Source organism: Pseudomonas nitroreducens (assembly GCF_024170165.1).
Lineage (GTDB): Bacteria > Pseudomonadota > Gammaproteobacteria > Pseudomonadales > Pseudomonadaceae > Pseudomonas > Pseudomonas nitroreducens_C.
In genome coordinates, this window is record NZ_JALJXP010000015.1 from 114,305 (window position 1) to 171,413 (window position 57,109).

General features: G+C 65.6%; 49 protein-coding genes (1 of these 49 only partly in view). 22 read left to right on the plus strand and 27 right to left on the minus strand.

Annotation, left to right across the window (positions count from 1 at the left end; all coding sequences use genetic code 11):
* Together J2T47_RS25160 and J2T47_RS25165 are read right to left on the minus strand one after the other, a co-directional pair.
* On the minus strand, positions 1-539 hold the 5' portion of the coding sequence (locus J2T47_RS25160; RefSeq protein ID WP_253452897.1) for an AraC family transcriptional regulator. It extends 286 nt beyond the left edge of the window; 539 of the gene's 825 nt are visible here — the first part of the coding sequence; it begins with the start codon at positions 537-539; its stop codon lies off the left edge, out of view.
* Positions 540-1,098: 559 nt separating this feature from the next.
* Positions 1,099-1,761 (minus strand): TetR/AcrR family transcriptional regulator, encoded by a 663-nt coding sequence (locus J2T47_RS25165; RefSeq protein WP_253452900.1) that lies wholly within the window; start codon positions 1,759-1,761, stop codon positions 1,099-1,101.
* A 134-nt stretch (positions 1,762-1,895) separates the two neighbouring features.
* Here J2T47_RS25165 and J2T47_RS25170 point away from each other — a divergent pair, with 134 nt between their 5' ends.
* From J2T47_RS25170 to J2T47_RS25200, 7 genes are all read left to right on the plus strand, one after another.
* A complete protein-coding gene (locus tag J2T47_RS25170) occupies positions 1,896-3,389 on the plus strand; it encodes a flavin-containing monooxygenase (protein WP_253452901.1) in 1,494 nt (497 codons plus the stop codon).
* Complete coding sequence (locus J2T47_RS25175; protein WP_253452903.1) at positions 3,386-4,312, plus strand: alpha/beta fold hydrolase; 927 nt, start codon at positions 3,386-3,388, stop codon at positions 4,310-4,312. The genes J2T47_RS25170 and J2T47_RS25175 overlap by 4 nt, the downstream gene beginning before the upstream one ends.
* Entirely contained in the window at positions 4,299-5,126 is an 828-nt protein-coding gene (locus J2T47_RS25180; protein WP_253452906.1) for an SDR family NAD(P)-dependent oxidoreductase, read from the plus strand. The genes J2T47_RS25175 and J2T47_RS25180 overlap by 14 nt, the downstream gene beginning before the upstream one ends.
* A gap of 212 nt (positions 5,127-5,338) precedes the next feature.
* Positions 5,339-5,758: a group II truncated hemoglobin gene (locus J2T47_RS25185; RefSeq protein WP_253452908.1), complete on the plus strand. Its 420-nt coding sequence runs from the start codon at positions 5,339-5,341 to the stop codon at positions 5,756-5,758.
* 192 nt (positions 5,759-5,950) lie between these two features.
* Positions 5,951-6,496 carry a sigma-70 family RNA polymerase sigma factor gene (locus tag J2T47_RS25190; protein ID WP_138216961.1) on the plus strand — a complete coding sequence of 182 codons (546 nt, stop codon included), beginning with the start codon at positions 5,951-5,953 and terminating at the stop codon, positions 6,494-6,496.
* Positions 6,493-7,467 carry a FecR family protein gene (locus J2T47_RS25195; RefSeq protein WP_253452910.1) on the plus strand — a complete coding sequence of 325 codons (975 nt, stop codon included), beginning with the start codon at positions 6,493-6,495 and terminating at the stop codon, positions 7,465-7,467. Before J2T47_RS25190 ends, J2T47_RS25195 begins: the two co-directional genes overlap by 4 nt.
* A 96-nt stretch (positions 7,468-7,563) precedes the next feature.
* Entirely contained in the window at positions 7,564-10,068 is a 2,505-nt protein-coding gene (locus J2T47_RS25200; RefSeq protein ID WP_253452912.1) for a TonB-dependent siderophore receptor, read from the plus strand.
* A gap of 229 nt (positions 10,069-10,297) precedes the next feature.
* Here J2T47_RS25200 and J2T47_RS25205 read toward each other — a convergent pair whose 3' ends face one another.
* The 19 genes from J2T47_RS25205 to J2T47_RS25295 all read right to left on the minus strand — a co-directional run bounded on the left by J2T47_RS25205 (position 10,298) and on the right by J2T47_RS25295 (position 34,130).
* Positions 10,298-11,440 (minus strand): acyl-CoA dehydrogenase family protein, encoded by a 1,143-nt coding sequence (locus J2T47_RS25205; RefSeq protein WP_253452914.1) that lies wholly within the window; start codon positions 11,438-11,440, stop codon positions 10,298-10,300.
* Positions 11,441-11,452: 12 nt separating this feature from the next.
* Positions 11,453-12,652 carry an acyl-CoA dehydrogenase family protein gene (locus J2T47_RS25210; RefSeq protein ID WP_253452916.1) on the minus strand — a complete coding sequence of 400 codons (1,200 nt, stop codon included), beginning with the start codon at positions 12,650-12,652 and terminating at the stop codon, positions 11,453-11,455.
* Positions 12,653-12,701: 49 nt separating this feature from the next.
* The gene (locus J2T47_RS25215; RefSeq protein WP_253452917.1) at positions 12,702-13,787 is read right to left on the minus strand and encodes a Zn-dependent alcohol dehydrogenase; all 1,086 of its coding nucleotides are present in this window, start codon (positions 13,785-13,787) and stop codon (positions 12,702-12,704) included.
* A 53-nt stretch (positions 13,788-13,840) separates the two neighbouring features.
* The gene (locus J2T47_RS25220) at positions 13,841-15,178 is read right to left on the minus strand and encodes a coniferyl aldehyde dehydrogenase (protein WP_253452919.1); all 1,338 of its coding nucleotides are present in this window, start codon (positions 15,176-15,178) and stop codon (positions 13,841-13,843) included.
* A gap of 111 nt (positions 15,179-15,289) precedes the next feature.
* Entirely contained in the window at positions 15,290-17,623 is a 2,334-nt protein-coding gene (locus J2T47_RS25225) for a helix-turn-helix transcriptional regulator (protein ID WP_253452922.1), read from the minus strand.
* 309 nt (positions 17,624-17,932) lie between these two features.
* Positions 17,933-19,300 carry a DUF1329 domain-containing protein gene (locus tag J2T47_RS25230; protein WP_253452924.1) on the minus strand — a complete coding sequence of 456 codons (1,368 nt, stop codon included), beginning with the start codon at positions 19,298-19,300 and terminating at the stop codon, positions 17,933-17,935.
* Between the two features lie 22 nt (positions 19,301-19,322).
* A complete protein-coding gene (locus J2T47_RS25235) occupies positions 19,323-21,173 on the minus strand; it encodes a DUF1302 domain-containing protein (RefSeq protein ID WP_253452926.1) in 1,851 nt (616 codons plus the stop codon).
* A gap of 259 nt (positions 21,174-21,432) precedes the next feature.
* A complete protein-coding gene (locus tag J2T47_RS25240; protein ID WP_253452928.1) occupies positions 21,433-21,873 on the minus strand; it encodes a PaaI family thioesterase in 441 nt (146 codons plus the stop codon).
* Positions 21,873-23,429 (minus strand): long-chain-fatty-acid--CoA ligase, encoded by a 1,557-nt coding sequence (locus tag J2T47_RS25245; protein WP_253452931.1) that lies wholly within the window; start codon positions 23,427-23,429, stop codon positions 21,873-21,875. Before J2T47_RS25245 ends, J2T47_RS25240 begins: the two co-directional genes overlap by 1 nt.
* 39 nt (positions 23,430-23,468) lie before the next feature.
* Positions 23,469-25,196 carry a long-chain fatty acid--CoA ligase gene (locus J2T47_RS25250; RefSeq protein ID WP_253452934.1) on the minus strand — a complete coding sequence of 576 codons (1,728 nt, stop codon included), beginning with the start codon at positions 25,194-25,196 and terminating at the stop codon, positions 23,469-23,471.
* A 46-nt stretch (positions 25,197-25,242) separates the two neighbouring features.
* Complete coding sequence (locus J2T47_RS25255) at positions 25,243-26,475, minus strand: acyl-CoA dehydrogenase family protein (protein ID WP_253452937.1); 1,233 nt, start codon at positions 26,473-26,475, stop codon at positions 25,243-25,245.
* A gap of 13 nt (positions 26,476-26,488) precedes the next feature.
* Positions 26,489-27,406 carry an SDR family oxidoreductase gene (locus J2T47_RS25260; RefSeq protein WP_253452939.1) on the minus strand — a complete coding sequence of 306 codons (918 nt, stop codon included), beginning with the start codon at positions 27,404-27,406 and terminating at the stop codon, positions 26,489-26,491.
* A 33-nt stretch (positions 27,407-27,439) separates the two neighbouring features.
* Complete coding sequence (locus tag J2T47_RS25265; protein WP_253452941.1) at positions 27,440-28,594, minus strand: acyl-CoA dehydrogenase family protein; 1,155 nt, start codon at positions 28,592-28,594, stop codon at positions 27,440-27,442.
* A 16-nt stretch (positions 28,595-28,610) separates the two neighbouring features.
* Positions 28,611-29,414 carry an enoyl-CoA hydratase/isomerase family protein gene (locus tag J2T47_RS25270; protein ID WP_253452942.1) on the minus strand — a complete coding sequence of 268 codons (804 nt, stop codon included), beginning with the start codon at positions 29,412-29,414 and terminating at the stop codon, positions 28,611-28,613.
* Positions 29,415-29,417: 3 nt separating this feature from the next.
* Positions 29,418-30,179 carry a 3-oxoacyl-ACP reductase FabG gene (fabG, locus tag J2T47_RS25275; protein ID WP_253452944.1) on the minus strand — a complete coding sequence of 254 codons (762 nt, stop codon included), beginning with the start codon at positions 30,177-30,179 and terminating at the stop codon, positions 29,418-29,420.
* Positions 30,180-30,189: 10 nt separating this feature from the next.
* Positions 30,190-31,335 carry a thiolase family protein gene (locus J2T47_RS25280; RefSeq protein WP_253452946.1) on the minus strand — a complete coding sequence of 382 codons (1,146 nt, stop codon included), beginning with the start codon at positions 31,333-31,335 and terminating at the stop codon, positions 30,190-30,192.
* Entirely contained in the window at positions 31,332-31,727 is a 396-nt protein-coding gene (locus J2T47_RS25285) for a Zn-ribbon domain-containing OB-fold protein (RefSeq protein WP_253452948.1), read from the minus strand. Before J2T47_RS25285 ends, J2T47_RS25280 begins: the two co-directional genes overlap by 4 nt.
* 14 nt (positions 31,728-31,741) lie before the next feature.
* Complete coding sequence (locus tag J2T47_RS25290) at positions 31,742-32,941, minus strand: acetyl-CoA C-acetyltransferase (RefSeq protein ID WP_253452950.1); 1,200 nt, start codon at positions 32,939-32,941, stop codon at positions 31,742-31,744.
* A gap of 34 nt (positions 32,942-32,975) precedes the next feature.
* Positions 32,976-34,130, minus strand: a complete 1,155-nt coding sequence (locus J2T47_RS25295) for a CaiB/BaiF CoA transferase family protein (protein WP_253452952.1) — start codon at positions 34,128-34,130, stop codon at positions 32,976-32,978.
* A gap of 242 nt (positions 34,131-34,372) precedes the next feature.
* On the opposite strand from J2T47_RS25295, the gene J2T47_RS25300 reads away from it, so the two are divergent.
* The 12 genes from J2T47_RS25300 (at position 34,373) to J2T47_RS25355 (ending at position 48,536) form a co-directional block, all read left to right on the plus strand.
* Positions 34,373-37,201 (plus strand): LuxR C-terminal-related transcriptional regulator, encoded by a 2,829-nt coding sequence (locus J2T47_RS25300; protein ID WP_253452954.1) that lies wholly within the window; start codon positions 34,373-34,375, stop codon positions 37,199-37,201.
* 82 nt (positions 37,202-37,283) lie between these two features.
* A complete protein-coding gene (locus J2T47_RS25305; protein ID WP_253452956.1) occupies positions 37,284-38,111 on the plus strand; it encodes an enoyl-CoA hydratase/isomerase family protein in 828 nt (275 codons plus the stop codon).
* A 130-nt stretch (positions 38,112-38,241) separates the two neighbouring features.
* Positions 38,242-39,381, plus strand: coding sequence for an acyl-CoA dehydrogenase family protein (locus J2T47_RS25310; RefSeq protein ID WP_253452958.1), 1,140 nt, complete (start codon positions 38,242-38,244; stop codon positions 39,379-39,381).
* A gap of 19 nt (positions 39,382-39,400) precedes the next feature.
* The gene (locus J2T47_RS25315) at positions 39,401-40,588 is read left to right on the plus strand and encodes a lipid-transfer protein (protein WP_253452961.1); all 1,188 of its coding nucleotides are present in this window, start codon (positions 39,401-39,403) and stop codon (positions 40,586-40,588) included.
* Between the two features lie 16 nt (positions 40,589-40,604).
* Complete coding sequence (locus J2T47_RS25320; protein ID WP_253452963.1) at positions 40,605-41,045, plus strand: MaoC family dehydratase N-terminal domain-containing protein; 441 nt, start codon at positions 40,605-40,607, stop codon at positions 41,043-41,045.
* A 14-nt stretch (positions 41,046-41,059) separates the two neighbouring features.
* Positions 41,060-41,479, plus strand: a complete 420-nt coding sequence (locus tag J2T47_RS25325; RefSeq protein ID WP_253452965.1) for a MaoC family dehydratase — start codon at positions 41,060-41,062, stop codon at positions 41,477-41,479.
* Positions 41,480-41,490: 11 nt separating this feature from the next.
* Positions 41,491-42,315, plus strand: coding sequence for an SDR family NAD(P)-dependent oxidoreductase (locus J2T47_RS25330; protein ID WP_192382789.1), 825 nt, complete (start codon positions 41,491-41,493; stop codon positions 42,313-42,315).
* Between the two features lie 39 nt (positions 42,316-42,354).
* Positions 42,355-44,343 carry an alkyl/aryl-sulfatase gene (locus J2T47_RS25335; protein ID WP_253452967.1) on the plus strand — a complete coding sequence of 663 codons (1,989 nt, stop codon included), beginning with the start codon at positions 42,355-42,357 and terminating at the stop codon, positions 44,341-44,343.
* Positions 44,344-44,415: 72 nt separating this feature from the next.
* On the plus strand, positions 44,416-45,918 hold the full coding sequence (locus J2T47_RS25340) for a wax ester/triacylglycerol synthase family O-acyltransferase (RefSeq protein ID WP_253452969.1): 1,503 nt from the start codon (positions 44,416-44,418) through the stop codon (positions 45,916-45,918).
* A 64-nt stretch (positions 45,919-45,982) separates the two neighbouring features.
* On the plus strand, positions 45,983-47,410 hold the full coding sequence (locus J2T47_RS25345) for a DUF3336 domain-containing protein (protein WP_253452971.1): 1,428 nt from the start codon (positions 45,983-45,985) through the stop codon (positions 47,408-47,410).
* A 256-nt stretch (positions 47,411-47,666) separates the two neighbouring features.
* Positions 47,667-48,077, plus strand: a complete 411-nt coding sequence (locus J2T47_RS25350; RefSeq protein WP_253452973.1) for a hypothetical protein — start codon at positions 47,667-47,669, stop codon at positions 48,075-48,077.
* 78 nt (positions 48,078-48,155) lie between these two features.
* Positions 48,156-48,536 (plus strand): hypothetical protein, encoded by a 381-nt coding sequence (locus tag J2T47_RS25355; RefSeq protein ID WP_253452975.1) that lies wholly within the window; start codon positions 48,156-48,158, stop codon positions 48,534-48,536.
* A gap of 70 nt (positions 48,537-48,606) precedes the next feature.
* On the opposite strand, the gene J2T47_RS25360 is transcribed toward J2T47_RS25355, so the two are convergent.
* From J2T47_RS25360 to J2T47_RS25380, 5 genes are all read right to left on the minus strand, one after another.
* A complete protein-coding gene (locus tag J2T47_RS25360) occupies positions 48,607-49,041 on the minus strand; it encodes a hypothetical protein (protein WP_253452977.1) in 435 nt (144 codons plus the stop codon).
* 263 nt (positions 49,042-49,304) lie between these two features.
* Positions 49,305-49,577: a hypothetical protein gene (locus tag J2T47_RS25365; protein WP_253452978.1), complete on the minus strand. Its 273-nt coding sequence runs from the start codon at positions 49,575-49,577 to the stop codon at positions 49,305-49,307.
* Positions 49,578-49,706: 129 nt separating this feature from the next.
* Positions 49,707-50,147, minus strand: coding sequence for a hypothetical protein (locus tag J2T47_RS25370; RefSeq protein WP_253452980.1), 441 nt, complete (start codon positions 50,145-50,147; stop codon positions 49,707-49,709).
* Positions 50,148-50,468: 321 nt separating this feature from the next.
* Positions 50,469-51,128: a hypothetical protein gene (locus tag J2T47_RS25375; protein WP_253452982.1), complete on the minus strand. Its 660-nt coding sequence runs from the start codon at positions 51,126-51,128 to the stop codon at positions 50,469-50,471.
* A 244-nt stretch (positions 51,129-51,372) separates the two neighbouring features.
* Positions 51,373-52,257 (minus strand): AraC family transcriptional regulator, encoded by an 885-nt coding sequence (locus tag J2T47_RS25380; RefSeq protein ID WP_301295687.1) that lies wholly within the window; start codon positions 52,255-52,257, stop codon positions 51,373-51,375.
* A 591-nt stretch (positions 52,258-52,848) separates the two neighbouring features.
* On the opposite strand from J2T47_RS25380, the gene J2T47_RS25385 reads away from it, so the two are divergent.
* From J2T47_RS25385 to J2T47_RS25395, 3 genes are all read left to right on the plus strand, one after another.
* The gene (locus J2T47_RS25385; RefSeq protein WP_253452986.1) at positions 52,849-53,334 is read left to right on the plus strand and encodes a phage antirepressor; all 486 of its coding nucleotides are present in this window, start codon (positions 52,849-52,851) and stop codon (positions 53,332-53,334) included.
* 107 nt (positions 53,335-53,441) lie between these two features.
* Positions 53,442-54,422 carry a D-2-hydroxyacid dehydrogenase family protein gene (locus J2T47_RS25390; RefSeq protein ID WP_253452988.1) on the plus strand — a complete coding sequence of 327 codons (981 nt, stop codon included), beginning with the start codon at positions 53,442-53,444 and terminating at the stop codon, positions 54,420-54,422.
* Between the two features lie 190 nt (positions 54,423-54,612).
* Positions 54,613-55,497, plus strand: a complete 885-nt coding sequence (locus tag J2T47_RS25395; RefSeq protein ID WP_253452990.1) for a DMT family transporter — start codon at positions 54,613-54,615, stop codon at positions 55,495-55,497.
* Here the strand turns inward: J2T47_RS25395 and J2T47_RS25400 are convergent.
* On the minus strand, positions 55,490-56,827 hold the full coding sequence (locus tag J2T47_RS25400; RefSeq protein ID WP_253452992.1) for an MFS transporter: 1,338 nt from the start codon (positions 56,825-56,827) through the stop codon (positions 55,490-55,492). The two genes, J2T47_RS25395 and J2T47_RS25400, sit on opposite strands and share 8 nt — an antisense overlap.
* Positions 56,828-57,109: the final 282 nt, after the last annotated feature.

Here is a 57,109-nt window from a genome sequence, read left to right on the forward strand (position 1 = left end):
TGCAGGTTCAATTCGGAGCCCAGATAGGGTTTCTGGCGTTGAAAATAGTCCTCCAAATCACTCGCCATGATCCCCATCTGACGTGCCGAAAGACCTAACCGGCTGAGTGCAGGACGGCTATCCGTCGCAACGGCCTCCCCAGCCTCGGTCCGCTCGATATTGGCATACTCGCTTACCTGCCTGACCAGGCCATCGCAGACGGTAATTGCCTCACTGGCGCGAAAAGAAACAAGGCCATTCCCGCCACGCAACCGAATCCGGTACTGGATGAATGCCGTGTGACCGTCGATACGAATGCGGTCAGTGTGTTCCAGCAACTCGCCGCTCAATCGGGGCATGCTTGAACGCACGAACTCTCGGAGCTCGCCCAGACGCATCAGCCGATTTCCTGCAAAGTCGTAATACTCGACATCCGGGTGATACAACCCCAGTACGGCCTCCAGATCGCACGCTTTCCAGCCCTCGCGGTAGCGCAGGATGGTCTCTCGGGTGCGCTCGGTTTGCGCGGCATCGTCGGGCAGTGAAGGGACCAGGCTCATGCGGGGTTGCTCATGTACTTTGAGTTGGATCCGCGAATGATAATTCGAAAGGGCAGGATTCCCAGAACATCCAGCTGAACAAATCCCCAATGGGGCAGCTTGGCTCTTCTGCGGTCGACACCCGCTTGTTGCCGGCTCAGATCATCCATGAACGGCAGTCATGGGGGGCGCTAACGTTCGTCGGCAACCGGCCGGGTTCACTGCCCGACGCCGATATCGCCGGCGCACCGCCCTGCCGGTCAGTCGAGGTGGACTTGTTGCGCGCGGCACGCCGAACAGGCCTTCATCCCGCTCATCACCGTGCGCGTTTCGGCGCGACGCCGGGACCTCGGATCGACAATCCTTCGTGCGCTGGAGTCTCAGTGCGGGGCCGCGAAATTGTTCACGTCGACGAATGCCTCGAATGAGCCAATGCGCAAGCTGCTCGGCAAGCACGGTTTCATGGGCAGTGGTCAGATCGAGAATCTGGATGAGGGCGATCCCGAGCTTGTGTTGGTGAAGCTCCACTCCCGACATCGCGCCAAGGTCGCTGACGACCAGGACCCGGCCGCTCCAGCGCTCAGTTCTTCGGCGCCTGCAACTGCCCCACGGCGCCGAGGAATATCTTCAGGGTCGCCTCCACCACCACGCCGATGGGCGCGGAGTAGCGGCTGCGCACCCAGGCCGCGGCGGCATGGATGGCCGAACCGGCCAGGGCCGCACCGACCAGCGCCATCTCGCGCGGATCATGGGAAGTGATCGGCACGCCTGCGCGCCCGAGGTACTCCATCATCAGCTCGGCGAACTCACCCATATGCCGGCTGTACAGCTCGTCCACCCTCGGGCTGACTCCCAGCACTTCGCGGTGGGTCACCTGGGCGAACTGGGGATTGGTCATGGCTTCGAAGAAGCAGGTCAGGCCCGCACGCAGGCGCGGCTCGACGCCGCCCTCCGCCGCGTCCAGCACCTGGCTCAGCCGCTCGCGGTAGTCGCCCATGAGCTGCTCGTAGCAGGCCACCAGCAGGTCCTCCATGGTCGCGAAGGACTCATAGAAGTAGCGGTTGGTCAGGCCCGTCGCCGCCGTGAGGGTGCGCATGGTTGTGGCGTGGTAGCCCACGGTCCCGAACAGCTCGATACCGGCTTCGATGAAGCGCTGCCGCCGCTGGGCGGCGCGCTCGGCCACTGCCACACCGGAATAGGTGCGCTCCGACGACGCATCGGCGGGGGAAGGTAATTCACTCATGGCGCAATCCTACTCCTTGACAACAAGCGTTGTCACACTCCAGAGTTAACTGACAACAATCGTTGTCACAACCGTTCGCTGTCACAGCCATTCGTTGCCACAACCATCCGTTGCCACAACCAGAGTGCGACTCGATGACTACAACAAAAAACCACAGCCCTGCTTCCGTCGACGTTCTGATCATCGGCGCCGGCATCTCCGGCATCGGTGCCGCCTACCACCTGCAGAAAGACTGCCCGGCCCTCTCCTACACCATCGTCGAGGCCCGCGCCGACCTGGGCGGTACCTGGGACCTGTTCCGCTATCCCGGCATCCGCTCCGACTCCGACCTCTTCACCTTCGGCTACGGCTTCAAGCCGTGGAAGGAGGACAAGGCTATCGCCGACGGCGCCTCGATCAAGGCCTACATCGCCGAAACCGCCCGCGAGAATGGCATCGACCGGAATATCCGCTTCCAGCACCGGGTGACCGACACCGACTGGTCGAGCGAACGGCAACGCTGGCGGGTCACGGTCCATCGCGAGGACACCCAGGAAACACAGATCATCGAGGCGCGCTGGATCTTCACCGCCGCCGGCTACTACCGCTACGACCAGGGCTTCGCCCCCGACTTCCAGGACCAGGAGCAGTTCCTGGGGCAGATTGTGCACCCCCAGCACTGGCCGGAGAACCTCGACTACCGCGGCAAGCGCGTGGTCGTCATCGGCAGCGGCGCTACGGCGGTGACCCTGATTCCCTCGATGGCAGCCGAGGCCGCGCATATCACCATGCTGCAGCGCACACCGACCTATGTGCTGCCGGTGCCCGCGCAGGACCCGATCGCGCGCCGGCTGCGTCCGTGGCTGGGCGTCGACCTGGCGTTCGCCCTGACACGCCGCTTCAACATCGCCAAGCAGCGCTGGGTCTATGCCTTCTGCCAGCGCTTCCCGAACAAGGCCCGCGAAATCATCCATAAGCTGAACACGCGGATGCTGCCCGAAGGCTACCCGGTGGACGTTCACTTCAACCCGCCCTACAACCCCTGGGAACAGCGCATGTGCGCCGTGCCCGGCGGCGACCTGTTCCGGGTGATTTCCTCGGGCAAGGCGTCGATCGTCACCGACCATATCGAACGCTTCACCCCGAGCGGCATCCAGCTTCGCTCCGGCGAGCATCTCGAAGCCGACCTGATCGTCACCGCCACCGGCCTGAACCTGCAGCCGCTGGGCGGTATCCAGCCGAAGATCGACGGCCGGCCGGTGCCGCTGTCGCAGTGCGTCACCTACAAGGGCATGCTGCTCAGTGGCATCCCCAACTTCGCCATCGCGATCGGCTACACCTCCTCGTCGTGGACGCTGAAGATCGGCCTTCTGTGCGAGCACTTCACGCGGTTGCTCGGCTACATGCACAAGCGCGGCTACGAGGTCTGCACACCGAGGGCAGATCCGTCGATGAAGACCGAACCACTGCTGAACTTCGGCGCCGGCTATGTCCAGCGCTCCCTCGACAAACTGCCCCGGCAGGGCAGCACGCCTCCCTGGTCCATGTCCTGGAGCTACGCCGCCGACGTGAAGGTGTTCCGCAAGGGCCGCATCGACGACCCCGCCCTGGAGTTCGTTTCCGCCAAGGTGGGAGGAGCCCGCGCATGAGCCTGGCCCAGCACGAAGAGCGCTTCGCCACACTGCCCAACGGCCTGCGCCTGTGCTATTCGGAGCACGGCAGCGAGGCAGCACCCGCACTGGTGCTGATCGCCGGACTCGGCCTGCAGATGGTCTACTGGCCCGCCGCACTGATCGACCGACTGGTCGAGAGCGGGCTGCGGGTGATCTGCTTCGACAACCGCGACGCCGGGCGCTCCGGCCGCAGTTCGACGCCTCATCCGAGCCAGTTCCAGCAGTTGCGCGGCAAGGCCCCGGACGCCTGCTACGGCCTGGAGCAGATGGCCGACGACACCGCCCAGTTGCTCGAGTACCTGAACATCGGCGCCGCCCACCTGGTCGGCATGTCCATGGGCGGGATGATCGCCCAGACCCTCGCCTACCGCCATCCGGGCCGGGTGAAGTCGCTGGTGTCGATTTTCTCGACCACCGGCAATCGCCGCGTCGGCCAGCCCGCCTACTCGACGCTCTGGCGCCTGTCGCGGGCCAGGGCGCCGCAGACACGGGACGAAGCAATCGCCAGCTACCGCGCGATGATGAGCCACATCGGCGACGCCAACGCACCGGATGCACTGGCCCAGTGGCAGGACTACTCCGCACTGGCCTGGGCGCGCAACGGCGAGCGCGCCGACGCCCGGGCGCTGTTCCGGCAGATCGGCGCGATCCTCCGCTCCGGCGACCGCACGCCCCACCTGAAAACCATCCGCGCCCCCAGCCTGGTGCTCCACGGCGACCTCGACCGGATGGTCCACCCCAGCGGCGGCGAAGCCACCGCCCGGGCGATTCCCCATGCGGCCCACCAGGTGATCCGGGGCATGCGCCACCAGATCGACTCGCTCCAGGCACATCAGCTCTCCCGCTTGATCACCGACCACATCCAGCGCACTCAGGACAACAACCATGAAACTCGATAATCAGGTTGCCGTACTCACCGGGGCAGCCAGCGGCATCGGTCGCGCGCTCGCCGAGCAACTCGCCGGGAAAGGCTGCCACCTGGCCCTGGTCGACCGCGACGAAGCCGGCCTGCGCGAGACCCTCGCCCGCCTCCCCCGCACCGGCCGCCACATCAGCCTGCATGTGCTCGACCTGGCGCAACGGGATGCCGTTCGCCAGCTCCCGGAACAGGTGCTGCAGGAACACCCGACGGTCCATCTGGTAATCAACAATGCCGGAGTGGCCGTCGGTGGCAGCTTCGACCGGGTGAGCGAGGAAGACTTCGACTGGCTCATGGCGATCAACTTCCACGCCGTCGTCGACATCACCCGCGGCTTCCTCCCGGTACTTCAGCGCAACGGTGCGCCCGGCAAGTTCGTCAACCTGTCCAGCCTCTACGGCCTGGTCTCCCCACCCGGCCAGGCCGCCTACAGCGCGAGCAAGTTCGCCGTGCGCGGTTTCAGCAACTCCCTGCGCCACGAATTGCGCGGCAGCAACGTGGACATGATGGTCGTCCATCCCGGCGGCATCGCCACCTCCATCGCCAGGAATGCCAAGGCGCCGAAGGACATCGATCCGGTGGAGGTCGAACGCCAGCGCAAGGAGATGGACCGCCTGCTGCGCATGCCACCATCCAAGGCCGCCGGCATCATCCTCAATGGCATCGAGAAAGACCGCGCACGGGTCATCGTCGGCATGGACGCGCTGCTCCTCTCGATCATCGAGCGGCTGGTGCCGGTGAACTACTGGGGCATCGTCGAGCGGCTTATGAACCAGCGCAGCAAGGCGAGGTAAACCCCTCCCCCGCAGGCCGATCCCGAGGCCAGCCGAGCTGGCCTCTTTGCTCCGCACCATCTCCGACGCGTATGGCGTTCGCTGCGCCGGCCAGGAAGGAACCGGGAGGCGATTCGAGCAGGAGCGTTGAGTCTGAACGGGCACCAACCTGCGGCCATCCGCTGGCGCGCCGGGTATGATCGGGTTTCCCCAGACTTCAGCGAGCCCTGACCGTGAGCAGCACCCTTCCCTTCGGCACCGGCGATGCCTCCTACCAGGCCGCTGGCGGCATCGACGGCCTGCGCCGGCTGGTCGACGACTTCTACCGGTTGATGGATGAACTGCCAGAGGCGGCCGACCTGCGCCGCCTGCACCCGCAAAGCCTGGAACAGTCCCGCGACAAACTGGCCTGCTTCCTCAGTGGCTGGCTGGGCGGCCCAAGGCTGTTCAGCGAAAAATACGGTTCGATCTCCATCCCGTCCTTCCACGCCCAGTGGCCCGTCGACGAAGCCCTCAGCGCCGCCTGGCTGGGCTGCATGGAGCGCGCCATTGCCCTGCAGCCCTTCACGCAGGAGTTCGCCGACTACCTGCTGACGCAACTGCGCGTACCGGCGCACCGGGTGGTGCAGGCGAGCCAGGCGCGGCACCGCTGAGGCAGCGCCGCCTACCCGGCCCTGGTCTACCCGAAAGGTCTCCGGTCGGTGACTGCCCGTCGCTACTGACAGAAACCAGCCAATAGCAGACCTGTGAAGATCTCGATCGCGCCCTGGCGTAATCACCACTCCCCACATTTCGTTTTTCTTGCCGATGCATCAAGGCCCACTTAAGATGCGATAACTTCTCATATGCAAGTCGTTATCACGCAAGGATTCGCGTTGCCCTCTCCGTCTGTCTCCAGCACCCGGCACACCGAGCTCCAGACCCTGTATCTCGATCATCACGCCTGGTTGCTTGGCTGGTTGCGCAAGCGGCTGCGTCATGCGGATAACGCTGCCGATCTGGCCCACGATACATTTGTGCACATCCTCGGCAAGCCGCTACCACTGCAGGAGGTACGGCAACCTCGCGCCTGGCTGAGTGTCATCGCAAGAGGACTGCTGATTGACCGAGTGCGCCGCCAACGCATCGAGCAGGCCTATCTGGAGGCTATCGCCTGCTTGCCCGAGGCGGAGGTGCCTTCCCCGGAAACACAGCTGATCCTGCTGGAAACCCTCGCATGCATCGATGCCCTGCTCGATGGCTTGGCACCGAAGGTACGCAGCGCGTTCCTGCTGTCGCGGCTGGAGGGTCTGGGCTACAAGGAGATCGCCGAACGTCTGGGCGTGAGCCTGAGCTCGGTGGAGAAATACATGGCCACCGCTATCCGCCACTGCTTCCTGGCCCAGCGATGAGCAGCAGAGAGTTGCCGGATGCGGTGCTCGACCAGGCCATCGGCTGGCTGGTGCGTCTGCAATCGGGCTATGCGGACGAACGAGCGCACGCCGACTGTCTGCTCTGGCGGCAGGCCGATCCCCTACACGAAACCGCCTGGCAAGCCTTGCAGTCCAGCGAATCGGCCTTCGGGCGCGTGGCCGAACTACCCGGCGGGGTCGCGCTGGATATCCTGCAGCGTCTGCAAGGCAAGCGCCACAGCCGCCGCCAGGCCCTCAAGATGCTGGGTTTCGGCGTGGCAATCAGCGGCCTGGGTGGTTGGGGAATGCGCGAGCGCCCGCTGGCCACCTGGGGCGCAGACTACGTCACCGGCGTCGGCGAACATCAGCAGTTCTTTCTGGGCGACGGCACTCGTCTGCAACTCAATACCTCCAGCGCAGTGGACGTGCTATTTACCGCACAGCGACGAACGATCACCTTGCTGCGTGGCGAGATCTTCATCGACTCGGGGAAGGACAGTGACGCACCGGCGGGGTACCGCAGCCTCTGGGTAGAGAGCCGTCATGCCCGATTGCAGGCTATCGGCACTGCCTTTTCCGTACGCGATGAAGCCAACGCGACTCGCCTGCGGGTCGAGGACGGGATCGTCGCCATCCATCGCGCAGAGGCGCAGCCGATCCGGGTGATGGCGGGCGAGGAATATCTGATCCTCGACTCCAGCACTCGCCAGGTCGAACACAGCCCCCTGAACGCCAGTGCCTGGACACGTGGCCAGCTTGTGGCGAAACGGATGCGAATGGCCGATCTGATCGAGGAAATCGGACGCTACCGTCAGGGATGGCTCAGTTGCGACCCGTCCATTGCCGACCTGGAAGTCTCGGGCGTCTTCCAGCTCGACGACATCGACAACGTCCTCGACGCCCTGAGCGATTCAATGCCTCTGCGCGTCCAGCGCTTCACAGCGCTGTGGACTCGTGTGGTCGCTCGCTGAACTGAATGCAAAAACTTCTCGATAACGATTACGGGTTTTTCCGAGCCCTTCGGCAAACAGGAAAACACACTGTCATTGCCAAGGAGCGCGTTGTCCATGTCATCTCTTTCCTCGCCGCCGCGAGCATTTCGCCGTGCCACCCTCGCCCTCACCCTTCGCAGCATTCTGCTGGGTAGCGCCACGGTCGGGTCACTGGCCAGCTACAACGTGCAAGCCGAGCAATCCTCCTCCCATCGCTATGATCTGCCTGCCAGCTCTCTGGAAGACTCGTTGAACGGCTTCGCCCAGGCTGCCGGCATCACGCTGCCATTCGACCCCGCGCTGACTCAGGGCAAGCGGGCTTCTGCCTTGCGGGGAGAATTCGAGGTTCAGGAGGGCCTGAACTACCTGCTGAAAGGCACGGGGCTGACTGCCGAAAGGAATGCCAGCGGGAACTGGAGCATCCGTCGTGCCCCTGCCACCGAAGCGGCACTGGAATTGAGCGATCTTACCGTGGTCGGCCAAGGACTCGGCGCGACCTCCGAGGGGACAGGCTCGTACACCACCGGCAGCTCCAATAGCGCCACTGGACTGAACCTCTCGCTACGCGAAACGCCGCAGACAGTCAGCGTAATCACCCGTCAGCGCATGGACGACCAGAACCTGCGCAGCCTCGGCCAGGTGCTGCAGCAGACGCCTGGCATCAATGTGCAGAGCCCCGGCAGCGAGCGCCTCTATGTGTTCTCCCGTGGCCTGGCGGTGGACAACTACCAGTACGACGGCATGCCGACGACTTCCTTCGCCTTTACCCAGGCGTTGCCACAGGCACTGTCGGACATGGCCATCTACGACAGGGTGGAAGTACTGCGCGGGGCGACCGGCCTGTTGTCGGGCAGTGGTGATCCGTCCGGTACGGTCAACCTGGTGCGCAAGAAACCCACCAGCAACTTTCAGGGACATGTCGAGGCTGGCATCGGCTCGTGGGATCTGTATCGGGGCGAGGTCGATGTCTCCGGCCCGCTCAACGCCGGCGCATCAGTGCGAGGTCGCGCGGTGGCGGCTTATCAGCAGGGCAACAGCTTCACCGACTATTTGCAGCAGGAGAAGACCATCGGTTACGGCGTGCTCGAAGCCGATCTGGACGAAGACACCCTGCTGACTGTCGGCCTTGACTACCTGCGCAGCGACCCACGTGGTTTCTCCACCACCGGCCTGCCCGTGGTGGACAGCCAGGGCAACCAGTTCAAGGCATCCCGCCATGCGAACCCTGCCAGTCGCGACAGCACCAACCTGCAGGAGTCGGTCAATGCCTTCGCCTCGCTGGAGCGCAAGTTGGCCTACGACTGGAAGCTGAAGGTTTCAGCCAACTACCTGTACGGCACCCGCGATTACGACTCGATCATTGTCGGTACCACCACCGGTTTCGTAAACGCCCAGACCGGCAACGGCCTGACCTACACCGCGACCAAGGGCGACAACACCCAGGAGCAGAAAGGGCTGGATGTGATGGCCAGCGGTCCCTTCCAATGGCTGGGTCGCGAACACGAACTGGTCTTCGGCTTCAACCTCCAGGACTACGAGAACCGCCGTAACGGCTTCGGCAATCTGTTGCCCAATGGCACCAGCAACAACGGAGTCAGTGGCAAGCCGGTCAACATCTACACCTGGGACAACTACGCACCGACCGCCAGCTACAACTTCAACCGTGAGGATGACAATATCGACCAGTGGCAGACCGGCGTGTACCTGGCGACGCGGCTCAAGCCCACCGACGATCTTTCGGTGATCCTCGGTTCTCGGGTTTCCGATTACCGTTACGATGCAGAGTTGGTCTACCACGTTGCCAGTCTGGTGCCGTACGGCACCGACGATCAGGTGCGCGTCCACGGCGAAGTCACGCCCTACGCCGGCATCGTTTACGACCTAAACGACAACCACTCGGTGTATGCCAGCTACACCAGCATCTTCAAGCCGCAGCCCTACCGCGACCGCTCCGGCAAGCTGCTCGACCCGCGTCAGGGCGACAACTACGAGATCGGCCTGAAAAGCGAGTTCTACGACGGCCGCCTGAATACCTCGGCGGCACTGTTCGAGGTCAAGCTGGACAACGACGCCATCGCCGACGGTACCGTAGAAGGCAATGACCTCATTACCGCCTACCGCGCCTCGAAAACCACCACCAAGGGCATCGACCTGGAAGCCAGCGGAGAGCTGCTGCCGGACTGGAATCTGGCAGCCAGCTATAGCCATAGCGTGGTCAAGGACGCCGATCACGAGCGCGTAAAAACCACCATTCCCACTGATCTGGTGAAGGTTTTCACCACCTACCGCCTGCCCGGCGAACTGGAAAGACTGACCATCGGTGGCGGGGTCAACTGGCAGAGCGGTATCCACATGACCGTAGACTCCTGGCGCCTGCCAGGGCCGGCGAAGGTCAAACAGAGTGACTACGCCACCGTCAACCTGATGGGCCGTTATGACATCACCCGCCAATGGTCGGCCACTGCGACAGTCAACAACCTGTTCGACAAGAAGTACATCAGTTCACTCGACGAGAACTTCTACAGCGGATCCTGGGGCGATCCACGCAACTTCATGCTGAGTACGCGTTACGAGTTTTAACCACTTGAGCGCCTGAAAAACTCGCTGGCTGAAACTTCCCACTCAGCGTCGAAAGATGCCCCACCCAGTGGAGCATCTTGCTCGGATGCCTCGAGCGCGGTGTGGAGCCAGCGTCCGCTATGGGTCGGTAGCGGCCTCGCGTGAGATTCTGCGAATCAGCCAGTAACAGACGCCGAGGGAGGACCACAACACCGGGCCTCGCCGGCCCGGTGAACGGTTTGACAGCTGCTCAGGCCGACGTCATCAAGTCGCTGAAGACCTGCAGGTGATGGTCATCGTCGCCCAGCTGACGGGCGACCATCAGCAAGTGCTTGGCATGATGCGAGAGCTGGTATTCCCAGGTCAGGCCGATGCCGCCATGCAGCTGCACGCTCTCGTCAGCGATCAGGCGAGCCACGCGACTGACGATGTACTTGGCCGCCGCCAGGGCGCGGCTGCGCTCGATGCTATCGGGTTCATCGGCCAGGCAAGCGGCGAGCAGCGCCATGGAGCCGGCCTGGTCCAGTTCGATACGCAGGTCGACCATGCGGTGCTGCAGGGCCTGGAACTTGCCGATCACGCTGCCGAACTGCTGGCGCGTCTTCAGATAGTCGAGGGTCAGCGCGCAGGCCGCTTCCATGCTGCCGACCGCCTCGGCGCACTGCGCGGCGATTGCCCGTCCCTGCTGGTAACGCAGCGGGGCCAGAGCGCCGCCTTCCGTGCCCAGCAGGGCGGCGCTGGGCACGAACACCTGGTCCAGGTACAGGTCACAGGCCATGCGCCCGTCCAGCGTCGGGTAGTCCCGGCGACGCACGCCGGGGCTGTCGGGGTCGACCAGGAACAGGCTGATCCCCGCCTCGTCCAGCGGCTCGCCCTCGGTGCGTGCCGATACCAGAATCAGCCCGGCACTCTGTCCACCGAAGACCACACTCTTGCGTCCGTCCAGCAGCCAGCCGCCGGACGTGAGGCTGGCGGTGCTGTGGACATCGTGCAGCAGGTAATGGCTTTGCGGCTCATCGACGGCCAGCGCCAGTTGCAACTCGCCGCTGGCGACTCGCGGCAGCAATTCGGCGCCCTGTGCCGGGTTGGCCAGTTGCGCCAGCAGGCCGCCGGCGTACACCACAGAGTACAGGTAGGGCTCCAGGCACAGGCCACGGCCCAGCTCGGCGCAGACCAGGCCCACTTCCACGCCCTGTCCGGCAAATCCGCCATGGGCTTCGGCAAACGGTACGGCGCACAGCCCCAGCTCACCCAGTTGCGCCCAGAAGGCCCGGCTGAAGCCGTCCGGTTCGCGCCGGTTGGCCTCGCGCTGCTCGAAGCCGTAGTGGTCGCGCACCAGGCGCGCCGCGGTGTCCTGCAGCATCTGCTGCTCTTCGCTCAATTTGAAGTCCATGCTGCGGGCTCCTTACAACTCAAGGATCATCTTGGCGATGATGTTCTTCTGGATCTCGTTGGATCCGCCGTAGATCGAGGCCTTTCGCGAGTCTAGGTACTGGTAGGCGGCAGTGGCGCTGTCGGTGCTGTGCAGCACCTCGCCCGGCCTGTCCTCCAGACCCAGTTCGTCCTCCAGGAAGGGCAGCGCGTAGCTACCCACGGCCTTGGTCAGCAGGTAGACGATCTGCTGGCGCACCTCGGTGCCCTTGATCTTGAGGATCGAGCTTTCGGCACCCGGCACTCCGCCATCGCGGGCAGCCACCAGCGCGCGCAAGTTGCTCATGTCGGCTGCCATCAGTTGCATCTCCACGGCGGCGACCTGTGCCCGGAACAGCGGGTCTTCGAGCAGCGGCCGGCCGTTACGCAGCTCCTGCGCCGCCACCTGCTTGAGCTTGCGCAGCAGCACCTTGGTCTGGTTGATGCCGCCGATGCTGGTGCGTTCGTGGGTCAGCAGATACTTGGCGCAGGTCCAGCCTTCGTTCTCGCGGCCCACCAGGTTTTCAACCGGGACTCGTACGTTGTCGAAGAACACTTCGTTGACCTCGTGCTCGCCGTCCAGGGTGATGATCGGCCGCACCGTTATGCCCGGTGTCTTCATGTCGATCAGGAGGAAACTGATGCCGCGCTGCTGGGGCGCCTCTGGATCGGTGCGGACCAGGCAGAACATCCAGTCGGCGTAATGCGCCAGGGTGGTCCAGATCTTCTGGCCGTTCACCACGTAGTGATCGCCGTCGCGCACGGCGCGGGTCTTCAGCGCGGCCAGGTCGGAGCCGGCACCCGGTTCGGAATAGCCCTGGCACCACCAGTCGGAGCTGTCGAGGATGCGCGGCAGAAAGCGCGCCTTCTGCTCCGGCGTACCGAAGCGGATCAGCACCGGCGCCACCATCTTCGCGCCGAAGGCGACCACCCGTGGCGCGCCAGCGGCGAAGCACTCTTCCTCGAAAATATGTTTCTGCACGGCGCCCCAGCCCGGGCCGCCATACTCCGCGGGCCAGCCCGGCACCAGCCAGCCGCGCCGGTTGAGGATGCGCATCCAGCGCACCTGGTCTTCCTTGCTCAGGCGCTTGCCGGCGAGGATGCGTTGCGCCAGCTCCGGGGGCAACTCGGCACGCAGGAACGCGCGCACCTCTTCGCGGAACGCCTGTTCCTCGGGAGTGAAGTGGATATCCATCAGTGAACTCCTGGTACCGGGCCGCCGACTGCGGGCGGCCCCGGGCAAGTCATTGGTCGAAGACGATCACCGAGCGAGCCAGCTCGCCGCGACGCAGTTCATCGAAGGCCTGGTTGATCTGGTCCAGGCGGATGCGCTGGGAAATCATCTCGTCGAGCTTGAGCCGGCCGGCCATGTAGAAATCCACCAGCGCGGGCATGTCCACCGGGAAGCGGTTGGACCCCATCAACGAGCCCTGCAGGCGACGTTCGTGGAGCAGCTGGTAGGGGTCGACCTCGATCTTCAGCCCCGGTTTGATCATGCCGATGATGGTGGCGGTGCCCCCGCGCGCCAGCATGCCGAAGGCCTGCTCGGCAGTCTGCTTGAGGCCGATGCACTCGAAGGCGTGATGCACGCCGCCACGGGTCAGTTCCAGCACCTGCTTCACCGCGTCGCCGCCCTTGCCGTTGACCACATCGGTGGCACCGAACTGGCGGGCCAGTTCCAGCTTGGAGTCGAGCATGTCGATGGCGATGATCCGCCCGGCCCCGGCCAGTGCCGCGCCATTGATCGCCGCCAGGCCGATACCGCCACAACCGATCACCGCGACCGTTTCGCCAGGACGGACCTTGGCCGTGTTGAACACCGCACCGGTACCGGTGGTAACGGCACAGCCGAGCAATGCGGCGCGGTCCAGCGGCATGTCGCGGCGGATCGCCACGCAGGCGTTCTCGTGCACCAGCATCTGCTCGGCGAAGGCCGAGAGGTTGACGAACTGCGGCATGGGCTTCTGCGCATAGCTCAGGCGCGGTTCTTCGTCCTTGTCACGCTTGGTCTCCGGCGACACGCAGCGCGACAGGTGGCCCGTCACACAGTGTTCGCAGTGGCCGCAGAACACCGTCAGGCAGGTCACCACGTGATCGCCGGGTTTGACCGTGCGCACCTCGGAGCCGACCTGCTCGACGATGCCGGCGGCCTCGTGGCCGAGCACCATGGGGCCAGGATAGGGATAGGAGCCGTCGATCACGTGCAGATCCGAATGGCAGACGCCCACGGCGACGGTACGGATCAGGACTTCGCGCGGACCGGGCTTGCTGATGCCGACGTCTTCGATGCTCAGCGGCGCGCCGACCTGGTGGAATACAGCTGCTTTCATGGTGTGCCTTCTCGACGGTAGGGGAATTCGACAGTGACGGGAGCCGGCGAGGATCAGCCGGCGCGGTAGAGGGCCCTGGCGTGGCTGAAGGTGCGGAAGCCATCGATGCCGTGGTAGGCGCCCATGCCGCTGTGGCCGACGCCACCGAAGGGCAGGCTTTCCAGCCCGGCGTGGTGCATCACTTCGTTGAGCGTCACGCCGCCGGAACAGGTGCGTTCGAGCACTGCACGCTCCTCGCCGGCATCGCTGCCGAACCAGTACAGGCCGAGGGGGCGCGGGTGGGCGTTGACGTAAGCGATAGCCTCGTCGAAGTGGCGATACGGCTTGATCGGCAGGAGCGGCCCGAAGATCTCGTCCTGCATGACCTGCAGGCCTTCGCCGGGGTCACGCAGCAGGGTCGGCGCAAGCTTGCGACGCGCGGGATCGAGTGTTTCACCGGCCGGGTTGAGTTCGACCAGTTCGACGCCCGCAGCCTGCGCCTCGTCGAGGTAGCCGCGCAGGCGCTGGTAATGGCGGGCGTTGATGACGGCGGTGTACTCGGGGTTGTCCGCCAGCGTCGGGAAGACCTTGGCGACGACAGCGCGGGCGATCTCGACGAAGGCGTCCAGCGACTCCTCGGGGACCAATACGTAGTCCGGCGCCACGCACAACTGGCCAGCATTCATCAGCTTGCCGAGCATGATCTTGCTGGCCGCACTCTTCAGGTCGGCCGAGCGGGACACGATCGCCGGCGACTTGCCGCCCAGCTCCAGGGTCACCGGCACCAGGTTCTCGGCGGCCGCGCGCAGCACATGCCGGCCAATGCTGCCGGCGCCGGTGAACAGCAGGTGGTCGAAGGGCTGGCGGCAGAAAGCCTGGCCGACTTCCGCCGGGCCGGTGACCACCGCCACCTCGTCCTCGGCATAGACCTCACGGATCATCCGGGCGATCAGTGCCGAGGTCTGCGGGTTGAACTCCGAAGGTTTGATCATGACCCGGTTGCCCGCTGCCAGCGCACCGGCCAAGCCCTTGAAGACCATATTGGCCGGTACGTTCCAGGCAGTGACGATGCCCACCACGCCCAGCGGCTGGTACTGCACCCAGGCCTCGCCGCGCGGCGCCTGGCGGCGCTCCGGCTGCATCCATTGATGCAACTCGTCACGGGTCTGCCGCAGGGTGGCCAGCGGCGACAGCACGTCGCTATGGCGCGAGAAGGTCGGGCTGCGCTGGCCGAAGTCCGCGTCGAGCGCTTCGATCAGCGCCGCTTCATGACGGACCAGCAGGTCGATGGCGCGGTCGATCAACTCGATGCGCTGCTCGGCGCTCCACGGCTCGCCCGCGCGGCTGGCGGCGTGCTGGCGCTGCAGGATCGCACGGATCGCGGCGTCATCCGGGTGGGCGGTGGCGGTCATGGCAGAGGCTCCTCAGCTGGGCAATCGGGCCGGCGGACAGCGCCGGCGAGTCGCTGCAATGGTTGGGGCTATGCCCGCCCCAGGGCGCCACCCGGATCAGGTGGTTCGGCCTCAGGCGAGCAATCCACGGGCCTTGGCGAAGGCGATCGCCTGGGTGCGCCGGCTGGTGCCGAGCTTCGCGTTGATGTTCTTGGCGTGGTACTTGACGGTATTCACCGAGAGGAACAGGGCATCGGCGATTTCCTGGTTCGACAGGCCCTCGGCGAGCCGCTCGAGTACCGCCGCTTCACGGGCCGTCAGCTCCTCCTGATAGCCGCCGGCGTCGGCCCCCTCCTCTTCGATTTCCTGCTGTTGCCGGAAACGCAGCACCTCCGCGCGCAGCTGGCCAAACCCGCTCCGGCTGCAGTGCTCGACGATCACCCGCAATCGCGCCGCCGCCTGCTCGCGCCGCCCCAGGTGGTGCTCTGCCTGCGCCACCAGCCATTGCACCTCCAGGCTCAGGGTGGGCGGCAGCAGGGTCGACAGCGCGCCCCCCACCGGGTACTGCCCGGCGAGCAGGCCACCGGCATCGAGCACGCCACGCCAGTCTCGCCGTTGCGCCAGGCCCTTCAATTGCTGCAGGGCCAGCGCTGGCTGGTAGCAGGGCCGGTCGATACCGGCGCACTGCATGGCCCGCTCGCCACGCCGGACCTGGGCCTGCGCCAGGGCCGGGTTGCCGCGACGACCAGCCACCTCGGCCAGTCCCAGGTAACTGCCCAGCACGAAGGGCGCGTCGCAATCGCGTAGGTGCGGCTGGGCGGCCCGCAGCGTCAGGTCGGCGTCCTCCACGGCGCCCTGCGCCAGCAATAGATCAGCGCGAGTGAGCATCAGGCGCCCCAGTACCGGGTCCCAATCCAGCCCGGCCTGCGCGCGCCCCTGCAGCCCATCCTCGAGCAACAGCCCGGCCAGCTCCAGCTCACCGGCCAGCATCAGCCCGCGCAGGCACTCGCCCTGCAGCAACGCCTCGCTGTCCTGGCAGCCCTGCCGGCGCGCCTGCTCCAGCGCGGCGTGCCAGTGCGCCTGCGCCTCCCGCACGCGACCGCTGGCCTGCAGAACCCGTCCCAGGGTGAACTGGCAGAGCAGGTGCGACAGCCAGTCCCTCGGCTCGTCCCCCAGGTTGGCCAGCGCCTCGCGGCAGTGCCGCTCGGCCCCATCAAGTTCACCGCGGAACGCCTGGACGCCACCGACAAGGGCTTGCCAGTGCGCCAGCAGCAGACAGTTATGCTCCGCGGTGGCCGCCGGCAGGAAGCGCGACAGGCCAGCCAGGCTGCGCTCGGCTTCGCCGACCCGACCACTGAGCAACAGCGCCAGCGAACTGAGGTAGATCAACCGTGGGGTGCCCTCCAGCAGCTCGCCAGGCAGTTGCCGACGCCACTCCAGCACGCGCCGCAAGTGACGGTCGGCGAGTTGCCAGCTCGGCTTCAGGCGCTCGATATAGGTCGCCGCCACCTCGGGCTGCCGCGCCCGCAGGGCCTGGTCGATGGCGTCGTGCAGCTGACCTGCCAGGCTGAGCAGGCGGCAGGCGTGCAAGCGCAGGCGCGCCAGCTCCTCCGGTGCGATGGCATCGTGCAGCAGGCTGGCGACCAGAGGCTGGACGCGGTACCAGTGTTCCTCCGCGTCCAGCGGCTGGATGAACACCTGCAGGTGCAGCAGACGGCCCAGTGCCTGGGCGCCGGCACCAGCTTCCCAGAGCTGGGCGCAAAGCTCGGCGGAGAACCTGGGCAGGTGGCACAGGCCATGGAACACGCGGCGCTCCCCGTCTGTCAGGCGCACCAGCACTTCGCGTTGCAGGTAGTCGCGCAGCAGTGTCCTCCCCTGGCTGTTGCCGGCCAGCAGAAGGCAGCCGGCACCCCACCAGCCGCCGCACCTCAGCCAGATGTCCTCGCGCTGCGCTTCGTCGGCATCAGCCGCGAGACGGCGGCAGACCGCCTCGTAATCGCGGTGTGACATGCACAGTTGAGCCACGCCCAGCTCCAGAAGGTCCCCTCGCAACAACAGCGATGGCAGGTCCCACGCGGGCCGCTGGCGACAGCTGACGCTCAGGCGTACACGGCATTCCGGCAGGTGCAGCAACTGCTCGAACCAGTTATTCAGTTCAAGGCACAGGTCACCCGCCAGATCATCCAGCACCAGGCGTAACGGGCGGCCCGGCAGACCGAGCAGACGCAGCAGTTGCGCCGGGCCGGTGGCGGCTGGAAAACCCAGTGCCGAGGTAATCTTCGAGCAGAGTTCGGCCAGCCCCGGCGCCTGCCCGCGGCAGCTCAGCCATAGCAGGCTCTCGCCAGCGGCGCCGCCGGCGAAGCTCTCGCAGAGCAGCACCGTCTTGCCGTATCCCGCCGGTGCGCACAGCAACGTCAGGCGCTGCCGGCCATCGCGCACAGCGGCGACAAGCGCGCCGCGCGGCACATGGTGCTCCGGGAGCCGTGGAAGAATGGCAACGGGCGCGCACGCCCAGTTCGAACTGACACCCAGACCTTGCATGATGGGCCTCGATCCATGGTGTGGCGGGAGCAGCAGGCGGTGCGAAGGCACAGGAGCCCGCCGAGTCTGCAATCAGACTGCAAAACACCGTGGAAAAAGGCGCCACCCGTGTCAGGTGGCGGCCGCAGGATGGCGATGCCCGGTGGCCCGGACAAAGAGCGCCGGAGCGGGAGCAGGACGCCCCGGCGCAGGCACGGCGATGACCGACGCATCGCCGCGATCGGACAGACTGCCTCAGCGGATACCGGCGTTGCGCAGGGCCGCGGGGGTGAAGTCGTTCATGCTGAACTTCTGGTCGTACTGGGTGGCCTTCTTCGATTCGTTGGTCATGCCGAACACCAGGTAGCGACCGGCGATCAGGTCGTACAGCGCCTGCGCCGCATAGAGGCTGACGCCGTGCTGGTAGTCGTTGACCTGGTAACCCTCGCCGACGCGCCAGAGCTGGCCGCGCCCGTCATAGTGGTCCACCTCCAGCAGCGACCAGGTGTCCTCGTCGAAGAACATGTGGCGCTTGGCGTAGATGTGCCGCTGGCCGGGCTTGAGGGTGCCCTCCACTTCCCAGACCCGGTGCAGCTCGTAACGCGTCAGGTCCTGGTCGATGTGGCCCGGCTTGAGGATGTCGGTGTACTTGAGCCTGGGCGACCAGAGCCGGTAGTTGTTGTACGGCACGTACATCTCGCGCTTGCCGATCAGCTTCCACTGGTAGCGGTCCGGCGAGCCGTTGTACATGTCGGCGTTGTCCGCGGTGCGCAAGCCATCGGCAGCGGTGCCGGGGCCATCGTAGGCCACCTGCGGGGCGCGGCGTACGCGGCGCTGGCCGGCGTTGTAGGACCAGGCATTGCGCGGCTCCTTCACCTGGTCGATGGTCTCGTGCACCAGCAGCACGTTGCCGGCCATGCGCGACGGCGCGGTCACCGCCTGCTTGACCAGGAACAGGTAGTTGGCGGCCTTCTGCGCATCCACGTCGGGCATCAGGAAGGGAATGGCGACGTCCTGCTGCATCTCGACCACGGTGAAGTCACCGTTGACCTGCGGCGTGGCCTGGGCGATCTGCTGCGTGTAGCTGGTGCCGCGGTAGCGCGTCTCGTGGTTCCACACCACTTCCACGCCGGACTTGGGAATCGGGAAGGGGTAGTAATGCCCGGCGAAGTTGCTCAGGCCGTCGCCGTCGTTGACCAGTTCGGTGGACTGGGCGCTCTTCTTCGCCGCCGCATAGATCGAGTCCGGTGAGGAAGCGCTGCGGCGGGTCGGGTAGACCGGGATGCGGTAGGTGTCCGGGTAGCGCTGGAACATCGCCTGCTGGCCGGGGGTCAGCTTGTCCTTGTACTGCTCGACGTTGGCGCGGGTAATGACGAACAGCGGCTTGTCGGCGGCGAAGGGATCACCGAGAAAACCGTTGCCATCCACCGGCGCCGCGCCGGGCTTCAGTCCGCCGGTCCAGGCCGGGATGCTGCCTTCGGCGTTGGCGGCCATTTCGCCGCCCAGCGGCGTCAGGCTGGTGCCGAGCCGGGCCGCTTCGTCCGCGGAAATGGCGGCCATGACACTGGTGGTCAGCAGCGACAGCGCGAGGACGCCGGTTTGCAGGAATGCGATCTTTTTCATGCGGGTATCTGCCTGTGCTGGATCAGAAGTTCACGCCGAAACTGAGCGAGACGAAGTCGCGGTCAGTCAGGGTGTTGTACTTGCCGTCGAAGTAGTTGGTGTAACTGAGGCTGGCGGTGTAGGTGTTCAGGTAGTCGGCATCCAGGCCCAGGCTGATGGCCTTGGCGCCCTCTTCGAAGTTCGGCCCGCGACCTTCCACGTCATGCGACCAGGCGAGGTTCGGCTTGAGGTTCACCCCGGCGAAGACGTTGGGATAATCGAGCATGCCGCGCAGCCGGTAGCCCCAGGAGTCGCTGGTGTAGAAGCCGTGGCTGTTGCACTCCTGCGCGGGGTTGCTGGCGTTGGCCAGACCGACGTTGGTGCCGGCGCAGCTGGTCGCGCCGGCGGCGCCGGGCAGGATGCCGGAGCCGAACGCGGGGTTGCGGCCGAAACGGATGTCAGTGCCATCGGCGTCACCCAGTCCGTTGATGCGGTTGTAGCCCACCTCACCGATCAGCGTCAGGCGCTCGGCGCCCATCACCTGGTCGAAGAACTGCGTCGCGGTCATCTGCGCCTGCAGCACCGGCATGCGCTTGTAGCCATTGATCACGCCACCATTGGGCACATCGGCGATGTAGCCGCTGGTGACCAGCGGCGACAGCCCCGGAGTGCCGCGCACGTTGGTGGTGGCGCTGAGCAGGTCGGCGGTGTTGATCTGCAGCGGCATGTTCGGCCGGTAGCTCAGCTCGCCACCCAGCGAGGTTCCGCCGATGTTGGTCTGGAAGCTCAGGCCGTAGAGGCGGATGTCCTCGGGGTAATCGATGAAGTAGCCGGCGCTGCGCGGCACGTTCAGGGCGTTGGGCGGAGTGCCGGCGCCCTTGGTACGCACGGTGCTGAGGAACGGGTTGCGGCTGTGGTAGTTCATCGCATACGCCGCGACTTCGGTGTCGTTCAGCTCGGGGATGAACCAGCGCAGGGCCAGGCCGAACTGGCCACCGTCGCGCGCATCGTTGTCCTTGACCCGCGGGATGTAGACATCATCCAGCCCACGGGCGATGGCCAGGGCGCTGCCCTTGTTGGTGGCCTGGCCGGGCGCCAGGTCCAGCCCGGACACCACCAGGCGGTCATCGCACCCCTTGGGGATGCCGTCATTGCCGAAGAAGGTGCCGCAGTTGTCGGCCACCGACTTGTCCCATTCGATCTGGTAGAAGCCTTCGGCGGTGACGTTCTCCATCAGTCCCTGGGACAGGTAGAACATGTTCACCGGCACCAGCGCTTCCTTCACCTCGGAGCCCGGGCGGCGCAGCGCGGCGACATCGATGGGGTTGATCGAGTTGATGCCGTTCTGGATGAAGGTGCTCTCGCCCCAGCTCACCACCTGCTTGCCCAGCCGCACGTTGCCCGGCAGGTCGCCCAGCTCGTAGTTGTGGTAGACGAAGCTGTCGAGGAACATCGCCCCGGAAGACTTGGCGGCCTGGTCGCGGCCATGGTCGTCGATATCGTAGAAGTGCTGGCTGCCATCCTTGAGCTCGGAGTCATACCAGTACTTGCCGCGCACGAACGCACCGCTGTCGCCGTACTTCAGCTCCAGGTCGTGCAGCCCCTTGAAGATGGTCGAGAAGTTCTCGCCACTCTTGAAGTTCAGACGGCCGTCATCCACGGTACGCGACGACGACTTGCCGCCTTTCACGCCCATCGAGTTGAAGTTGGAGATGAACTGTTTGTCGGGAGTCTGGGTGGACCAGCTGGCGCCGATCGACAGGGATGAGTCGAACTTGCCTTCGATCTCCCCGATATTGAAGTCGACGGCGTAGGCCTGCGAACCGACGCCCAGGGCGACGGCGGCGGCCAGCAGCTGCGGCTGAAAAACTCCGCGTTTTGTTGTTCTTGTCATGCGGCGCTCCGAAAGCGGATCAGTGTTTGGAGAGCCGATGCTAGCGAGGGGTGGAGTGCGCCAATTCACCCGATCGGGTAATTCTTCCAGATGCCATCGTGCCCGCCCGCAGACCGCGCCAGGACTGCCACCGAGCCACGTTACCAAGGGTGACAAGCAGCGGATGGTGCGCTCTCGCAGCCATCCTGCCAGGCCAGAAAAGACGAAGCCCCATCGAGGGTTCGATGGGGCTTGGGTGATTGGCGGTAACCTCGGTGAATCAGCGGGCGCCGGCCGACCCCCCCTTCCACAGGGTGAAGATGCCAGTGGCCCGCAGCACCGTGCGCTCGCCGACCTTCAGACGGCAATCGGCGTTGGCGAAACTGCCGCCGAACTTGAGAATCTCCACATGGGCCTCCAGCCAGTCGCCCTCGCGTACCGCACCCAGGTAGTCGAGGGAGAGGTTGACGGTGATTGGCGGGAACTCCAGATCGTACGCGCGCCGGAACACCACGCCGAAGGCACTGTCGGCCAGGGTGGCGAGGAAGCCGCCGTGGACGATGCGCACCGAGTTGAGCAGGTGCTCGCCGATGCGTACAGCGAGCACCGGCAGCTCGTCGTGCAGGTAGAAGCCGCCACAGTGACGGGCGAAGCCCGGCGGCGTCGGCAGCGGCGAAAAGCCTGCCGGAACGGCCGCCTGCGACAGGTCGACGGCGGCCATCAGTTGACCGCCCGGCTCTTGCCGGCCCAGAAGGGTTCGCGCAGGTCGCGCTTGAGGATCTTGCCAGCCCCGGTCAGCGGCAGCGCGTCGCGGAACTCCACCGACTTCGGGCACTTGTAGCTGGCGATGTACTCGCGGCAGTAGCGGCGCAGGTCGTCCTCGTCCACCGTTGCCCCCGGTTTGCGCACCACGATGGCGTGCACCGACTCGCCCCATTGCTCGTGCGGAATGCCGATCACCGCGCACATCAGCACTGCCGGATGGCGGGCGACGACGTTCTCCACCTCGGCGGAATACACGTTCTCGCCGCCACTGACGATCATGTCCTTGAGCCGGTCGACGATGAACAGGTAGCCCTGCTCGTCCATGTAGGCGCCATCGCCGGTGAACAGCCAGCCGTCGCGCAGCGCCCTGGCGGTTTCCTCCGGCTTGTTCCAGTAGCCGAGCATGATGTTCGGGCCGCGCACGATGATCTCGCCCACCGTTCCGCGAGGAACCTCGATGCCCTGCTCGTCGACGATCTTCACATTGACACCCAGGCCGGCGCGCCCCACCGAGCGGATCAGGCCGCTGGCCCTGGCCTCGGCGCCATGGTTCTGCGGCGGGTTGGTGGAGACGATCGGGCAGGCCTCGGTCAACCCGTAGGAGTGAGAGAGCTGCAGATGCGGCAAGCGGGTCAGCACCTGCTCGATCATCTCGCCGGCGGTCGGCGAGGCACCGTAGGTCAGGCGCCGCAGCGAGGACAGGTCGTGCTGGTCGAATTCCGGGTGGGCCAGCAGGCCGAGGATCATGGTCGGCACCAGGATCGCATCGGTCACCCCCTCCCCGGCGATGGCGCGCAGCACCGCCGGTGCATCGAAGGTCGGCTGGATGACGTGGGAGCCGCCGGCGATGAAACCGGAGACCACCCGCGCCAGCCCGGCGATATGGAACAGCGGCATGACGTGCAGGTCGCGCTGCTCGGCGCCCTGATGGATTTCCGCCATGCGCTGGATGCAGGCCGACCAGAGGTTGAAGTGGCTCTGCATCACGCCCTTGGGAAAACCGGTGGTGCCGCCGGTGTACATGATGCAGGCAAGGTCGTCGCCGCCACGACCGGCGTCTTCCACCGGCGTGGCGCCGGCCAGCAGCGTCTCGTATTCGAGCATCCCCGCGGGAGCGTCCTTCTCCCCGGCGTAGATGAACACCGGGGCATTGCGCGCCTGGGCACGGATGCCCTCGACCAGCGGCAGGAAGTAGTCGTCGACCAGCAGGAAGCGGGTGTTGCAGTCATCCAGCGAATAGACGATTTCCGGCACCGCCCAGCGGATGTTGATCGGGTTGAGCACCCCACCGCCCCACCAGGTGCCCTGCATGTATTCCAGGTAACGGTCGGAGTTGAGCGCGAGCATACCGACGCGGTCGTCGGCGACCATGCCCAGGTTGCGCAAGGCGCCGGCCAGGCGCGCGACGCGCTCGCCGAACTCGCGGAAGGTACGGCGGCGCGCGCCGAAAAGGGTGACGGTACGCTCGGGCGTCTGCTGCAGCGAACGCTGCAGGCCTTGGGTCAGGTACATGCGGGGAATCCTTGGAATTGTTGTTGTCGGGCCCGGTGCTCAGGAGGCGTGCCGGGCCATCTCCTGTTCCTGCAGCTCGCGCCAGGCGATCTTTCCGGTGGCGTTCTTCGGCAGGCTGTCGACGATCTGCGCCAGGCGCGGGGCCTTGTAGGTGGCCATGTGTTCGCGGCACCAGGCGAGCAGCTCCTCGCTGCTCAGCGAGGAGCCAGGCTTCAGGGTCACCACCGCCTTCACCGTCTCGCCGCGATGGCGGTCGGGAACGGCGATCACACAGGCCTCGGACACCGCCGGGTGGCCGTGCAGCAAAGCCTCGACCTCCGCCGGCCAGACCTTGAAGCCCGAGGCATTGATCATTCGCTTGAGCCGATCACGCATGAACAGGTAGCCGTCCTCGTCCATGCTCGCCAGATCGCCGGTACGCAGGAAGCGCTTGCCGTCGATGACGATGAAGCTGTCGGCATTGGCCTGCGGATTGTTCCAGTAGCCCAGCATCGCCTGGCCGGCGTGGGCGACGATTTCGCCGACCTCGCCCTGGGCGACCGGCTCCAGGGTTTCAGGGTCGAGCAGGCGCAGGTCGACACCGAAGGTCGGGACCCCCAGGCAACCGCGCTTGGGCTTGTACAGCGGGTTGGTGCAGAGGAAGGACGCGGTCTCCGTCAGGCCGTAGCCTTCGATGTAGTCGAGGCCGTAGCGCTGCTTGAGCAGGTCGCTGATGTGCTGCGGCGTGGCCGCCCCGCCGCCGGTGATGATGCGCAGGCTGGAGAGGTCGCGCTGGTCGATGCCGGGCTGCGAGAAGAAGTCCACCAGCATGGTCGGCAGCGCTGCCCAGAAGGTCACGCCGTGGCGCTCGATCAGGGCCGCGGCGGTTTCGCGATCCCAGCGCGGCATCAGCACGATGGTGCTGCCGTTGAAGATCGCGGCGTTGACGTTGGTCTGCAAGCCGAGCAGGTGGAACAGCGGCGCCACCGCGAGGAACACCGACGAGGCGCTGGTCGGGCGCCATACCGAGGAACCGACGAAGGAGGTGCTGACGGTCCGATGGGTGTGTACGCAGGCCTTGGGCTTGCCGGTGGTGCCCGAGGTGTAGGGCAACATGCAGAGGTCGTCGGGACCGGCGCGATGCGGCGCCGGCGCGTGCTCCCGGGCCAGTGCCGCCGCCCAGCGCTCGCCACCGGCGAACAGTGGCTGCGTCGAGGAGCGCTGGCGCACCCAGTCGGGAATGTTCAGTCCGGCGTCGTCCTCACCCAGCGCATCGCCGTAAGCGTGCACGACCACGTGCCGCAGCGAGGTGCGGCCAATCAGCGGGGCAACCTGTTCCACCAGTTCCTCGGCGACGAAGGCCGCCACCGCGCCGCTGTCGCGGACGATGTGTTCCATCTCCTCGAGCAGCAGCATGGCGTTGGCCGGCACCAGCACGGCATCGGCACGCAGGATGGCGAAGTAGGCGGCGATGAACTGCGGGCAGTTCTGGCTGAACACCACCACCCGGTCCCCGCGCTCCACACCGCAGACGCTCTGCAGGTAGCCGGCCATGTACTCGACGTCGCGCAGCAACTGGGCATAACAGTAGGCGCTGCCGAAGAACTGCACCGCTGTCTTGTCCGGATAGCGCCGCGTGGCAGTTTCTAGGTGGGTGAAGATGCTGGTTTGCGGAATATGCACCTGGCGCGCCGGCAGGTTGGCGGCGTGGCGCGGATCGGCGGCCAGCGGGCCGCTCGGACGCTCGACCACGCCGGGCGGCGTCGGGTGGGGATGACTGTAGGCCATGAAGCCTCCTGTTCGCGGGCTGGGGCCCGCTTGTTGGAATTATGGGTCAGAAGCAGGTATCGCCATCGAGCAGACGGCGGGCGATGGTGCGCCGCTGGATTTCCGAGGTGCCGTCCGGAATACGCATGGTACGGGCGAAACGGAAGCCCTCTTCCAGGCGCAGCTCGTTGGTCAGGCCCATGCCGCCATGCACCTGCATGCAACGGTCCATGACCCGGCACAGCGCCTCGGTGGAGGACGCCTTGACGATGGAAACCTCCTTGGTCGCCGGCTGGCCCTCGTCCACCAGCCACGCGCAATGGCGCACCATGCTTTTCACCGCGTAGATGTCCATGGCGCACTCGGCAAGCATCGCCTGGACCATCTGGTGCTCGGCGATCGGCTGGCCGAAAGTCTTGCGCACCTTGGCGTAGTCCAGCGCCTGGTCCAGGGCCCAGCGGGCCAGCCCCAGGCAGGACGCCGCCATGCTCAGGCGCCCGGCATTGACCCCCTCCAGCGCCGCCTGCAGGCCGCGATCGAGCGGGCCGATGCGCTGGCTGTCGGGCACCCGCACGTTGTCCAGCGCGATGATGCCGATGTCCGCGCCCAGGTGGCCCATGGTCGGGATCACGCTGGGCACCGAGAAGCCGGGGGTGTCGGTCGAGAGGAAGAAGCCGGTGATGCCACCCTTCCCTGCCTTGACCTTTTCCTCGTCGGTGACGGCGAAGATCATCGCGTAGTCCGCGTAGGGAGCGTTGGTGATCCACTGCTTGCTGCCATTGAGTATCCAGTGGTCGCCATCGCGCACGGCGCGGGTTCGCATGGCCAGCACGTCAGAGCCGGCGTCCGGCTCGCTGAGGCCGAAGCACAGGGTGCGTTCGCCGCTGGTGATGGCCGGCAGGTACTCCTCCAGCACCGCCGGCTGCATGTGCTTGAGTACCGGGGTCAGACCGTTGGTGAAAGGCGACGGCAGGATCACTGTCTGGATCAGGTGCCGGGACGGCCCGACATGGGCATTCAGCCGCTCCTGCAGGTAGACCGCGGCCTGGGCGCCCAGGCCGGCGCCTCCCAGCGACGCGTCGCCCAGCGCGGTGTAGAAGCCGGCCTCGGCGGAGAGCCGGCGCACTTGCGCGCGCAGCTCCATCACCTGCGGCGCGTAGCGGCCATCCTCGGTGTACAGCCGGCGTTCGTTGTGCAGCAGGTCGGCGTGCTGCTTCTCCAGCGGCAGCACTTCCTGCTCGATGAAGCGGATCAGCGCGTCGCCTACCGCCACCCAGTCATCGGGTACGTTGAAATCCATGGGCTTGCTCTCCTCAGACCGGGTCCCAGCCGAACACGTCGGCCGAGGTTTCCAATGGCAGGAACGAGGGCTTGAACGCCGGCAGCAGGTGCTCGCTCAACGCCTCCGGCGTCCAGCCGTCAGCCCGGTGCAGGGAGCGCACCGGGCGCGGCTGGTTCATCAGGAACACTTCATTGCGGCGCACGGTGAAGATCTGCCCGTTGACCTCGCTGGCTGCATCGCTGGCGAGGAACACTGCCATGGCGGCGATCGGCGCCGGGGTCATCGACTTGATCTTCTCCACCCGCGCGGCCTGGGCCGGGTCGCTGGCGGGGATCGAGCCGACCATGCGGCTCCAGGCGAATGGCGAAATGCAGTTGGAGCGCACGCCGTAGCGCGCACCATCCAGGGCAATGGACTTGGACAGCCCGACGATGCCCAGCTTGGCGGCCGCGTAGTTGGCCTGGCCAATGTTGCCCACCAGGCCAGAGGTGGAAGTCATGTGCACGAAGGCGCCGGCCTTCTGCTCGCGGAACCCGGTGATCGCCGCGCGGCTCATGTAGAAGCTGCCGTAGAGGTGCACGCGGATCACCGCGTCGAATTCCTCCGGGCTCATCTGGTGGAAGATCCGGTCGCGCAGGATGCCGGCGTTGTTCACCACCGCATCGAGGCGGCCGAAGCTGTCCATGGCCTGCTGAACGATGCGCTGGGCGCTGTCCCACTCCGACACGCTGTCACGGCTGAGCACGGCTTCGCCACCGGCGGCGCGGATCGCCTCTACCACTTCGCGGCCGGGGTCCTCGTCGTCGGCTTCGCCGCTGACACTGACGCCCACATCGTTGACCACCACCCGCGCACCCTGCGCGGCCATCTGCAGGGCCATCTCACGGCCGATGCCACGGCCGGAACCGGTGACGATGACGACCTTGCCTTCCATCATCTGCGAACTCATGAAGAACTCCTTCGGATTCCTGTTCTGCGAGGCTCAGCGGAAAGCGCTGACGCCAGTGATCTCACGGCCCTGGATCAACGCCAGGATGCCGTTCATGCCGTCGGGCACCTGGAACATGCGGGCGTCACGCCACATGCGTTCGATGCCCAGTTCCTCGGTGATGCCCATGCCGCCGTGCAGCTGCATCGCCAGGCCGAGCGCGCGCTCGCAGGCCTGGGTGGCGTAACGCTTGGCCATCGCCGAGCTGCCGTTGGCGCGCTGGCCACGATCCATCGCGTCCAGCGCCTGGTAGCAGAGCAGGCGCGCGCTGACGATCAGCGTCTGCATGTCCGCCAGGTCCTGCTGTACCAGCTGGTGCGCCGCCAGTGGCTTGCCGAACTGCTCGCGCACGCCGGCATATTCGACGCACATCTCGAAGGCCTTCTGCGCCAGGTGTACGCACATCAGGCCGATCAGCGGGCGGTTGCCGTTCCAGCCGACCGTGAGAGTCCTGGCGGCATCCCCTGCCTCGCCGATCAGGTGGCTGCGGGGAATGCGGGTTTCCTCGAACAGCACTTCGCTCAGGTGTCCCTGCTGCAGGCCGGTGACGCCGATCTCGCGCACGTCCACCGTCGACTGGCTGCGGTCCACCAGGGCGCGCTGGGCAATCGGCCGGCCACGCTCGTCGTTGCCCAGGGTGCAGGAGACATTGAGCAGGTCGCAGACCGAGGCGTTGGTGATCCAGATCTTGCGGCCGCTGATGTAGGCGCTGTCGCCTTCGACCCGCAGCCGGGTTTTCACCGCGTTGGAGTCGGAGCCGGCGTTGACCTCGGAGTTGGCGGTGCAGGCGATCTTGCGCCCGGCGATCAGGTCCGGCAGGTACTGCGCGGCGATTTCCGGCGGACAGCCGGAATAGATGCGCGCCACGGTGCCTTCGTGGGAAATCAGCGACAGCGCGACGATGGCCGGCAGCTGTTCGAGGATCAGCCCGTAGTCGAGCATCTTCAGCCCACCGCCGCCGACCTCGACGGGCAGGCGCGGCGCGGTAATGCCCAGCTCGGCCAGGGCGGCATAGATTTCCAGCATGGCGCTGCGCGGCAGCGGCTTGTCCACGGGGTGACGGGCGAGCACGGGATCGATACGGTCACGCACCATGCGCCGGGCCGCGTCGATCATCATTTCCTGGGATTCATTGGGAGCGAAGTTCATCGAAGGGCTCTCAGGCTCAGTTGCCGGTGAATTTCGGCTGACGTTTCTCGGCGAAGGCCTTGCGGCCCTCGATGCGGTCGCGGCTGTCGCGCAGCAAGCCCCAGTGCAGGTTGGCCTGGGCGACGAAATCGCGCGGCGCCAGGTGGCTGGTTTCCACCGCCAGGCGCTTGATCGCCTGCACTGCCAGCGGGCCGTTGGCGGCAATGGTCTCCGCCAGTTCCATGGCCAGGGTCAGCAACTGCCCGCGCGGCACGCAGTCGCTGATCAGGCCGATGCGCAGGGCCTGGGCGGCGTCGATGCGTTCGCCGGTCAGCGCCAGTTTCATCGCATGGGCCGCCGGGATGGCGCGCAGCAGGTACTGCACGCCGCCCACGGCCGGCACGCTGGCGACCCGAGCTTCGGGCAGCGCGAAGGAGGCCTGCTCGCTGGCGATGCGCAGGTCGCATTGCAGGGCCAGTTCCAATCCACCACCCAGGCAGTAGCCCTGGATGGCGGCGATCATCGGCTTCCAGATATCCAGGTCACCGAGGTCGATCAGTCGCGTGTAGCCACCCTCCTCGGCTTCCGCGGTGCGGCTCTTGAAGTTCCCACTGGCAAACCCGGTGGACGGCGGCAGGGTCGCCTTGAGGTTGGCGCCGGTGCAGAACGCCTGGTCGCCGGCGCCGGTGAGGACGATGGCGCGCACCTGGTCGTCGTCCTGGGCCGTGCCCAGGGCCTTGCGCAGGTGGCGCAGGTCACCGATGGTCAGCGCATTCATGGACTCCGGCGCATCGAGGGTGATGAGCGCCACGTGGCCGATGATCTGGAACTGGATCGCCATGGCTCAAGCGCTCGGGCTGGACAGGGAGCGGCCGCCGCAGACGTAGAGCGTATGGCCGGTGATGTAGGACGCCTTCGGGTCGGCGAACATCAGCACCGCATGGGCGATGTCCTCGGGCTTGCCGATGCGTCCGACAGGAATGGTCGCCATGATCTTCGCCCGCTGCTCCTCGGAGAGCGGCGCGAGGATCGGCGTATCGATGGCGCCCGGGGCAATGGCGTTGGCGGTGATGCCGTGCCTGGCCAGTTCGATGGCCAGGGTGCGCGTCAGGCTGATCACGCCGCCCTTGGCCGCCGAGTAGTTGGCCTGGCCGAAGCCGCCGAGCCAGGCCCGCGAGGAGATGTTGACGATGCGCCCGAAGCCCTGCTCGACCATGCCCGGCACCACGGCCTTGGCGCAGAGGAACTGCGACTTGAGGTTGACGTCCAGCACCAGGTCCCAGTCCGCTTCGCTCATGTTCACCAGGCGTTTGTCGCGGGTCAGTCCGGCGTTGTTCACCAGCAGGTCCGGGGTCTTCCAGCGCGCGGCGACCTGGGCCACCGCGGCATTCACCTGCTCGGCGGCGGTCACGTCGACCTTCACGCCCATCAGGCTGTCCGCTTGCGCGCCGGCTTCGGCGACCAGTCTGTCCATCGCTTCGCCGTTGAGGTCGAACATGGCGACGGCGTAACCGGCACCCAGCAGGGCCCGGGTCAGGCCCAGGCCGATGCCCTGGGCGCCACCGGTGACGATGGCGACCGGTTGATTCATGGGGGACGTGTTCATGTGGGTCTCCTCAGACGCCCAGGATGTGTACGGCGGAAGCCGCGTGATCGACGCCGGCGATGCCGCCGCCGGTGCATTGGGTCAGCGCCAGCTCGGCGCCCTCGGCCTGGCGTTCACCGGCACGCTGTTGCAGTTGCCAGACCGCCTCGACCATCTGCGCGACGCCGGTGGCACCCAGCGGGTGGCCCTTGGCGAGCAGTCCGCCAGAGGGGTTCACCACGGTCCTGCCGCCCAGCCCGGTAGCACCGCTCTTCAGCAGCTCGTGGGCCTCGCCACGGCCGCACAGGCCGAGGGCGTTGTAGTAGATGAGCTCGGCGATGCTGAAGGCGTCGTGCAGCTCGATGACGTCGATGTCGGCCGGCTTCACCCCCGCCTCCTGGTACGCCAGCGTGGCGGCGCGGGCGGTGATCTCGGCGGACAGGATGTCGTCGTCCGGCTCCTCGGCGCGGCCGGACTGGATGACCGATGCCAGCACCTGTACCGGGCGCGCCTGCTGCGGCTTGCGGGTGGTGAGCACCAGCGCGGCGGCGCCATCCACCGCCGACGGGCAGCACTGCAGCAGGGTCAGCGGGTCGAAGACCGTCCGCGAATTCATCACCTCGTCGAGAGAGACCTCGGTGCGGGTCTGCGCATAGGGGTTGAGCGCGCCGTGACGACGGTTCTTCACCGCCACCTCGCCCAGCACCTCGGCGCCCACGCCGAACTCATGCAGGTAGCGGGTGGCGCGCATGGCGTAGATCGCCGGCAGCGCCATGCCGGCACGGGCGTAGAGTTCGGTCATGTAGTCGTTGCGTTGCAGCGGGATGGTGCCGCCGCCCAGGCTGGTGAGCTTCTCCACGCCGAACACCACCACGGTGTCGTAGATGCCGGCCTGCAGCGCATGGCAGGCCAGGTGCACGCCGGTGGCACCACTGGCACAGGCGTTCTCCACGTTGTAGATCGGCAGGCCGGACAGGCCCAGGTCACGCAGCAGCACCTGGCCCAGGACCATGCCGCCGAACACGTTGCAGGCGTAGAAGGCCTGCGGCTCGTGCAGTTCGATCCCGGCGTCGGCCAGCGCCTGCAACACCGACCGCTGGGTGAGGTCCTGCAGGGACGCGGTGTGACGGCCGAAAGGCGTCATCGCCACGCCGGAGATGTAGACCGGCTTGTTCATGCGTCCTCCTGCGGACGGAAGGCGTAGATCGGACCGCTGTCGGAGTCGACCAGGCACAGGCTCAGGGCTTCGCCGATGCGCGGCTGGCGACCGGCGGGATAGTCCAGGCGGGCGAACACCCGCAGCCCCTCGGGGAAGTCGGCCAGGCCCAGCGGCTGCGGCGGCTTGTTGGCCTTCGGGCTGAAGTGCACGACGGTGAAGCTGTACAGCCGCGGCGTGGAGTCCAGCTCCACCAGCTCACAGCCTTCGCGCAATGGAGAGGTTTCCGGCAGCGGCGGGAAATGCAGGCCGGCGTGACCCCGGCGGCGCGAGGCCAGCAGGACCAGGCGACCATCGCGCTCGCGCCAGGGTTGTTCGGCGATGCCGGGCACCGCCTCGGTTTGTGCACTCATGGGAGCTCCTTGGCTCAGACGCGTTCGAACACCGCGGCGAGCCCCTGCCCGCCGCCGATGCACATGGTTTCCAGGCCGTACCGGGCGTTGCGGCGCTGCATCTCGTGGAGCAGCGAGGTCATGATCCGCAGCCCGGTGGCGCCGATGGGGTGGCCCAGGGAAATGCCCGAGCCGTTGACGTTGACCCGCGGGTCGTGTTCCAGCTGCCACTCGCGCAGCACGGCGAGCACCTGTCCGGCGAAGGCCTCGTTGACCTCGATCAGGTCCATGTCGGCCAGCTCCAGCTTCAGTCGCTGCAGCAGCTTCGCCACCGCCGGCACCGGGCCGATGCCCATGCGCAGCGGATGGCAACCGGCCGAGGCCCAGCCGGCGAAACGCGCCATCGGCCGCAGGCCGTGCTGGATGACGAAGCGCTCGGAGACCACCAGGCAGCCGGCCGCCGCGTCGTTCTGCTGGCTGGCGCTGCCGGCGGTAACGGTGCCGCCCTTGATGACCGGCGCCAGCCTGGCCATGGCTTCATAGCTGGCGTCTTCACGGATGCCTTCATCGCGGCTGACGATCAACGGCTCACCCTTGCGCTGCACTACCTCGACCGGCATGACCTCGGCATCGAAACGCCCCTGGCTCCAGGCCGCCGCGGCCTTCAGGTGGCTGCCCACCGCCCAGCGGTCGCAAGCCTCGCGACTGATGCCGTAGTCGCGCACCAGGTTCTCGGCGGTCTCCACTGCGCCGCCGGGGCAGTCGCCGTAGCGGCTCGCCGGCTGCGAGTTGACCCGGCCACGGTCGAGGCGATCGTGCAGCTTCACGTCGCCCAGGCGCGCGCCCCAGCGCATGCTGGTGCTGTAGTACTCGATGTTGCTCATGCTTTCGACGCCGGCCACCAGCAGGCAGTCGGCGGCGCCGGTCTGGACCTGCATGGCCGCATCGATCACCGCCTGCAGACCGGACCCGCAGCGCCGGTCCACCGAGTAGCCGGCCACCTCGTCAGGCAGGCCGGCCAGGGACGCGGCGTAGCGCCCCATGCAGGGCGCCTCGCTGGACTGGTACGACTGCGCGACTATCACTTCGTCGACTTGCCCGGCGGGCACACCGCTACGCCGCAGGACTTCCCGCAGGATGCGCGCGGCCAGGTCCGCCGCCGGCACGCTGGCGAGCGCGCCGCCGAACTTGCCGATCGGCGTGCGCACGGGGGAAAGGATGTAGGCGTTGGACATGGCGGTCTCTTCTTGTGCTGTTGTCGGGGTTCGATCAGGCATCGGCGCCCAGGCCGCTGGAGCGCAGGTGCTCGATCAGTGCGGCGTCCAGTCCCCAGTCGCGCAGCGCCGCTTGCCCGCCCTGCCCGCGCGCGGGGGCCGGTTGCGGAATGGCGCCGGGGGTGCCGAGGAAGCGTGGCGCCGGTGCCGGCTGCACCACGCCGGCGATTTCCATGAAGCTGCCGCGCGCCCGGGCATGGGGATGTCGTGCCGCTTCGGCGAAACCGAGCACCGGCGCCACGCAGGCATCGCTGTCGGCGAAGATTTCGCACCACTCATCGCGGGTTCTCTGCAGGAAGGCGCGGATGAACGCTTCGCGCAGGCGCGGCCAGCCGTGGCGGTCGTGCTGCGGCGGCAGGCTCTCTCCGGCCAGGCCGAGCTTGTCCAGCAGTTCGGCATAGAAGCGTGACTCCACCGGGCCGATGGCCATGTAGCTGCCGTCCAGGGTGCGGTAGGTGTCGTACCAGGGCGCGCCACCATCGAGCAGGTTGCTGCCACGCTCTTCGCGCCAGTTGCCCGAGGCCAGCAGCCCCCAGAACACCGAGCCGAGCTGGGCCGCGCCTTCGGCCATGGCCGCGTCCACCACCTGCCCGGCGCCGCCGCGCTGGACGTTGACCAGCGCCGCCAGCACGCCCATGGCCAGCAACATGCCGCCACCGCCGTAATCACCGACCAGGTTCAGCGGCGGCAGCGGGCGCCCGGCCACCGGGCCGATACCCGAGAGCACACCCGACAGCGCGATGTAGTTGATGTCGTGGCCGGCGCGCTGGGCCAGCGGGCCATGCTGGCCCCAGCCGGTCATGCGGCCGTAGACCAGGCCGGGATTGCGTGCGAACGCCTGCTCCGGCCCAAGTCCGAGGCGCTCGAGCGTGCCCGGACGGAAGCCTTCGATCAGTACGTCGGCGCGTTCGATCAGCTCCAGGGCGACCGCCGCGGACTCCGGGCGTTTCAGATCGAGGGTGACCGAGCGCCGGCCACGGCCGGTGATTTCCACCTTCGGCCCGTCCATCTTCGGCCCCAGGTCGCCATGGGCGACGGGTCGGTCGATGCGAACCACGTCCGCACCCATGTCCGCCAGCAACATGGTGGCGAAAGGCGCCGGACCGATGGCCTCGAACTCCAGAACCCGAATACCGCTCAACACACCCATTGACGTCGTTCCTTGCCTTTCTGGCGCGGCGGTTGCCGCAGCGATACCGCCCATTGGCGGCTTTTCCGCATTGGAACAACGCCCGATGGGCGTGGCCGCCACCCGCGTCGGGTGGCGGGTGGCGGCTGTCGGGGCCGGGTGGCAAAAGGCACTGGTGAACGCTATCGCTTGTAGGCATTCTCTGAAGGACGCCCGTACAAACCGACAACAATCGCGGGCGCTCGAGACTGCCTGGAAATGCCATGGAAAAGCCCAGCACCACGACAAGAAGAACTGCCCCTGCCCTGCTCGACGAGCGAGCCGAACCCGCCCTGACCACCACCCTGGACCGCTCGCGCCTGGCGCCGCCGCGCAGCGGTGGTCGGGTCATTCCGCGTGAACGACTGGTCCAGCGCCTGGTGGAAAGCCGCCGGCGGCGTTGCACTGTGGTCAAGGGCCCAGCCGGATGGGGCAAGACCACCGTGCTGCTCGCCTGTCGTCAGCAACTGCTGTCGCTGGGCTTCGAGGTCGCCTGGCTGAGCCTGTGCGAGGATGACAACGAACTGGGCCGCTTCATCGACTACCTGCTTGGCAGCCTGGCGCAGATCGACCTGCAGATGGTCCAGGAAGCCTCCCTGATGGAGGCGCACGGCTTCGACAGTGAGTCGGTGGAGCGCACGATCATCACCCTGGTCCAGGGCATCGCCAGCAGCCGCCAGGAAGTGGTGCTGGTGCTCGACGACCTGCACAGCCTTACCGATGTCGGTATCCACCAGGCCCTGCAGTGGCTGCTGGACTATGCCCCGGCCAATCTGCACCTGGTGCTCGGCACCCGCAGCGCCGTGCCGCTGTCACTGGCCCGCCTGCGCAGCCAGGAGCAGATCCTCGAACTGGACCTGCGAGATCTCGGCTTCACCCACGACGAGACCCGGCAGTTTCTCCAGCAGCAGCTGGGCGAATTGCCGGCCGCGGAAGTGCAACAGATCCATGAGCTGACCGACGGCTGGATCGCCGGCCTGCAACTGCTCGCTGCCAGCCGGCGAAAACCGGTCGACGCCGGCATGGCAGTCGGTGCCCCCCCTTCTCCCCTGCGCGACCACGAGGCCTTTGCCCGCTACTTCGAGTCCACCGTACTGGCCCGCCTGGAGCCCGACGAAGTCGAACTGCTGGTGCACACCGCCGTCTGCAATCGCTTCTGCCCGGCGCTCTGCGCAGCCCTGGTGAACCGTCCCGACGCGGTGGCCGAGGCACTGGCGCTGCTGGCTCGCCTGGAACAGGACAACCTGTTCCTCATCGCCCTGGACAGCAGCGACCCGGAAAGCTGGTACAGGCTGCACCCGCTGTTGCGTGAAACCCTGCTCGGCCTGTTCGCCCGCCGCGACTCCGAACACCAGCGTGCCGTGCACAGCCGCGCCTGGAGCTGGCTGCGCGAGCGCGATCAGCTGATCGATGCGGTGCGCCATGCCGTCGCCGGTGGCGAGGCGGCGGCCGCCGCGCAGCTCGTCGAGGAGCGCCTGGAAGCGCTGTATGCCCAGGGCGACCTGCGCATCCTGGTGGAGTTGGCCCGCCTGCTGCCCAGGGAGCAGGTGCAGACCAGCATCCGCCTGCGTCTGCTGCTGGCGCGCATGCAGGTGTTCGCCCGCGACTTCGCTGCCTGCGAACATAGCATCGCCGAACTCGACCAAGACGTTCCGGTGGATGACAACGACTCGCGCTTCCGCGTCGCCATGCTCCGCGCGGTACTGGCGGTGCAACGCGACAATACCGACGAGGCCCTGGGTATCCTCCCGCAATTGCTCAATCCGCCGCCCGGAGTCAACTCGGTGATGATCGGCGGCAGCCTGAACATCCTCTCCTGGCTGTACATGAACCGCGGCGAGTACGAACGCGCACGCCAGGTGCAACTGGAGCGCCCGCCCCTGCTGGTGGATGGCGCGCCGCTGCTGGGCACCGCCGGCGGCACCCTGCAGGGGCGCTGCCTGATCGGCCTGAGCCTGGCCATGGAAGGGCAGATCGCCCAGGCCGAGCGCATCTACCGCGAGGTCATCTACGAGGCCCAGCGCCACGGCCGCTCCTGCGCCGACGCCAAGCACCTGGCGACGGCGCTGCTCGGCGACACGCTGTATGAGAGCAACGAGATCGATGACGCCCTGCAACTGCTGGAGCCGCAGATCGACCTGCTTGAGCGCATCTCGATTCCCGACTCGGTGCTGCGTGCCCTGGAGGTGCTGGGCAAGGCGCACTGGGTGGCCGGCAACCGTCGCGAGGCGTTCGCCTACCTCGAACACCTGGACGAGTACGCTCGCCGGCACCAGCTCGACCGGCTGATGGCCCACGCGCTGGTCTGGCAGGTGCACTGGCACCTGCAGCTGGGCGAAGTGGTGGCTGCGGAGACCAAGCTCGCTCGCCTGGACGCCATCGCCGCACGCCACCCCGACGCCGCCACCAGCCATCGCAAGGACATCTTCATCATCGTCGAGAACGCCCACGTGCGCTGGGACGCCGCCCATGGCGACCTGCACAGCGCCACGCTGCGCCTGAACCGCATGATCGAAGCCGGCGAACAGGACGGCCGGCAGCTCGCCGTGACGCGCCTGAAGATGCTCTGCGCGGTCTTCGATGCCCAGCGCGGGCACCTCGACCAGGCCCGTGAAAAGGTCATGGCGCTGCTGCGCACGGCCCAGCGTTTCGGCCAGCTGCGTAGCGTGGTCGATGCGCACCCGGACGCCCTGCAACTGATCGAGACACTCACCCGCGACCAGCAACTCGACCCGGTACTGGCCTTCTACGTCGAGCGCCTGCGCGGTACGCGCCGAGTGGCCACGCAACCGGCAACGGCTGAAGCAACTCCCCGCGCCACCGGCCTGCAACTGGGAGCCGGCATGGAACCGCTGAGCGAGCGCGAACTGGAAGTGCTGCGCCTGTTGGCCCAGGCCCTGCCGAACAAGAAGATCGCACGGGCGCTCGGCCTGTCCCACGAAACCGTGAAGTGGCACCTGCGGCATATCTACAGCAAGCTCGGCGTCGGCAGCCGGGACGAAGCGGTAGCCCGCCTGCGCGACGCGGAAACCGCCAACAGCACCCCGCGCTGAAGCTGTGCCGCCACCCACTCCGGGTGGCGGCGACAGCCCGCTCGCGGCCGAGCATGGATGGACTCTTCCTGCGGAGTCCACCATGAGCACCGAACTGATCGAGCTGCGCGAGTCGCAGCTGGCCATCGCCGATGGCATCGCCACCCTTACTCACCTGAAGCCAGCGGCACGCAATGCGTTGTCGCTGGAGCTGCGTGAGGACTACGCGGACATGCTCGACCGCCTGGAGGCCGATCGCAGCATCCGCGCGCTGATCATCACCGGCTCCGGCGGCAGCTTCTGCGCGGGCGGCGACATCCGGTCGCTGAAGGAGCGCCAGCTCAGCAGCGATCCGGAGATCAATTCCGCCAACGCCATGCGCCTGCGCATCCGCCGCCTGCACGGCTGGCTGGAGCGCCTGCGGGGGCTTGAGATCCCGGTGATCGCCGCCGTCGATGGCCCAGCCTACGGCGCCGGGTTCGCCATCGCCCTGCTGGCGGATTTCATCCTCGCCTCCGAGCGCGCCTCCTTCTGCCTGCCGTTCGCCAAGCTCGGCCTGGTGCCCGACTCCGGCGCGCTCTATACGTTGCCGCGGGTAGTCGGCCTGCAGAAGGCCAAGGAGCTGCTGTTCAGCGCCCGCCGAGTTGCCGTGGAAGAAGCCCGCGAGCTGGGCATCGTGCACTCCATACACAGCCCCGAAGAGCTGGCCGAAGCCGCGCAATGGCTGGCCCGGCGCTTCCTCGCTTCACCGCGCGACGCCATCGCCATGAGCAAGCGCCTGCTCAACCAGAGCTACGAAACCCCGTGGCAAGCGATGGCAGAACTGGAAGGCCTTGCCCAGGGCGTCGCCTCCACCGCGCCCTATCACGATGAAGCGGTCTCCGCCTTCCTGCGTGGCGACCCTTCCCGCTACGACTGGGACCGCGACTGAGCCACCCGGCCCGGGTGGAGTAGCGCCGCCCCGCACGCCCCTACCGTAACCACCAGGCCTTCGCGCCTTTGCCGCGACAACCCGACAACACCCAACGACCGGCGCGGCCGGTCGGCAACAGGAGCCCTCCGTGCACATCGAGCGCAGCGTCTTCCGCGACGACCATGAAATCTTCCGCACCACGGTGCGGCGCTTCTTCGAACGTGAGTGCGTGCCGCGCCAGGAAGCCTGGAACCAGGCCGGACAGTGGGACCGCGAGACCTGGCTGAAAGCCGGCCGCGAAGGCCTGCTGGGCATTACCCTGCCCACCGAATACGGCGGTGGTGGCGGCGACTTCGGCCACAGCGCGGTGTACAACGAGGAGTTCAACCGTGCCGGCCTGTCCGGCAACGGGCTGGGCATGCACTCGGACATCATCGCCCCCTACATCGCCCGCTGCGGCAGCGAAGAGCAGAAGCGCCGCTGGCTGCCCGATGCCTGCTCGGGCGAGCTGATCCTCGCCATCGCCATGACCGAGCCGGGCACCGGCAGCGACCTCAAGGCCGTGCGCACCACCGCCGTGCGCGACGGCAACGAGTACGTCATCAACGGCAGCAAGACCTTCATCAGCAACGGACTGTCCGCCGACCTGGTGATAGTCGTCTGCAAGACCGACCCGGAGGCCGGCGCCAAGGGCATCAGCCTGATCGCCGTGGAAACCGACCGCGCCGGCTTCCAGCGCGGCCGCAAGCTGGACAAGGTCGGCCAGCACGCCCAGGACACCGCCGAGCTGTACTTCGACAACGTGCGGGTGCCGGTGGCCAACCGCCTGGGCGAAGAAGGCAAGGGCTTCGCCTACCTCATGGGCGAACTGCCGCAGGAGCGCTTCTCCATCGCCGTATCCGCCGCCGCGCGACTGGAGGCGGTGCTCGACCACACCCTGGACTACGTGAAGAACCGCAAGGCCTTCGGTCAGACCGTCTGGGACTTCCAGAACACCCGTTTCAAGCTCGCCGACATCAAGGCCCAGGCCACGGCCGTACGCCTGATGATCGACCACTACCTGGCCGAGCACATGCGTCGCCGCCTGACCCTGGAGGAAGCAGCCATCGCCAAGCTGTTCGCCACCGAAACCCTGGGCAAGGCGCTGGACGAAATGGTCCAGCTGCACGGCGGCTACGGCTACATGCTCGAGTACCCGGTGGCCCGCGCCTTCGTCGACATGCGGGTGAATCGCATCTACGGCGGCACCAGCGAAGTCATGCGCGAGCTGATCTCGCGCAAGCTCTGATCACACAAGGACAACAACCATGAGCCAGAAAGCATTCGTCGCCGGCGTCGGCATGATCCAGTTCAAGAAGCCCGGCACCAGCGACTTCTACGACGTGATGGCAGCCCAGGCGATCCGCCAGGCGCTGGAAGACGCCGGCATCGACTACCGCCTGGTGCAGCAGGCCTACGCCGGCTACGTCTACGGCGATTCCTGCTGCGGCCAGAAGGCCGTGTACCACGCCGGCATGACCGGTATCCCGGTGCTCAACGTCAACAACAACTGCGCCACCGGCTCCTCCGCCCTCTTCCTCGCCCGCCAGGCGGTGGCCAGCGGCGCGGTGGACTGCGCGCTGGCGGTAGGCTTCGAGCAGATGAACCCGGGCGCGCTGAAGTCTGCCTGGCCGGATCGCCCGGCGGCGCTGGAGCGCGCCAACGCGGTGGTCAGCGAGCTGGTGACCGGTATCGACGTGCCCAGCAATGCCATCCGCCAGTTCGCCGGCGCCGGCCGCGCGCACATGCAGAAGTACGGCACCAAGCTGGAAACCTTCGCCGCCATCCGCGCCAAGGCCAGCCGCCACGCCGCGCGCAACCCGCTGGCGGTATTCCGCAACGTGGTCACCACCGAACAGGTGATGAACGACGTGGTGCTCTGGCCCGGTGTGCTGACCCGCCTGATGGCCTGCCCGCCCACCTGCGGCGCGGCGGCGGCCATCGTGGTTTCCGAAGCCTTCGCGAAGAAGCACGGCCTGCGCACCGACGTGCTGATCGCCGGCCAGTCGATGGCCACCGATGTCCCGGCGTCCTTCGACACCCGCGACATGATCCGCGTAGTCGGCTTCGAGGTCACCCGTCTGGCCGCACAGCAGGCCTACGAACAGGCCGGCATCGGCGTCAACGACATCGACGTGATCGAACTGCACGACTGCTTCGCCCAGAACGAGCTGCTCACCTACGAGGGCCTCGGCCTGTGCGCCGAGGGCGAAGGCGAGAAGCTGGTCAACGACGGTGACAACACCTATGGCGGGCGCTGGGTGGTCAACCCGTCCGGCGGCCTGCTTTCCAAGGGCCACCCGCTGGGCGCCACCGGCCTGGCCCAGTGCTACGAGCTGACCCACCAGCTGCGCGGCACGGCCGGGGATCGCCAGGTCGAAGCGGCGCGCATCGCCGTGCAGCACAACCTCGGTCTCGGCGGCGCGGGCGTGGTCACCGTGTACCAGAAGAACTGACGGCGGGAGTTTCCAGATGATCGATCGCAAACACATCGGCAAGCAGTTGCCGTCCTTCAGCGTTGTCGCCGAAGCCGGCCAGTTGCGCTTCTTCGCCAAGTCCATCGGCGAGACCGACCCGGTCTACCTCGACGAGCAGGCCGCCCGCGATGCCGGCCACCCCGGCCTGCCGCTGCCACCGACCTTCCTCTTCTCGCTGGCCTTCCAGATGCCCAGCCAGGCCTGGCGCGACGAGCTGGGAATCATCTCCTCGCGCATCCTCCACGGCGAGGAATCCTTCACCTACCAGCGCATGGCCTATGCCGGCGACACGCTGCACTACGACGTGCGCATCACCGACATCTACGACAAGAAAGGCGGCGCGCTGAGCTTCGTGGTCCGCGAGTCGACGGTCAGCAACCAGCGCGGCGAGCACGTGGCGACCCTGCGCACCACCCTCGTCCACCGCAACGGCTGATCCGGAGGCCCACCATGAGCAACGTTCGATTCGACTCCGTGCAGGTTGGCGACAGCCTGCCGCCGCTGATCCTGGCGCCGATCAACCGCACCACCCTGGCGCTGTTCGCCGGCGCCTCGGGCGACCACAACCCGATCCACATCGACATCGACTACGCGCGCAAGGCCGGCATGGTCGACGTGTTCGCCCACGGCATGCTGTCCATGGCCTACCTCGGCCGCCTGCTGACCGGCTGGGTCGACCAGCGCCAGTTGCGCGGCTTCGCCGTGCGCTTCGCCGGCATCACCCACCTCGGCCACCAGATCACCTGCAGCGGCAAGGTGGTGGAGAAGTTCGAGGCCGAAGGCGAACAGCGCGTGAAGCTGGAAATCCAGACCACCAACCAGTACGGCGAAACCCGCATCGTCGGCGACGCCATCGTCGCCCTGCAGTAAGGAGCAAGAACATGGCAAAACTCGACGGCAAGGTGGCACTGGTCACCGGTTCCGGCCGTGGCATCGGCCAGGCTATCGCACTCAAGCTGGCCAGCGAAGGCGCACGCATCGTGCTCAACGACCTGGACCTGGCACCGGCGCAGGAAACCGCAGCAATGATCCGCGACCTGGGCGGTGCGGCAGCGGTCTGCCACGGCAACGTCAGCGCGCCGGACTTCGCCGAGCGCTACATCCGCACCGCGATGGAGAGCTTCAAGGGCATCGACATCATCGTCAACAACGCCGGCTACACTTGGGACGACGTGGTGCAGAAGATGAGCGACGAGCAGTGGTACGCCATCCTCGACTGCCACATGACCGCGCCCTTCCGCATCTTCCGCGCCGCCTACCCGGTCATCAAGGCCCAGGCCCAGGCCGACGCCGAAGCCGGGCGTGAGGTGTTCCGCAAGGTAGTGAATATCTCCTCGGTGTCCGCGCTCAACGGCAACGCCGGGCAGATCAACTACAGCGGCGCCAAGGCCGGTGTCGCCGGCATGACCCGCGCACTGGCCCGCGAGTGGGGCCGCTTCAAGGTCAACGTCAACGCGGTGGCCTTCGGCTTCATCGAAACCCGCATGACCCGCGCCGACGCCCATGCCGGCGCGACGGTGAACATCGAGGGCCGCGACATCCGCGTCGGCATCAGCCCCGAGGCGGCGAAGTCCTTCGCCCAGCGCAACCCGCTGGGTCGCCCCGGCAGCGTGCAGGAAGCGGCCGACGCGGTGTACCTGTTCTGCTCGCCCGAATCCAACTACATCACCGCGCAGACCATCGCCGTGGCCGGCAACCTCCAGTAGCCCGCGCTCCCCATCCAGAACAAGAACATGGAGTCACGCATGAAGTCCCGGATCATTCGTTACCTGCCCCACAGCCTGCTGGCCGGCGCCATCGCCGCCAGCCTCCACCTGCCGCTGCTGGCCGCCGAAACCACCGCCAGCCAGCCGGCCAGCAGCCTCACCGCGGCGAAGAACGCCGAAGTGCTCAAGGTGCTGCCGTTCAGCGACCGCAGCGACTACGAGTCGGTCACCCGCGGGCTGGTCGCGCCCTTCAGGGGGCAGATTCGCAACGCCGCCGGAAGGGTCGTGTGGGACAGCCAGGCGCATGACTTCCTCGACGCGGACAAGGCTCCCGACACGGTCAACCCGAGCCTCTGGCGCGCTGCCCAGCTGAACAACCATGCCGGCCTGTTCCAGGTCGCGGACGGCATCTACCAGCTGCGCGGGATGGACGTGTCGAACATGACCATCATCGAAGGCAAGGACGGCCTGTTCGTCATCGATCCGCTGACCTATGCCGAAACCGCCCGCGCGGCGCTGGAGCTGTACTACCAGCACCGACCGAAGAAGCCCATCGTCGGCGTGGGCTACAGCCACAGCCACGGCGACCACTTCGGCGGCGTGCGCGGGGTCGTCGACGAAGCCGACGTGAAGAGCGGCAAGGTGAAGATCTTTGCTCCGGCAGGCTTCATGGAGCACGCCATCAGCGAGAACATCTTCGCCGGCAACGCCATGAGCCGCCGCTCGCAGTTCCAGTTCGGCACCTTCCTGCCACGCGGCGAGCGCGGGCAGCTGGACGTCGGCATGGGCAAGGCGCTGCCCTCGGGCGGCACCTTCACCCTGATCGCACCGACCGATCTGATCCGCAACGAGTACGAGACCCACACCGTCGCCGGCATCCAGATCGAGTTCCAGCTCACCCCCGGCACCGAAGCGCCGGCGGAAATGAACTTCTACTTCCCGCAGCATCGCGCGCTGTGCATGTCCGAGAACAGCACGCAGATGATGCACAACATCCTCACCCCGCGCGGCGCGCTGGTGCGAGACGCCAAGGCCTGGTCGCAGTACCTCGACGCCAGCCTGGAGCGCTACGGCGAGAAGACCGACGTGATGTTCGTCTCGCACAATTGGCCGACCTGGGGTGGCGAGCGCATCCGCACGCTGCTGGCCGACCAGCGCGACATGTACGCCTTCCTCAATGACCGCACCTTGCACCTGATGAATCAGGGGCTGACCTCCACCGAAATCGCCGAAAGGATGGACAAGCTGCCCGGCGAGCTGGAGAAGAAGTGGTACACCCGCGGTTACTACGGCTCGCTCAGCCACAACTCGCGCGCCGTCTACCAGCGCTATCTGGGCTTCTACGACGGCAACCCGGCGAACCTCAACCCGCTCACTCCGGTGGACGCTGGCAACCACTACGTCGAGGCCCTGGGTGGCGCCGATGCAGTGCTCAAGCTGGTCCGCGCGGCCATCGACAAGGGCGATTACCGCTGGGCGGCGACCCTGGGCAACCACCTGATCTTCGCCCAGCCGGACAACCAGCAGGCCAAGGCCCTGCAGGCCGACGCCCTGGAGCAGCTCGGTTACCAGGCGGAGAACGCCCTGTGGCGCAACATCTACCTGACCGGCGCCATGGAGCTGCGCGGCGGCGTGCCGGTGTATGACGCCGGGGCGACCAAGGCCGACGTGGTGAAGAGCATGGAGCCCGGCCAGTTCTTCGACTTCCTGGCGATCCGCCTGGATTCAGACAAGGCCCAGGGGCACGACATGGTGATGAACTGGGTGTTCAGCGACTTGGGCAAGGACTACGCGGTGACCCTGCGCAACGGCGTGCTGACCCACCGCAACGACGAGAAGAGCGCCAACCCGACCGTCACTGTCACCCTGGCCAAGAGCACGCTGGACCAGATCAGCCTGCGCAAGCTGGACTTCCCCACCGCCATCAAACAGGGCGACATCAAGCTCGATGGCAACGCCAAGGCGCTGGGCGCCTTCCTCGGCATGATCGACAGCCCGGCCCCGCAGTTCAACATCGTCACCCCGTGACGCCTTCCCGCACCGGGCCAGCCCGGTGCGGGACACCCCCCTTCGAGGCCGGCCCGCTCCGGAACAGTCAGCATGAAGCAACTCACCCCGATGGACGCGCAGTTCTTCTATTCCGACGCCCCGCACCAGCCCATGGTCATCGGCGGCCTGTGGATCTGCGACCAGCGTTCCGCGCCCAATGGCCTGGTCCGGCACAAGGACATCATCCGTTTCATCGACAGCCGTCTGAGCGGCACCTCGCTGTTCCGCCGACGCCTGCAGCACGCGCCGTTCCGCCTGGACGACCCGTACTGGCTGGAAGACAAGCACTTCGACCTGGAGTACCACATCCGCCATGTCGGCCTGCCGCAGCCCGGTGACTGGCGCCAGCTGTGCATCTTCACCGCGCGGATGATGTCGCGCAGCCTGGACATGGAGCGTGCGCCCTGGGACATCACCATCATCGAGGGGCTGAACAATGTCGAAGGTGTCCCACCGGGCAGCTTTGCCCTGCTGCTGCGCTTCCACCATGCCTACGTCGACGGCAAGTCCGGGGTGGAGATCACCACCCTGCTGATGGACGACCAGGTCGAATTCGACGAGAACCCGTATCGCCAGCCGCTCAACGAACGGATGCCGACCCGTGCGCAGATGTGGGCCAAGACCATGCCGCGCCTGCTCGGCCAGTCTCTGCGCAGCGCCCGCGCCGGCTACTGCGCCGCACGCAAGAGCGTGCAACTGGTCGCACAGTTGCGCGGCGAGGCCAGCCCGGACCAGCACCGCGTGCCGACGACCCTGTTCAATGCCCCGGTTTCGCCACACCGCACCTACGGCGCCACCTGCTGGCCGATCGCCGAGCTCAAGCAGATTCGCCGCTGCGCCCCGGGCGCCACGCTGAACGACGTGATCATCGCGATTATCGCCGGCGGGCTGCGGCGCTACCTGCTGCGTCGCGAAGCCCTGCCGGTGGACCAGTCGCTGGTCGCGCTGTGCCCGGTGGCCATGCGCCCGGAAGGCGCACGCAGGGACATGGGCAACCTGATCTCGATGATGCTCATCGGCATGGGCACCGACCTGTCGGACCCACAGCGGCGCCTGCAGGCCATCACCGAGCGGACCCGACGCGGCGGCCCGCTGGCCAGGGAAGTGATGCACGAGCTGATCACCTCCCTGGGCGACATGCTGCCGGCGCCGGTGCGCATGCTCGGGGGCTGGGTGCAGAACCAGGTCCGCTACGTCGGCCGCGTCCACCTGCAGAACACCCTGATCACCAACGTGCCAGGGCCGACCAATGGCGCCGAGAAGAAGTACTTCGCCGGCGCCGAGATCCTCGCCACCTATCCCATCGTCCCGGTGCTCGACGGCATGGGCCTGAGCCACGGCATCACCAGCCTCTACGGGCAGATCATCCTCGGCGTGCTCGCCGACCGGCAGATGCTGCCGGACATGGACGTGTACATGGCCTGCCTGCAGGAGTCCACCGACGAGTACCTGGCGCTTGCCCGCGACAATCCTCCCGGCCCGACCGAGGACAAGCCCGCCGCGCCACGCAGGCGCCCTGCCACCCTGCGCCAGGCAGAGTCCGGCAAGCCGTGAAATCCGGGCCGCCCACCGAGCGGCCCAAGCCGAAAGTCAGCGCGCACAGCACAGGAAGGAAACGATGTTCAGGCAGAAGTCGGCGGCCCGCCAATGGCAGGACAGGATGGACCATGCGCACAGCTTCCAGGAGTGGGCGCAGCACGCGACCGCCCATGACCAGGCCACCGGCATGGATGACTGGCGACGCAACGAAGTCTGCGCGGACTACGACTGCCGCACCGTGCGCCAGCGCTTCGAACGCCTGCGCGACCTGCACGACGCCGGCGACTACGGCGGCCTGATGTTCGCCCTCAACGAGGGTATCCACGGAAACCTCGCGGGCATGGGCAAGGCGTCCCTGTATAGCCATTCGCACCTGGGCACCAAGCACCTGATCCACCAGTACATCGAGGAAGTCTGCCGCGCGCTGGCCGCCATCGACGCCCTCGACGACAACGTCATACCGCTGGCCGAACGCATGGACTTCTTCCTGCGCGCCAGCCACTGCTTCGGTCGCTCGGCGCTGATGCTCAGTGGCGGCGCGGTGCTGGGCTACTTCCACGCTGGCGTGCTCAAGGCCTTGCTCGAGCAGGGACTGCTGCCGCGGATCATCTCCGGTTCCAGCGCCGGCTCGATTCTCGCTGCGATTGCCTGCACCCACCACGATGCTGAGTTGCCGGAGCGCCTGCAGGCCGAGCACCTGCTGATGCAAGTGCAACGCCAGCGACGTCCGCCGGCACGCACGACACTTGAAGCCAATGACCTGGCCAGCTATCTGCAGCGACTGATTCCGGACCTGACCTTCGCCGAAGCGTACAAGGTCAGTGGCCGCCACCTGAACATCACCGTCACCGGCCTGCAGCCCAGACAGGCACCGCGCCTGCTCAACGCCATCACGGCCCCGACGGTGCTGGTGCGTTCTGCGATCATGGCGTCCTGCGCGATCTCCGGCATCTACCCACCGGTCACCCTGCAGGCGAAGAATGCCGACGGCCTGCAGGTTCCCTACCTGCCGGAACAGCAGTGGATCGACGGCTCCTTCCTCGACGACCTGCCGGCCAAGCGCCTCGGCCGCCTGTACGGGGTCAACCACTTCATCTCCAGCATGGCCAACCCGGCGGCGCTGCTCTTCACGCCCAACCCCGACACCCGGCCGAACCTGCTGCAGAGCGCGGTGAACCGGCAGATCCGCCTCGGCAAAGGTGTGGCGACCCATCTGCTGCGACTGGGACGCGACCACCTGCGCCTGCGCAACCCCACCCTCGCGCGCTGGCAGCACCTGGGCTACAGCATCCTGGCGCAGGACTACACCGCCGACATCAACCTGTTCCTCGGCAAGCGCTGGCACAACCCGCTCAAGCTGCTCGCGCCGCTGCCCCTGGCCGAGTTGCGCAAGCTGGTACGCGAAGGCGAACAGGCCACCTGGGAGCGCATGGAGATGGTCCGAAACTGCACGGCCATCAGCCGCACGCTGGATGACATCCTGCGCAGACGTCATTGGTCAATGTGAGCCCGATACCGTAGCAGGCGGGCCTGACGCGCAAGCCTGTGCCTGGCGAATTCCGGCGCTTCTGTCGAGCTGCAAACGTCGAACGGTGTGGCGCAAGCCGTCCGGCGTTGAAAGCTGCCATTTGTCAGCGGCGGCTTTCGGCCAGTAGCGGACAAAATCACGGCCTCAGTCTGGCCTTCGTTCCTAGAGTTCAGGCTACACTCGCCCCCCTCTGAGCAGCGACGGTTCGCCTGCTCCTCCTGATTGGCGAGAACCTATGCAGAAGCTCGACTTGCCACGTATTTCAGTACGATTCAGAGGCTTCACCCTGCCTGTTGCAGGTGAGTTCCTTATTTGCGACTACGACGAGGTGCTCCGGGTATCGTTGTCTGAGCCGGCGAGCGTCGAAGTCACCGATGAAAACCCCAATGACTTCGAACTGAAACGCACCGATTGGTTTGGGGTATCTCTACGCGAACCTATCGCCCAGGCGGGATCGTATGAGCTGTCCTACGTTTTTGTCCCCGAGGACGACTTTCAGAAAGTCACTATAAAATCCGCTTCAGGAAGCGAAACTCTGAGTTTCAGGACATTCTCGGGAGACTGGTTTGTCGCCTCGTTCAGTGCAGACGCCAAGTACTTGATTCTGGCAGAGCCGTATCTCCTGGAGATTTATGCACTCGAATAGCCACAATTGCTTAGAGTTGACGCCGCTTGCACTGTCCGCAGCGATGTTGGATCGAGGCTGCATTATTTCGGAGCTTAGATGAACACACTCCTTGTTGAGCACGTTGAGCCGTACTCCCCGGGCAGCGAGTCTGCCAGCGTTACCCTGAAGAGTTCTCATGGTGAGATCGAGGTGTTTTGTTACCCCTGTGATCTAAAAGCTGGAGATCGGGTAGAGAACTTTCTGTTTGCACTCGATGCTGACGCGCGCGCGGCCAGCCTTTCCGACTGGTCATCAGATGAAGTCGAGGAAAGAGAAAAGGAAAGGCTTGAGAAAGTAGGCCCCTACGCCTATCGAGGGTGCGGGCGCGTGCTTGATCGAACGTCAGGCCTTGTCGAAGTACTTGGTTTTCAAATCGAATTAGGAGCGGTTCCCTGTGATGGCGCGGTGGAGTTCGAGATCTCGCGCCTCGATCTTTGAAACATTGATTTTTCGCCTTCGCCGTTCGATGCATCAGCCTGCGCGCCAAAGCATTTCGAATGATGATTTATTAAAAATAATCTTTACGCCAATCCAAATAATCAAGATCGCGAGAGAATCCTTTTTTCAGCTCGACGCAATAGTATGACAATCGTGCAATCTCGGAAGGTGTCTCATGCCAAATCATTTCCGCAATTTGACGCATACTTAACCGCTCAAGCAAATCCTGATAGAAAGCATTGACAATCTCTCTCGAGCACCCCATGTCTTTAGAGAAGAGCAGAGAGACTTTTTCCGAAGTTTCCTCCAGGAGGTAAGGGATATCGCACTCAATGATTGTTTCGCTCTCCGCCTCGCTTAGAATGGATTCTGATAATGAGTGAATAATGGATCTAGCAATCAAGATCGGAGTGGTTGTTGTAACTATAATATCACCTCTTTCTTCGAGCTCCCTCAAAGACCTCAGGATGACATCCACAAACTTCTGGTGGTCGACGTTGCTCATGGCCACTCCTTGATGATTTTTTAGCGTTTAAACCCAATGGTTTTGTGAGGTAGATTCGATCGCAAATTTATATAGTTTAGCTTTTGCAGATTTAAGATTGCAAAAATTCGCTGGGCAGCCCCTCGTTAAAGGAATACCCATTCCGGCCAATCGATAATCTTATGCACTCTAGCATCATGGGGATAACGTCCGATTTGGGTCGGTGGTTGCCTCTGTTCATCTGCAGCAGGCGGCCAGAGCCAAATTCCTGCTGAAGTCAGGGATTAGCCATCAATGAAGATCCAGTCAAACAAGGCTTGTGCGTATCTATGAGCTTCTGCCTCTTCGTCAAATGTAAAAACGCCATGCTCATGGAAGACGAATCTCCAAGAAAATCCCTCGTCTGAAAGTGCAGCCTTAAAATTCGCTCGAACACTCTTGGCGAGTTTGGTACTGGATGCGAGATGCTCTCGAAGAGTTGAGATTGCCCCTTCCTCCGAATGGCCGATCTGAGCGTTAAAATAATTAGCCAGCACATAACCTATATATTCGTACATTGATCCCCTCGATTTGCTTCTACGCAGGCACTAGCTTTCGCCACGAAATTGTCCGAGAATTCATCAACTAAGGTTTTGCCTGACAGAGGCATGGCCTGGAGTATTCCACTCGGCAGCGACTACTAATCGCTAGTTCTTGCCCCTAGGAGCCAAGAACTTCATATCAAATACTCCTTCGAAATCAATAAATGGCGCCCTGTAAATTCCTGTTGAGTATGACAAGGGAAAAATATCTTCTATCGACATGGTTTGTGCCCAGCCGAGCTCACTCAAAAAGCTGTGAAGTTGCTCTTTTGAGAGGGAGGCCAAGTTCTTGTTCACGAAGAAAACTTTATCATTAGCAAACAAGCCAATGGAAAATATATCCCCAAAGCCAACGATATAGCCATCAAGGGATCGTCCAGTGGGGGTTGAAAATTTTGCTTTAAATGAAAGATCGAATATCGAATCCCCCAAATCATCAGTCGTCAGTACTGGGTAATTCAATTCATCACTATCATCGTATCGCCAGATCGGATGTTCTTCATATTCCATTCGCCCTAGAAAATCTTTCGCCAAATTATTCTTCATGTATTGAGTCCTTTCACCGGCCTAGTGCCAGGGTTTGGGAGGCGGGTGGATCCCTCGTCTCGGCATTTATAGTGTGCCCCGTGATACTGGTCAGCGATAACAAGTCTACGAGGTTTCGTGTCCTACCTGAATCAGCCAAAGAGTCGTTTGAAGCGTCTTACGACTCTCAAAGCTTGTGCATTTCGGTCAGTCACGCTGTTTGAGATCCACGCCTTCCACTATGTCGAGAGGTGGCTGCATGTCAACACAGACGTCCGCTTTGGGTCGGTAGCTGACGCTCTCCAAGGGCAGCAAACGGCCAGAAGCGACCATCCAGAATTCCTAAATCGAGGCAGCAAATTGGTTTGGGCGCCCGCCTGCAGCTACAAAAATCTCTCGCAGCTTAGCTCGGGTAGTACTGGACAGTCCTTCGGTGTATTGCTGGAACTCTGCTTCAGCAAGGTCCGGGTGGCCGTTCATGGCGAGAACAAATGCGTACGCGATGGGATGTTGCCTGAAGTTATAGAAGCCCAGCCCACCGGAGGACAAATGTCTCTTCACTCCTGCAAATACCTCTGGCAGCTGATCGATTGAACGAGCGCTCTCCCAGAAATGCCCCGCCTGTATGACAGCTTCTTGAATCACATTCGGGAGGCGTTGTGCTACTTCGCCAATCCCCCGCATGTAAGAAACCTCCATCGACCTGTCGCGCGGGTTGAAGGTGAGATCGGGCAGGGCCGATTTGGGAGTGCGATGCCACTTGATTTGATTGCCGGACAGGTGGGGAACAAAATCCAGCGAAAGCCCCCATGTGGGAGAAAGAATGCCGCCTTTCCACTGTTCTAGACGAAAGCACTGACGAATCGGAGCATCGGCACTTCGAATCCACCGCAGAGGTCCCTGAGTCTCGAAACCCAACGGCTTCAGGCAAGTTTCCACGCTTGGCAATGCAATGTCGTGAATTTGCTCTATCCGTAGCATCTCGAAAGTAGAAGTTTGCATCACTGAGTACCTTACTCAATCCGGTCACCCTGGCTTGAGCAAGAGGGTAATAGGTATTGCGCGCTGGAGCGATGCCCCTGTTCAGAGGGTCCGCTTTGGGTCGCAACGGACGCTCCCCGTCAGTCCCAGGCACCAGGATGTATCGATCGAACTGGAACTCGGCCCCTGCCGTCAATGCAACCAGGCAACACAAAAAGCCGCCGTCACGAACAACCGGGACGACGGCATGGTGCGGGAGGCCGCGTTATTGCAGCGGGATATAGATATCCGTCTGCCACTCTTCCAGCGGCGTTTCCGGGAAGATGCTCAGGTAGTGGAAGAACAGCGGGTGGTCGCGGAGTTCTTCATTGCTGCCGGGCAGCCAGTCGCGATAGATCGGATAGATGCTCTCGCCGATATGATCGGGCGAACCGACGTGGCGAACGACCACGCAGCGGCCGCCGGGAATGATCAGCTCGCGGACGCCGTAATCGTTCGGCGCCACGGCTTCGCCGATCTCGCCGCAGATATCGAAGCGAAACTCCTCCGCCGGCGTTGTGTCCGGGTTGCCGTAGGGAATGCCGAAGGTGCGGCTCGCGGCTACCTGCGACTGCCCGCTGCCCATGCGCCACTGGATGAACTGGCGCACGCTCTCGTCGAGCTGTGCGGGCGGGCCACAGTGTTCGAGGGCGGCGACCCGGACCTCGGGGAAATCGACGATACGTACCTGCATGGTGATGCTCCTGGAAAAATGGGGAATGGCGAACACCGCATGCCAGGTCTGCCAGTTCGGCTGCTTCCGGAAGGCGCTGGGCGCCATGCCGAAGTCCCGTCGAAAGGCCCGGCTGAAGGCCTCGGGGCTGTCGAAGCCGGCATCGAGCGAGGCATCCAGTACTGAGTATTCCGCACCGGACGCCAGGCGATGAGCCGCGCGCCGCAAGCGCATCAGTTGCACATAGCGCGCAACCGGCACCCCCACGTAGGCAGTGAATTGCCGGTGGAAGTGGAACGCCGAGAAATGCGCTACTTCGCTCAGCGTGTTCACCGAGAGGTCGCCCTCAAGGTGGTCATCGATGTAGGCAAGCACGGCATCAAAGCGCCTGGCGTAGGCAGTCGGAATATCGGGCACCGGGTGAAAGCTCCTGGTCATGTGGTTGGCGACAGAATCCCCCAATCGGGCGCAGGCGCGCCTAGCCGGACTTGCTCAGGTTACGCCCGTGCCGGCCGGCGGCGACTATCCATCAGCACGACGACGGCAGCCAGGAGGATAGCGAGCATGCAGGACGAATAGCTCGCTGTGATATCCGCCTTCCTTCAAGCCATGGCGAACCGACCTACATACGAGAACCGTTTTGACTGTCACCCTCTCCCACTTTTCCTGAACATGACTCCTACGGCGCGACGCTTCTGTCCAGCCCGCGACAGGTTTCCGGGAAAGTCCTGACTTGCCATCGGCGTTGCGGTCCTACAAAGCCTCTGCTTAGCGTTTCTCCCGCCACGGAACAGTCGTGGTCAGGTGTGGAAACCTGTTTGGATACCGCTTTGCCGTAGCAGGAACGGCCCAGTCTTTCACCAGGCTGGGTCACCCCTGGCTGTCTATGGCGGACCGTGTGAGGCGGGCTTCGGCCCGGCCGGTCTTTGGCGGTAATCCACCGGTTTCCACCCTTGCACGGTCCGCCTCCCTTCCCTTTCGGGGGCGGTTTTCTCGCTGTACTTCCTGCCCTGTGCACGGAGAACGCCCATGACTCCAAGGATCGAATTCCCGGCCAACCCCGGCCTGAGTGTCCAGACTTTCCACCGCTTCGACCGTACCCTGCGCGGCCTGATGATCGACAAGCAGGCCTGGTTCGTCGCCCGCGACCTGGCGCGCCTGACCAACACCCACTTCAGCGCCCGCGTGCCGCGCAAGCTCGACCCGGACCAGTACCGCTGGGAGCGGTTGGCCGGCTGCCGCGAGGACGAATTGCTGGTCAGCGAAAGCGGCCTGTATACGCTGCTGTTGCTCTACTTTTTCCACCCGGAAAACCGCAACCTGCGGCAATGGCTGAGCAACGAGGTGGTGCCGGTGCTACGGGACTCGCTGCTGCAGCAAGGCAACGGCCCGCGCTATTTCCAGCGCAGGGTGCAGGACCATCCGCTGGCCATGCTGGAATGGCAGGGCGGCGTATGGATGCGTGTGGGCGATGCGGCCAGGCTGCTGGAGGCGGAAGCCCGCGCGTCACGCTGAGGCCCCGCGCGAACCTGCCACAGTTTTCAGCCCGCCTTTGTGCGGGCTTTCTGAAGATCGGATATCGTCCTGCGGTAACCCAACCGAACGCAGAGGCGGACTCCCCAATGAACATCGTCATTCCCGACGACTACCAGGACGTGATCCGGACCCTGGACTGCTACAGCCGACTGGCCGGGCACGATGTGCGCGTGCTGCATGACCTGGGCCCCGCTTCGGCGGACGAGCTGGCCGCACGCTTCGCCGAGGCCGACGCGCTGGTGCTCACCCGCGAGCGCACCCGCATCGACGCTGCGCTGCTCGACAGGCTGCCCAGGCTCAAGCTGATCAGCCAGACCGGCAAGGTGTCCGGCCACCTCGACCTGGACGCCTGTACCGAGCGCGGCATCGTGGTGACGGAGGGACGGGGCTCACCCGTGGCGCCCGCCGAACTGGCCTGGGCGCTCATTCTCACGGCACGCCGGCAACTGGTTCCGGCCATCGAAGCGTTCAAGGCCGGGCAATGGCAGGTCAACCTGGGCCACGCGCTGGCCGGGCAGACGCTGGGCATCTGGGGCTACGGCAAGATCGGCCAGCGGCTGGCGCGCTATGCCCAGGCGTTCGACATGCCGGTGCTGGTCTGGGGCAGCGACAACAGCCGGGCCGCTGCCATCGCCGACGGTCACCAGGCGGCGGCTTCACGCGCGGCTTTCTTCGCCGAGGCGGATATTCTCAGCCTCAACCTGCGCCTGTCAGAGAGCACTTGCCATGGGGTTACCCTCGCGGACCTGGCAGGCATGAAGCCCAGTGCCCTGCTGGTGAACATCAGCCGCGCCGAGCTCATCGCCCCTGGCGCGCTGGTGCAGGCCCTGGACGCCGGCCGGCCTGGCTACGCGGCCGTGGACGTCTTCGAGCAGGAACCGCTGCTCGCCGCCGACAACGACCTGCTGAAGCATCCCCGCGCGCTCTGCACCCCGCACCTGGGGTACGTGGAGAAGAACGGCTACGAGCTGTACTTCGGCGATGCCTTCGACAACCTGGTGGCGTTCTTCGACGGAGCACCGAAGAACATGGCGAACCCGCAGGCCCTGGCGAGCAGGCGGACGTAAAACTCCCGGCAGAGACAGCTTCGCCCCCGCACTGCCGTGCCAGGTTGCGATACCGGCAGCTGAAAGGCGCCGCTGGCAGATGGAAAAACGTCGTTGCGCCGCCTTCCCAAGGGCCAAGTGCGCCCGGCAAGATAGCGGCATTCGCTGCCGCGCTTCGGTGGCCCTCTCTGCCTTGTGCCAACGGAGTCGTATGCAACCGCGCGACCTTGCCGCCTACCTGTTCCTTGCGATCGGCTGGGGGCTGTCCTTTCTCGTGCTGCTCAAGGCCATCGCCGGGTTCGGCTGGGTTGGCGCGGTCAGCTTCCGTGCGCTGATCGCCAGCTTCACGTTGTTCGCGGTGGCCAGGTTGTCCGGGCGCCGGCTGAATTTCCAAGGGTTGTGGAAGCCGCTGTGCGTGGTCGGCGCGACCACGGTGGCCGGCCAGCTGATCGGCATGACCTACGCCACCCCACGCATCGGCACCGCCATGGCCGCGATCTTCGTTGCCGGCATTCCGCTGTTCTCCATGCTCATCGGCCGCCTCTGGGGCCTGGAGCGCATCACCTGGAGCGGCCTGGGCGGGCTGGTGCTGGGTTTCTGCGGGATGGTGCTGCTGGTGGGATTCCCGGTGGTGCCGATCACCCACGAGTTCATCCTCGGCAGCGCGGCTTCGGTGTTCGGCGCGGTGTGCGCAGCGTTCGGCAGCAACTACGCGAGCCTGAAGCTACGCACCGCCGGGCCGTGGGAAGTGACCTGCGGCGCCTTCGGGATCGGCGGGCTGCTGACCCTGCCCCTGCTGATCTGGGTGCCGGTGCCCGGCACGCCGCAACCGGTCGACTTCGTCTTCCTGCTGCTTTGCGGTTGCGTGTTCAGCGCGGTGAACTACGTCGTCTACTTCCAGCTCGTTTCCCGCATTGGCGCGACCAGGACCATCAGCGTCGAATTCGTCGTCACCGTGGTCGCGGTGCTGGTGGGCGCGCTGGTGCTCGGCGAAAGCCTGTCGCTGATACAGGGCGTGGGCGCGCTGACCATCCTGCTCGGCTGCACCCTGGTGCTCGGCATAGTGCCAGGCACCAGGACGCGCGCGGTCAGTTGATCGCCTGTACCGACACGCTGGCGGGTGCAGCCTCGTCGCGGTCGATCACTTCCATCGGCAAGCGCGAGGTTTCCCGCAGCAGCCAGGAACACACCGCCACCAGCAGCAGTGCCGCTGCGCCGTAGAGCGCCACGCCGAACGGATTGCGCCCGGTGGCGATGAGGATGGCGGTGGCGATGCTCGACGCCGTGCCGCCGCCCAGCGCCGCGCCGATCTGGTAGCTGAAGGAGATGCCCGAGTAGCGCATCTCGCGCGGGAACTGCTCGGCGAGGAACGCCGGGATCGGCCCCTGGGTCGCGCCCATGAAGAAGCCCACGGCGACATAGGCCAGCAGCGCCAGCGGCAGGTTGTGCAGGCCGATCAGCGGGAAGAAGGCGAACAGCCCGAGCGCCATGATCGCCGCCCCGAAGATCATCACCGTGCGCCGGCCAAGGCGGTCCGACAGGTGCCCGAAGAACGGCGCGGAGGCGACGATGGCCACCGACAGCGAGAAATCGAACAGCAAGGCGTGGCTGCTGCTGTAGCCGATCTCGGTCGCGTAGGCGAGGAAGAAGGTGCTGCCGATATAGGCGATGGTGACGTAGCCGAAGGCGATGCCGATGCACAGCAGCAGCTCGCGCGGGCGACGGCGGAAGGCATCCATCAGCGGCATGCGCGCCTCGGCTTGCGGCGCGGCCTTGGGTTGCGGCGCGGTGTTCTGCAGGCGTGCATAGAGGCCGACCAGCACCAGCAGGCCGCCGAGCCAGAACGGGATGCGCCAGGCGATGCCGCTGAGGTCGTCCTCGAAGGCGAAGCTGACGATGGCGAATACCGCCGAACCGAAGATGCCGCCGATGCCGATGCCCATGCTCGTGAAGCTGCCCCACAGGCCACGGCGCCCCTTGGGTGCGACCTCGATGCCGAACAGCGCCGCCCCGCCCCACTCGCCGCCGGCGGCAAAACCCTGCACCAGGCGCAGCAGCACCAGCAGAACGGGCGCGGCCGCGCCGATGCTGGCGTGGGTCGGCAGGAAGCCGATCAGCAGGGTGCTCAGGCCCATCAGCACCAGGGTGGCGACCAGCGCCTTCTGCCGGCCATAACGGTCACCCAGGTGGCCGAACACCACGCCGCCCAGCGGGCGGGCGAAGAACCCGGCGCCGAACGCCGCGAAGGCGACCAGAACGGCGGTCAGGCGATCCATGCCGGGGAAGAACAGTTGCGGGAAGATCAGCGCGGCCGCATAGCCGTAGATGACGAAATCGTAGAATTCCAGCGCGGTGCCCATGCCGGAAACGCAGAAGGTGCGAAAGGCCGAGCGCGAGCCGGGAGCTGCGGGCGTGTGGTCGATCATGGCGGTTCACTCTTGTTCTTGTGGCAACACGAAACCCGCGCGGCGGCCGGCGGGCCGTCACGGGGGGGTGGTTTTGTAAGCGGTGACACGTAGGGCGCATAACCCGGAACGGGTTATCCGCCTTAGCTCGGCGGCGGATAACGCTGGCGCGTTATGCGCCCTACGGACTTACTGCGCTCTGGCGCCCCCCTCTCCCTAACCCTCTCCCTGAAGGGAGAGGGGACTGTTCGGAGCAGGATGACACCATGGCTTCAGCCGGCACACACGGCTCCCTCTCCCTTC

Excerpts from the sequence above, each read along its gene's own strand:
- J2T47_RS25165 (WP_253452900.1), bottom strand. The coding sequence starts at position 1,761 with ATGAGTGAATTACCTTCCCCCGCCGATGCGTCGTCGGAGCGCACCTAT.
- J2T47_RS25170 (WP_253452901.1), top strand. The coding sequence starts at position 1,896 with ATGACTACAACAAAAAACCACAGCCCTGCTTCCGTCGACGTTCTGATC.
- J2T47_RS25175 (WP_253452903.1), top strand. The coding sequence starts at position 3,386 with ATGAGCCTGGCCCAGCACGAAGAGCGCTTCGCCACACTGCCCAACGGC.
- J2T47_RS25180 (WP_253452906.1), top strand. The coding sequence starts at position 4,299 with ATGAAACTCGATAATCAGGTTGCCGTACTCACCGGGGCAGCCAGCGGC.
- J2T47_RS25190 (WP_138216961.1), top strand. The coding sequence starts at position 5,951 with ATGCAAGTCGTTATCACGCAAGGATTCGCGTTGCCCTCTCCGTCTGTC.
- J2T47_RS25195 (WP_253452910.1), top strand. The coding sequence starts at position 6,493 with ATGAGCAGCAGAGAGTTGCCGGATGCGGTGCTCGACCAGGCCATCGGC.
- J2T47_RS25200 (WP_253452912.1), top strand. The coding sequence starts at position 7,564 with ATGTCATCTCTTTCCTCGCCGCCGCGAGCATTTCGCCGTGCCACCCTC.
- J2T47_RS25205 (WP_253452914.1), bottom strand. The coding sequence starts at position 11,440 with ATGGACTTCAAATTGAGCGAAGAGCAGCAGATGCTGCAGGACACCGCG.
- J2T47_RS25210 (WP_253452916.1), bottom strand. The coding sequence starts at position 12,652 with ATGGATATCCACTTCACTCCCGAGGAACAGGCGTTCCGCGAAGAGGTG.
- J2T47_RS25215 (WP_253452917.1), bottom strand. The coding sequence starts at position 13,787 with ATGAAAGCAGCTGTATTCCACCAGGTCGGCGCGCCGCTGAGCATCGAA.
- J2T47_RS25220 (WP_253452919.1), bottom strand. The coding sequence starts at position 15,178 with ATGACCGCCACCGCCCACCCGGATGACGCCGCGATCCGTGCGATCCTG.
- J2T47_RS25230 (WP_253452924.1), bottom strand. The coding sequence starts at position 19,300 with ATGAAAAAGATCGCATTCCTGCAAACCGGCGTCCTCGCGCTGTCGCTG.
- J2T47_RS25235 (WP_253452926.1), bottom strand. The coding sequence starts at position 21,173 with ATGACAAGAACAACAAAACGCGGAGTTTTTCAGCCGCAGCTGCTGGCC.
- J2T47_RS25240 (WP_253452928.1), bottom strand. The coding sequence starts at position 21,873 with ATGGCCGCCGTCGACCTGTCGCAGGCGGCCGTTCCGGCAGGCTTTTCG.
- J2T47_RS25245 (WP_253452931.1), bottom strand. The coding sequence starts at position 23,429 with ATGTACCTGACCCAAGGCCTGCAGCGTTCGCTGCAGCAGACGCCCGAG.
- J2T47_RS25250 (WP_253452934.1), bottom strand. The coding sequence starts at position 25,196 with ATGGCCTACAGTCATCCCCACCCGACGCCGCCCGGCGTGGTCGAGCGT.
- J2T47_RS25255 (WP_253452937.1), bottom strand. The coding sequence starts at position 26,475 with ATGGATTTCAACGTACCCGATGACTGGGTGGCGGTAGGCGACGCGCTG.
- J2T47_RS25260 (WP_253452939.1), bottom strand. The coding sequence starts at position 27,406 with ATGAGTTCGCAGATGATGGAAGGCAAGGTCGTCATCGTCACCGGTTCC.
- J2T47_RS25265 (WP_253452941.1), bottom strand. The coding sequence starts at position 28,594 with ATGAACTTCGCTCCCAATGAATCCCAGGAAATGATGATCGACGCGGCC.
- J2T47_RS25270 (WP_253452942.1), bottom strand. The coding sequence starts at position 29,414 with ATGGCGATCCAGTTCCAGATCATCGGCCACGTGGCGCTCATCACCCTC.
- fabG (WP_253452944.1), bottom strand. The coding sequence starts at position 30,179 with ATGAACACGTCCCCCATGAATCAACCGGTCGCCATCGTCACCGGTGGC.
- J2T47_RS25280 (WP_253452946.1), bottom strand. The coding sequence starts at position 31,335 with ATGAACAAGCCGGTCTACATCTCCGGCGTGGCGATGACGCCTTTCGGC.
- J2T47_RS25285 (WP_253452948.1), bottom strand. The coding sequence starts at position 31,727 with ATGAGTGCACAAACCGAGGCGGTGCCCGGCATCGCCGAACAACCCTGG.
- J2T47_RS25290 (WP_253452950.1), bottom strand. The coding sequence starts at position 32,941 with ATGTCCAACGCCTACATCCTTTCCCCCGTGCGCACGCCGATCGGCAAG.
- J2T47_RS25295 (WP_253452952.1), bottom strand. The coding sequence starts at position 34,130 with ATGGGTGTGTTGAGCGGTATTCGGGTTCTGGAGTTCGAGGCCATCGGT.
- J2T47_RS25300 (WP_253452954.1), top strand. The coding sequence starts at position 34,373 with ATGGAAAAGCCCAGCACCACGACAAGAAGAACTGCCCCTGCCCTGCTC.
- J2T47_RS25305 (WP_253452956.1), top strand. The coding sequence starts at position 37,284 with ATGAGCACCGAACTGATCGAGCTGCGCGAGTCGCAGCTGGCCATCGCC.
- J2T47_RS25315 (WP_253452961.1), top strand. The coding sequence starts at position 39,401 with ATGAGCCAGAAAGCATTCGTCGCCGGCGTCGGCATGATCCAGTTCAAG.
- J2T47_RS25320 (WP_253452963.1), top strand. The coding sequence starts at position 40,605 with ATGATCGATCGCAAACACATCGGCAAGCAGTTGCCGTCCTTCAGCGTT.
- J2T47_RS25325 (WP_253452965.1), top strand. The coding sequence starts at position 41,060 with ATGAGCAACGTTCGATTCGACTCCGTGCAGGTTGGCGACAGCCTGCCG.
- J2T47_RS25330 (WP_192382789.1), top strand. The coding sequence starts at position 41,491 with ATGGCAAAACTCGACGGCAAGGTGGCACTGGTCACCGGTTCCGGCCGT.
- J2T47_RS25335 (WP_253452967.1), top strand. The coding sequence starts at position 42,355 with ATGAAGTCCCGGATCATTCGTTACCTGCCCCACAGCCTGCTGGCCGGC.
- J2T47_RS25340 (WP_253452969.1), top strand. The coding sequence starts at position 44,416 with ATGAAGCAACTCACCCCGATGGACGCGCAGTTCTTCTATTCCGACGCC.
- J2T47_RS25345 (WP_253452971.1), top strand. The coding sequence starts at position 45,983 with ATGTTCAGGCAGAAGTCGGCGGCCCGCCAATGGCAGGACAGGATGGAC.
- J2T47_RS25350 (WP_253452973.1), top strand. The coding sequence starts at position 47,667 with ATGCAGAAGCTCGACTTGCCACGTATTTCAGTACGATTCAGAGGCTTC.
- J2T47_RS25355 (WP_253452975.1), top strand. The coding sequence starts at position 48,156 with ATGAACACACTCCTTGTTGAGCACGTTGAGCCGTACTCCCCGGGCAGC.
- J2T47_RS25360 (WP_253452977.1), bottom strand. The coding sequence starts at position 49,041 with ATGAGCAACGTCGACCACCAGAAGTTTGTGGATGTCATCCTGAGGTCT.
- J2T47_RS25365 (WP_253452978.1), bottom strand. The coding sequence starts at position 49,577 with ATGTACGAATATATAGGTTATGTGCTGGCTAATTATTTTAACGCTCAG.
- J2T47_RS25370 (WP_253452980.1), bottom strand. The coding sequence starts at position 50,147 with ATGAAGAATAATTTGGCGAAAGATTTTCTAGGGCGAATGGAATATGAA.
- J2T47_RS25375 (WP_253452982.1), bottom strand. The coding sequence starts at position 51,128 with ATGCAAACTTCTACTTTCGAGATGCTACGGATAGAGCAAATTCACGAC.
- J2T47_RS25380 (WP_301295687.1), bottom strand. The coding sequence starts at position 52,257 with ATGACCAGGAGCTTTCACCCGGTGCCCGATATTCCGACTGCCTACGCC.
- J2T47_RS25385 (WP_253452986.1), top strand. The coding sequence starts at position 52,849 with ATGACTCCAAGGATCGAATTCCCGGCCAACCCCGGCCTGAGTGTCCAG.
- J2T47_RS25390 (WP_253452988.1), top strand. The coding sequence starts at position 53,442 with ATGAACATCGTCATTCCCGACGACTACCAGGACGTGATCCGGACCCTG.
- J2T47_RS25395 (WP_253452990.1), top strand. The coding sequence starts at position 54,613 with ATGCAACCGCGCGACCTTGCCGCCTACCTGTTCCTTGCGATCGGCTGG.
- J2T47_RS25400 (WP_253452992.1), bottom strand. The coding sequence starts at position 56,827 with ATGATCGACCACACGCCCGCAGCTCCCGGCTCGCGCTCGGCCTTTCGC.